At 71.9% G+C, this 57,158-nt stretch carries 48 protein-coding genes and 1 riboswitch (2 of these 49 running past the window's edge); of the genes, 23 read left to right on the plus strand and 25 right to left on the minus strand.

The features are described from left to right. Positions 1-132 carry the 5' end (the start) of a YcaO-like family protein gene (locus HCC30_RS20350; RefSeq protein WP_169444046.1) on the minus strand. 1,434 nt of this gene lie to the left of the window's left edge, so only the first 132 of its 1,566 coding nucleotides appear in the window; it begins with the start codon at positions 130-132; its stop codon lies off the left edge, out of view. Positions 133-305: 173 nt separating this feature from the next. Continuing rightward, entirely contained in the window at positions 306-467 is a 162-nt protein-coding gene (locus HCC30_RS20355; RefSeq protein WP_169444047.1) for a hypothetical protein, read from the minus strand. A 321-nt stretch (positions 468-788) separates the two neighbouring features. Here HCC30_RS20355 and HCC30_RS20360 point away from each other — a divergent pair, with 321 nt between their 5' ends. Next, complete coding sequence (locus HCC30_RS20360) at positions 789-2,630, plus strand: NHL domain-containing thioredoxin family protein (protein WP_169444048.1); 1,842 nt, start codon at positions 789-791, stop codon at positions 2,628-2,630. A gap of 99 nt (positions 2,631-2,729) precedes the next feature. Then, positions 2,730-3,299 carry a DUF2690 domain-containing protein gene (locus HCC30_RS20365; RefSeq protein WP_169444049.1) on the plus strand — a complete coding sequence of 190 codons (570 nt, stop codon included), beginning with the start codon at positions 2,730-2,732 and terminating at the stop codon, positions 3,297-3,299. Positions 3,300-3,324: 25 nt separating this feature from the next. On the opposite strand, the gene HCC30_RS28780 is transcribed toward HCC30_RS20365, so the two are convergent. The 3 genes from HCC30_RS28780 to HCC30_RS20380 all read right to left on the minus strand — a co-directional run bounded on the left by HCC30_RS28780 (position 3,325) and on the right by HCC30_RS20380 (position 6,583). After that, complete coding sequence (locus HCC30_RS28780) at positions 3,325-4,521, minus strand: glycoside hydrolase family 25 protein (protein ID WP_346776722.1); 1,197 nt, start codon at positions 4,519-4,521, stop codon at positions 3,325-3,327. Between the two features lie 224 nt (positions 4,522-4,745). Further along, positions 4,746-6,035, minus strand: coding sequence for a M18 family aminopeptidase (locus tag HCC30_RS20375; RefSeq protein WP_169444050.1), 1,290 nt, complete (start codon positions 6,033-6,035; stop codon positions 4,746-4,748). 95 nt (positions 6,036-6,130) lie between these two features. Continuing rightward, entirely contained in the window at positions 6,131-6,583 is a 453-nt protein-coding gene (locus HCC30_RS20380; protein WP_169444051.1) for a hypothetical protein, read from the minus strand. A 1,146-nt stretch (positions 6,584-7,729) separates the two neighbouring features. Between HCC30_RS20380 and HCC30_RS20385 the strand changes: the two genes are divergently transcribed. Genes HCC30_RS20385 through HCC30_RS20395 form a run of 3 tightly spaced genes read left to right on the plus strand, consistent with a single transcriptional unit; the run spans position 7,730 to position 11,011 of the window. Then, the gene (locus tag HCC30_RS20385; protein WP_169444052.1) at positions 7,730-8,053 is read left to right on the plus strand and encodes a hypothetical protein; all 324 of its coding nucleotides are present in this window, start codon (positions 7,730-7,732) and stop codon (positions 8,051-8,053) included. Between the two features lie 10 nt (positions 8,054-8,063). Continuing rightward, entirely contained in the window at positions 8,064-10,277 is a 2,214-nt protein-coding gene (locus tag HCC30_RS20390; protein WP_169444053.1) for a hypothetical protein, read from the plus strand. Positions 10,278-10,297: 20 nt separating this feature from the next. Continuing rightward, on the plus strand, positions 10,298-11,011 hold the full coding sequence (locus HCC30_RS20395; RefSeq protein WP_169444054.1) for a hypothetical protein: 714 nt from the start codon (positions 10,298-10,300) through the stop codon (positions 11,009-11,011). A gap of 79 nt (positions 11,012-11,090) precedes the next feature. Here the strand turns inward: HCC30_RS20395 and HCC30_RS20400 are convergent, their stop codons facing one another. After that, complete coding sequence (locus HCC30_RS20400) at positions 11,091-12,917, minus strand: acyl-CoA dehydrogenase (RefSeq protein WP_169444055.1); 1,827 nt, start codon at positions 12,915-12,917, stop codon at positions 11,091-11,093. 113 nt (positions 12,918-13,030) lie between these two features. Between HCC30_RS20400 and HCC30_RS28785 the strand changes: the two genes are divergently transcribed. Continuing rightward, a complete protein-coding gene (locus tag HCC30_RS28785; protein ID WP_240979754.1) occupies positions 13,031-13,630 on the plus strand; it encodes an SseB family protein in 600 nt (199 codons plus the stop codon). Positions 13,631-13,762: 132 nt separating this feature from the next. Here HCC30_RS28785 and HCC30_RS20410 read toward each other — a convergent pair whose 3' ends face one another. Beyond that, complete coding sequence (locus HCC30_RS20410; RefSeq protein ID WP_169444056.1) at positions 13,763-14,182, minus strand: PPOX class F420-dependent oxidoreductase; 420 nt, start codon at positions 14,180-14,182, stop codon at positions 13,763-13,765. A gap of 119 nt (positions 14,183-14,301) precedes the next feature. Between HCC30_RS20410 and HCC30_RS20415 the strand changes: the two genes are divergently transcribed. Next, positions 14,302-15,258, plus strand: a complete 957-nt coding sequence (locus HCC30_RS20415) for a pirin family protein (protein ID WP_169444057.1) — start codon at positions 14,302-14,304, stop codon at positions 15,256-15,258. A gap of 83 nt (positions 15,259-15,341) precedes the next feature. On the opposite strand, the gene thiC is transcribed toward HCC30_RS20415, so the two are convergent. After that, positions 15,342-17,174, minus strand: a complete 1,833-nt coding sequence (gene thiC, locus HCC30_RS20420; RefSeq protein ID WP_206324077.1) for a phosphomethylpyrimidine synthase ThiC — start codon at positions 17,172-17,174, stop codon at positions 15,342-15,344. Next, positions 17,167-17,312, minus strand: a riboswitch (TPP riboswitch). (Overlaps the previous gene by 8 nt.) A gap of 74 nt (positions 17,313-17,386) precedes the next feature. Between thiC and HCC30_RS20425 the strand changes: the two genes are divergently transcribed. Further along, positions 17,387-18,928, plus strand: a complete 1,542-nt coding sequence (locus HCC30_RS20425) for a YibE/F family protein (protein ID WP_346776723.1) — start codon at positions 17,387-17,389, stop codon at positions 18,926-18,928. On the opposite strand, the gene HCC30_RS20430 is transcribed toward HCC30_RS20425, so the two are convergent. Together HCC30_RS20430 and HCC30_RS20435 are read right to left on the minus strand one after the other, a co-directional pair. Next, positions 18,891-19,112 carry a DUF5326 family protein gene (locus HCC30_RS20430; RefSeq protein ID WP_169444059.1) on the minus strand — a complete coding sequence of 74 codons (222 nt, stop codon included), beginning with the start codon at positions 19,110-19,112 and terminating at the stop codon, positions 18,891-18,893. The genes HCC30_RS20425 and HCC30_RS20430 overlap by 38 nt on opposite strands. Before the next feature lie 150 nt (positions 19,113-19,262). Then, positions 19,263-19,580, minus strand: coding sequence for a cupin domain-containing protein (locus HCC30_RS20435; protein ID WP_169444127.1), 318 nt, complete (start codon positions 19,578-19,580; stop codon positions 19,263-19,265). A gap of 49 nt (positions 19,581-19,629) precedes the next feature. On the opposite strand from HCC30_RS20435, the gene HCC30_RS20440 reads away from it, so the two are divergent. The 4 genes from HCC30_RS20440 to HCC30_RS20455 all read left to right on the plus strand — a co-directional run bounded on the left by HCC30_RS20440 (position 19,630) and on the right by HCC30_RS20455 (position 22,778). Further along, positions 19,630-20,007 carry a phage holin family protein gene (locus tag HCC30_RS20440; RefSeq protein WP_169444060.1) on the plus strand — a complete coding sequence of 126 codons (378 nt, stop codon included), beginning with the start codon at positions 19,630-19,632 and terminating at the stop codon, positions 20,005-20,007. Between the two features lie 19 nt (positions 20,008-20,026). Next, positions 20,027-20,572, plus strand: a complete 546-nt coding sequence (locus tag HCC30_RS20445) for a low molecular weight protein-tyrosine-phosphatase (RefSeq protein ID WP_169444128.1) — start codon at positions 20,027-20,029, stop codon at positions 20,570-20,572. A 128-nt stretch (positions 20,573-20,700) separates the two neighbouring features. Further along, positions 20,701-21,558, plus strand: a complete 858-nt coding sequence (locus HCC30_RS20450; RefSeq protein ID WP_346776730.1) for a fructosamine kinase family protein — start codon at positions 20,701-20,703, stop codon at positions 21,556-21,558. Positions 21,559-21,614: 56 nt separating this feature from the next. Beyond that, positions 21,615-22,778 (plus strand): cystathionine gamma-lyase, encoded by a 1,164-nt coding sequence (locus tag HCC30_RS20455; RefSeq protein ID WP_169444061.1) that lies wholly within the window; start codon positions 21,615-21,617, stop codon positions 22,776-22,778. A 312-nt stretch (positions 22,779-23,090) separates the two neighbouring features. Here HCC30_RS20455 and HCC30_RS20460 read toward each other — a convergent pair whose 3' ends face one another. From HCC30_RS20460 to HCC30_RS20470, 3 genes are all read right to left on the minus strand, one after another. Then, positions 23,091-24,095: a hypothetical protein gene (locus tag HCC30_RS20460; RefSeq protein WP_346776724.1), complete on the minus strand. Its 1,005-nt coding sequence runs from the start codon at positions 24,093-24,095 to the stop codon at positions 23,091-23,093. Between the two features lie 298 nt (positions 24,096-24,393). Next, positions 24,394-25,704: a metallophosphoesterase gene (locus tag HCC30_RS20465; protein ID WP_240979755.1), complete on the minus strand. Its 1,311-nt coding sequence runs from the start codon at positions 25,702-25,704 to the stop codon at positions 24,394-24,396. A 319-nt stretch (positions 25,705-26,023) separates the two neighbouring features. Next, positions 26,024-27,280, minus strand: coding sequence for a LacI family DNA-binding transcriptional regulator (locus tag HCC30_RS20470; protein ID WP_240979756.1), 1,257 nt, complete (start codon positions 27,278-27,280; stop codon positions 26,024-26,026). A gap of 414 nt (positions 27,281-27,694) precedes the next feature. Between HCC30_RS20470 and hisC the strand changes: the two genes are divergently transcribed. From hisC to HCC30_RS20495, 5 genes are all read left to right on the plus strand, one after another. Further along, positions 27,695-28,837 carry a histidinol-phosphate transaminase gene (gene hisC, locus HCC30_RS20475; RefSeq protein ID WP_346776725.1) on the plus strand — a complete coding sequence of 381 codons (1,143 nt, stop codon included), beginning with the start codon at positions 27,695-27,697 and terminating at the stop codon, positions 28,835-28,837. 495 nt (positions 28,838-29,332) lie between these two features. Next, positions 29,333-30,853 carry a cytochrome ubiquinol oxidase subunit I gene (locus HCC30_RS20480; protein ID WP_169444064.1) on the plus strand — a complete coding sequence of 507 codons (1,521 nt, stop codon included), beginning with the start codon at positions 29,333-29,335 and terminating at the stop codon, positions 30,851-30,853. A gap of 20 nt (positions 30,854-30,873) precedes the next feature. Next, a complete protein-coding gene (gene cydB / locus HCC30_RS20485) occupies positions 30,874-31,878 on the plus strand; it encodes a cytochrome d ubiquinol oxidase subunit II (protein WP_169444065.1) in 1,005 nt (334 codons plus the stop codon). A gap of 102 nt (positions 31,879-31,980) precedes the next feature. Then, on the plus strand, positions 31,981-35,640 hold the full coding sequence (gene cydD, locus HCC30_RS20490; protein WP_169444066.1) for a thiol reductant ABC exporter subunit CydD: 3,660 nt from the start codon (positions 31,981-31,983) through the stop codon (positions 35,638-35,640). Between the two features lie 62 nt (positions 35,641-35,702). Beyond that, positions 35,703-37,538: a GAF domain-containing sensor histidine kinase gene (locus tag HCC30_RS20495; RefSeq protein ID WP_169444067.1), complete on the plus strand. Its 1,836-nt coding sequence runs from the start codon at positions 35,703-35,705 to the stop codon at positions 37,536-37,538. Positions 37,539-37,667: 129 nt separating this feature from the next. On the opposite strand, the gene HCC30_RS20500 is transcribed toward HCC30_RS20495, so the two are convergent. The 7 genes from HCC30_RS20500 to HCC30_RS20530 form a co-directional block, all read right to left on the minus strand. Continuing rightward, the gene (locus HCC30_RS20500; protein ID WP_169444068.1) at positions 37,668-38,543 is read right to left on the minus strand and encodes an HAD hydrolase family protein; all 876 of its coding nucleotides are present in this window, start codon (positions 38,541-38,543) and stop codon (positions 37,668-37,670) included. Between the two features lie 118 nt (positions 38,544-38,661). Continuing rightward, entirely contained in the window at positions 38,662-39,681 is a 1,020-nt protein-coding gene (locus HCC30_RS20505; RefSeq protein WP_240979757.1) for a S8 family serine peptidase, read from the minus strand. 113 nt (positions 39,682-39,794) lie between these two features. Continuing rightward, on the minus strand, positions 39,795-40,598 hold the full coding sequence (locus HCC30_RS20510) for a hypothetical protein (protein WP_169444070.1): 804 nt from the start codon (positions 40,596-40,598) through the stop codon (positions 39,795-39,797). A 302-nt stretch (positions 40,599-40,900) separates the two neighbouring features. Next, entirely contained in the window at positions 40,901-42,190 is a 1,290-nt protein-coding gene (gene mycP / locus HCC30_RS20515; protein ID WP_169444071.1) for a type VII secretion-associated serine protease mycosin, read from the minus strand. A gap of 89 nt (positions 42,191-42,279) precedes the next feature. Beyond that, positions 42,280-43,713 carry a hypothetical protein gene (locus HCC30_RS20520; protein WP_169444072.1) on the minus strand — a complete coding sequence of 478 codons (1,434 nt, stop codon included), beginning with the start codon at positions 43,711-43,713 and terminating at the stop codon, positions 42,280-42,282. Positions 43,714-43,734: 21 nt separating this feature from the next. Beyond that, complete coding sequence (locus HCC30_RS20525; protein ID WP_169444073.1) at positions 43,735-44,064, minus strand: hypothetical protein; 330 nt, start codon at positions 44,062-44,064, stop codon at positions 43,735-43,737. A 259-nt stretch (positions 44,065-44,323) separates the two neighbouring features. Then, the gene (locus tag HCC30_RS20530) at positions 44,324-45,235 is read right to left on the minus strand and encodes an LLM class flavin-dependent oxidoreductase (protein WP_169444074.1); all 912 of its coding nucleotides are present in this window, start codon (positions 45,233-45,235) and stop codon (positions 44,324-44,326) included. A 125-nt stretch (positions 45,236-45,360) separates the two neighbouring features. Between HCC30_RS20530 and htpX the strand changes: the two genes are divergently transcribed. Further along, the gene (gene htpX, locus HCC30_RS20535) at positions 45,361-46,269 is read left to right on the plus strand and encodes a zinc metalloprotease HtpX (protein ID WP_169444075.1); all 909 of its coding nucleotides are present in this window, start codon (positions 45,361-45,363) and stop codon (positions 46,267-46,269) included. Positions 46,270-46,334: 65 nt separating this feature from the next. Further along, positions 46,335-46,922, plus strand: a complete 588-nt coding sequence (locus tag HCC30_RS20540) for a hypothetical protein (protein ID WP_169444076.1) — start codon at positions 46,335-46,337, stop codon at positions 46,920-46,922. A 7-nt stretch (positions 46,923-46,929) separates the two neighbouring features. On the opposite strand, the gene HCC30_RS28790 is transcribed toward HCC30_RS20540, so the two are convergent. From HCC30_RS28790 to HCC30_RS20560, 3 genes are all read right to left on the minus strand, one after another. After that, positions 46,930-48,102, minus strand: coding sequence for a MerR family transcriptional regulator (locus tag HCC30_RS28790; protein WP_346776731.1), 1,173 nt, complete (start codon positions 48,100-48,102; stop codon positions 46,930-46,932). Positions 48,103-48,221: 119 nt separating this feature from the next. Then, positions 48,222-50,030 carry an SDR family oxidoreductase gene (locus tag HCC30_RS20555; RefSeq protein ID WP_169444077.1) on the minus strand — a complete coding sequence of 603 codons (1,809 nt, stop codon included), beginning with the start codon at positions 50,028-50,030 and terminating at the stop codon, positions 48,222-48,224. Then, entirely contained in the window at positions 50,027-50,881 is an 855-nt protein-coding gene (locus HCC30_RS20560) for a M24 family metallopeptidase (protein WP_169444078.1), read from the minus strand. Before HCC30_RS20560 ends, HCC30_RS20555 begins: the two co-directional genes overlap by 4 nt. Before the next feature lie 318 nt (positions 50,882-51,199). Here HCC30_RS20560 and HCC30_RS20565 point away from each other — a divergent pair, with 318 nt between their 5' ends. The 4 genes from HCC30_RS20565 (at position 51,200) to HCC30_RS20580 (ending at position 55,075) form a co-directional block, all read left to right on the plus strand. Next, positions 51,200-52,297, plus strand: a complete 1,098-nt coding sequence (locus HCC30_RS20565) for an ABC transporter ATP-binding protein (RefSeq protein WP_346776726.1) — start codon at positions 51,200-51,202, stop codon at positions 52,295-52,297. Beyond that, on the plus strand, positions 52,287-53,237 hold the full coding sequence (locus HCC30_RS20570; RefSeq protein ID WP_206324078.1) for an ABC transporter permease subunit: 951 nt from the start codon (positions 52,287-52,289) through the stop codon (positions 53,235-53,237). The genes HCC30_RS20565 and HCC30_RS20570 overlap by 11 nt, the downstream gene beginning before the upstream one ends. A gap of 118 nt (positions 53,238-53,355) precedes the next feature. After that, on the plus strand, positions 53,356-54,273 hold the full coding sequence (locus tag HCC30_RS20575) for an ABC transporter ATP-binding protein (protein WP_169444079.1): 918 nt from the start codon (positions 53,356-53,358) through the stop codon (positions 54,271-54,273). 37 nt (positions 54,274-54,310) lie between these two features. Next, complete coding sequence (locus tag HCC30_RS20580; protein ID WP_169444133.1) at positions 54,311-55,075, plus strand: ABC transporter permease subunit; 765 nt, start codon at positions 54,311-54,313, stop codon at positions 55,073-55,075. Between the two features lie 78 nt (positions 55,076-55,153). Here HCC30_RS20580 and HCC30_RS20585 read toward each other — a convergent pair whose 3' ends face one another. Together HCC30_RS20585 and HCC30_RS20590 are read right to left on the minus strand one after the other, a co-directional pair. Continuing rightward, positions 55,154-56,464 carry an MFS transporter gene (locus HCC30_RS20585; protein WP_169444080.1) on the minus strand — a complete coding sequence of 437 codons (1,311 nt, stop codon included), beginning with the start codon at positions 56,462-56,464 and terminating at the stop codon, positions 55,154-55,156. 287 nt (positions 56,465-56,751) lie between these two features. After that, positions 56,752-57,158, minus strand: the 3' portion of a protein-coding gene (locus HCC30_RS20590) for a FadR/GntR family transcriptional regulator (protein WP_169444081.1). Its footprint extends 292 nt past the window's final position; only the last 407 of its 699 coding nucleotides appear in the window; its start codon lies off the right edge, out of view — the gene reads right to left on this strand; its stop codon occupies positions 56,752-56,754.

Here is a 57,158-nt window from a genome sequence, read left to right on the forward strand (position 1 = left end):
TTCGACGGCCGCGGCGCCGTGCTCCCTGGCGTCGTCGATCCCCACGCCGCGCTCGCCGGACTGGAGCCCGGCCAGCGGCCCGGGCGGCGGTGCGCTCGTACGGAGTCCGGACGGGGACGGGGTGTGCGGCATGCGGCAGCCTTCCGGGATGTGCGGGTGCGGTGGCGAGTGGTGGTCGGGCCCCGGTGCGGGGGCGGGTGCGGTGCGGTGGCCGGGCCCGGCCGGGGCGAGGGCCGGGCCCGGTGGGGGCGCGCCGGGCCGGGCGCGGGCGCGTCAGGGCGGTGGCCCGCGCCCGGCCCCTCGGCTCAGCCGGCGGTCACCGGTTCCTCCGGCGCCGCCTCGCGCGCGGGCGCCGCCGCGCACGCGGGCTCGTGCAGTTCCTCCAGCAGACTCTTCTCGGCGCCGGTCAGCTCGACCTGCGACGGCGTGTAGCCGCCCCAGATGTCGCCAGGGAACCTCCAGGACATGGGCAACTCCTCCCCTCACGCCCGGCGCGCGCGGAGGGGAGCCCGTGGACCCACCTGCCACGCTCTCCCCCTCGTCGCCGCCGGGCTGGACTCGTCCCGGACCCCTGTGGCTCCGGGCTACGAGAGGCTTGACCCCCGCCCCTCCTGCCAACCGCCAACAGGGTGTGTGTCACCCGGACTTGCGAGCGCACAACGGCGCCGGGCGTGAGCCCGTCCGTCCACCACCGTGACGGGAAACCGCATTGCGCGATCCGCGCCCCCTGTGATCGCCCCGCCCCCCCGGAGGAATGCCGGAGCGGGGGATTCCTGTTGGATGGGGGTATGGCTGCACACGCGCGCGTCCGGGCCCCCGAGCTGATCGGCAAGGGCGGCTGGCTGAACACAGGCGGAACCGACCTCACCCTCGCCGACCTGCGGGGACGCATCGTCGTCCTGGATTTCTGGACGTTCTGCTGCATCAACTGCCTGCACGTCCTGGACGAGCTGCGCGAGCTGGAGGAGAAACACCGGGACACGGTGGTGATCGTCGGCGTGCACTCCCCGAAGTTCGTGCACGAGGCGGAGCACCAGTCGGTGATCGACGCCGTCGAGCGCTACCAGGTCGAGCACCCGGTGCTGGACGACCCGGAGCTCGCCACGTGGAAGCAGTACGCCGTCCGCGCCTGGCCGACCCTCGTCGTCGTCGACCCCGAGGGGTACGTCGTCGCGCAGCACGCGGGCGAGGGGCACGCGCACGCGATCGCCGCGCTCGTCGAGCAGCTGGAGCGCGAGCACGAGGCCAAGGGCACCCTGCGCCGCGGCGACGCCCCGTACGTCCCGCCGGAGCCGGAGGCCGGTGACCTGCGCTTCCCCGGGAAGGCGCTGCGGCTGCCGGAATCCGGCCACTTCCTCGTCTCCGACACCACCCGGCACCAGCTGGTGGAGCTGGAGGCGGACGGCGAGACCGTCGTGCGCCGGATCGGCACGGGGGAGCGCGGGCTGACCGACGGCGCCCCCGGGCAGGCCCGGTTCAGCGAGCCGCAGGGGCTGGCGCTGCTGCCGGGAGGCACGGTCGCCGTCGCCGACACCGTCAACCACGCGCTGCGCGCCGTCGACCCGGCCACCGGCGAGGTCACCACCCTCGCCGGGACGGGCGAGCAGTGGTGGCAGGGCGCCCCGGACTCCGGCCCGGCCCGCGAGGTCGCGCTCTCCTCGCCGTGGGACCTGGCCTGGTTCGACGGCCGGCTGTGGATCGCCATGGCGGGCGTCCACCAGCTGTGGACGTACGACCCGGAAACGGCGACGGTCGCGGCGGCTGCCGGGACGACGAACGAGGGCCTGGCCGACGGGCCCGCGGCCGAGGCGTGGTTCGCGCAGCCCTCCGGGCTGAGCACCTCGCACGACGGCGCGCACCTGTGGATCGCGGACTCCGAGACCAGCGCCCTGCGCACCCTCGACCGCGAGGGCCGGGTCCGCACGGCCGTCGGCACCGGGCTGTTCGACTTCGGACACCGGGACGGGAGCGCCGAAGAGGCCCTGCTCCAGCACCCGTTGGGCGTGACGGCGCTGCCGGACGGCTCCGTCGCCGTCGCCGACACCTACAACCACGCGCTGCGCCGCTACGATCCGGCCACCGGCGAGGTCACCACCCTCGCCACCGACCTGCGCGAACCCTCCGGCGCGGTGCTCGCGGGCGACGGCGACGGCGACCCGCACCTGCTGGTCGTCGAGTCGGCGCGGCACCGGCTGACCCGGCTGCGGCTGCCGGAGGAGGCGGTACGCGTCGAGTCCGTCGCGCACCGCACCCAGCGCGCCGCGACCGAAGTCGCCCCCGGCACCCTTCAGTTGGACGTCGTCTTCCAGGCCCCGGCGGGCCAGAAGCTGGACGAGCGGTACGGGCCCTCGACGCGGCTGCTGGTCAGCGCCACCCCGCCGGAGCTGCTCGCCGAGGGCGAGGGCCAGGGCAGCGACCTGCGCCGCGGACTCCGCCTCGCGGACGGGGTCACCGAGGGCGTCCTGCACGTCTCGGCGATGGCCGCCTCCTGCGACGACGACGGCGAGAACGAGTACCCCGCCTGCCATGTGCACCAGCAGGACTGGGGCGTCCCCGTCCGGGTGACGCCGGGCGGCGCCACCCGGCTGCCGCTGATCCTCGCGGGGCTGGACGAGGAAGCCGCCGGGTAGCCGGGCCGTAATTGGCTCAAGTCGGCCGTGTTCCCGCCCGGCCGGGCGGGAACTGCACGAGCGGACGTGCCGATCGCGCAGCGCCCACGGAGGTGGACCGTGGCCGAGGACAGGGACGGTGCCGCGGAGCGGCCGCGCAGGCGGCTCCGGGACCGGTTACGCGGACACGGGCCGCAGAGCATGGCGGGCGGCCTCGTCCTGGCCGTGCTGGGCGCCGGCGTCGGCGGCCTCGCCTCCGGCTACTTCGAGAACCTCTTCAGCTCCGACGACCCGCCCCCGGCGGCGAGTTCGGGCCAGAGCGGCGGCGCGAAACCCGAGTGCCGGGGCGCCGGCTGCGAGGGGCGGGACGCCCAGGAGTACCTCTGCGACGACGACCGGATCCTCGCCGAGAAGTCCCGCCCGATCCGCCTCCAGCTCAAGTACAGCCCGAAGTGCCGGGCCGGCTGGGGCAAGATCCTGGAGGGCGGGAAGGGCGACACCGTCACCGTCACCACCTCCGGAGGCCGCACCGAAGAGGCCACCATCTCCTTCGGCCACGACCACCACACCCCCATGGTCCGCGCGGGCGACACCTTCCGCCTGACGGCCTGCGCCGTCCCCGCCGCCACGGACGGCGCACCGCCCTGGCAGAAGTTCTGCGTCCGGGCCGACGAGCGGGACGTGCAGTGAACGTCCCGCCCGCCCGCGTCCGGGATCAGTCCGTCAGGTTCACCGGCCGGTACGGGGTGAACTCGCTGCCCTCGTCCAGGCCGTAGTCCAGGGTGCGGTGGTCGGTGCCGTGGCCGCCGCGCTGTTCGAAGGCGGTGTACGCGGTGCGGGAGTCGTCCGTCCAGCCCTCGAAGATCACCACGTGCCGGGTGTTGCTGTCGCCGTCCGCGTCGATCAGCAGGTCGCCGGGCTTCAGTTCGTCGATGCCGATGGGGGTGGTCAGGCCGCGGTCCTGGGCGAGCATCACGGTGTTGGCGCCAGGGGAGCCGAGGCCGAGGGTCATCGAGACGTAGCCGGAGCAGTCCTGGCGGTAGCCGTCGCTCCAGGTCTCGGTCTGGCTGTACGGCACCTGCGCGCCGTCGTCGGCCGTCAGCCAGGTCGCGGCGCGCTCCAGCATCTGCGCGCGGGTCACGGCGTCCTTCGGCGCCGCGTCCTGGGCGAGGTTGGCCAGCTTCCGCAGCTCCTCCTCGCTGCCGCGGAAGACGTTGCGGTCCACCGCGTCCGAGGGCACCCCGTCGACCTGCCCGGTCTCGGTGTACTGCCAGAACGACCAGGGCGCGCCCGCGCCGGGAACCTCCACCGGCTCCTTCTCGCCGCTCTCGTACCGCGGCTGCCAGAGCGTGTGCCCGGCGAAGACGCTGCCGTCACCGCCGAGGCACTGGTCGACGAAGTGGGCCGAGGTGTAGACGACCGGCTTCCGCTCGAAGCTCTTCTCGACGGTGCTGAGCGCGGCACCCACCTGCTCGGCGTCGAGCCCCGCCGGGCAGGCGCCGTTCACCGGCTCGAAGTCGAGGGCGGGCGGGAGTTCGCCCTCGTTCGCGCCGGTGTAGCCGGCCTTCTTCGCGACGTCCGCGAAGTGCGCCGCCTGCTCGGCGCCCCCGCCCTCGTCGAAGAAGTGGTACGGCGCGCGGGGCAGGCCCGCGTCGGCGGCGCCCTTGAGGTCCCGCTCGAACCACGGGTCGGTGTAGCCGGTGCCCTGGGTGGCCTTCATGAAGACGAACTTCTGGCCGGAAGCGGCCGCGGCGGCGAAGTCGATCGGCTCGGTCTCGCCGTCGCCGTGCTTGTGGTGCGAGGTGTCGAAGCCCTGGACGCCGTACGCGTCCGGGGGCGCCGCGGCGGCCTGCCCGGGCAGGCCGGTCAGGGCACCGGCGGCGGCGAGCGCCCCGGCGGCGGCGAGACCCACGGACAGGCGCGTACGTCTTCCCAGCGAGCGGTTTCGGGACACAACGGATCCTTCGGTGTGGGGGATGGTCCGGCCGCCGCGCCGCGAGGGGCCGGAACCGGCCGTGCCCGCACCCGCGGCGACACCCCCACCACCCTGGCCGCCGCGGCCGCTCCCGTACAGCCCTGAGTGCCCCAACTCCCCCTGGAACTAAAGAGGTTGACAGCGGCGCGGGCGTGCCCGGCTCACCCGTCCAGGAAGGCCACCAGCGCGTTGGCGAGCAGGTACGGGTCCTCCGCTCCGCACAGCTCGCGCGCCGAGTGCATGGAGAGGATCGCCACGCCGATGTCGACCGTCGCGATGCCGTGCCGCGCCGCCGTGATCGGGCCGATGGTGGTGCCGCAGGGCACCGCGTTGTTGGAGACGAAGTTCTGCCACGGCACCCCGGCCCGCTCGCACGCCTCCGCGAAGACCGCGCGCCCCGAACCGTCCGTCGCGTACCGCTGGTTGACGTTCACCTTCAGGATCGGGCCGCCGTTGGCCATCGGGTGGTGGCCCGGCTCGTGCCGCTCCGGGTAGTTGGGGTGCACGGCGTGGCCGGTGTCCGAGGACAGGCAGACGCTCCCCGCGTACGCCCGCGCCCGGTCCTCGTACGTGCCGCCCCGCGCGAAGACGGACCGCTCCAGCACGCTGCCGAGCAGCGGACCCTCGGCGCCGGTGTCCGACTGGCTGCCGTTCTCCTCGTGGTCGAACGCGGCAAGTACCGGGATGTGCGCGCTCGTTCCCTCCTCGGCGACGGCGGCCAGCGCCACCGCGCCCGCGTGCACCGACAGCAGGTTGTCCATCCGCGGGCCCGCCAGCAGCTCCCGGTCCCGGCCCAGGTAGGCGGGCGGCTCCACGCTGTGCACCATCAGGTCCCAGCCCGTCACCTCGTCGGCGGCCAGGCCCGCCTCCTCGGCGAGGAAGGCGATCAGATCGCCCTCGGCCGGGGTGCCGATGCCCCAGATCGGGGTCATGTGCCGCTGCCGGTCCAGCTTCAGGCCGTCGTTGGCCTGCCGGTCCAGGTGGATCGCGAGCTGCGGGACCCGCAGCAGCGCCCGGTCGACGTTGACCAGCCGGGACTCGCCGCCGCGCAGCGTGAGCCGCCCGGCCAGGCCCAGGTCACGGTCCAGCCAGGTGTTCAGCAGCGTCCCGCCGTAGATCTCCACGGCCACCTGCCGCCAGCCGTTCGCCCCGGTGTCCGGGACGGGCTTCACCCGCAGGTTCGGCGAATCGGTGTGGGCGCCGACGATCCGGAACGGCGTCGCGGGCGTCGCGCCCTCCGGCACGTACCAGGCGATGATCGCGCCGCCGCGCAGCACGTACCGGCCCCCGGGTTCCCCGTCCCAGGCGTCGGTCTCCAGGACCTCCCGGAACCCCGCCCGCTGAAGAATCCCGGCGGCGTTCCGCACCGCGTGGTACGGCGTCGGGGTCGCGGCCAGGAACCGGGCCAGCTCATCGGTGTGCGAACGGTCAAAACGGCGCAGCTCATCCATACGGCCCAGGATACGGAGCCGCACCCCGAACGAACGCCCGAAATCCCCGCGGTGCCCCGCACGAGGACACCCCGCCGTCCGCGCGGGGAGGCCGGTCAGTCGCCGGGGTCGGCCTTGTACGCGCTGTAGACCGCGGCGCCCCCGATCGCGAACAGCCCGCCGATCGCCAGCGCTCCGCGCCAGTCCCCCTCGGCCGTCGACAGGATCAACGGCACGTGCAGCGCCACCGCGACGCCCATCACGAGGGCCGAGGCGGGCCGCAGCGCCAGCGGGTACGCGGCGCCGAGGTGCACGGCCCTGCCGGCGTCGCCGCCGTCCCCCGCCTGCCGGACGCCGGCCGCCTCCGCGAGCGGCGCGAGCCTGCCGTCCGGCACCGAGCCGAGCAGCCGGCGGCCGTCCGGGGCGACGAAGTCGGCGGGCGCCGTACGGTCCGACTGCCGCGCGGGGTCCCACTCCAGGCGGCCCTCCTGCCCGGCCAGGACCCGCGCGGCCTCCTTCGCCCGGCAGCCCCGCGGGACGAACCAGAGCTCGCGGCCGCCGCACTCCACCCGCAGCGTGTGCAGCGTCTCCGGCTTGCCCTTCTTCCGCGCGGACGCCTGCCGGTACGGCGAGTACCCGGGTGACCCGCGCGGGCGCCGAGCACAGCGAGGTGGCCCCGGCGAAGCGGCGGTGCGGCGCCGGTCCGGTCTGCCGCAGGAGGTGGACCAGCAGGGCGAGGGTGCCGGCGCCCCAGGCGGCCAGCGTCCAGCGCCGCTCGCCCGCGGACATGGCCACGCCCGCCAGCTTCCGCTCGACCTCGTCCCGGTCCTCGTCCCCGACCGCGCCGAGCCCGGGCTCGGCGGGCGCGTACGCCACGACCAGCCCGTCGCCCTCGCGCAGGTACTCGGGGCTGCGCACGTGCACCCGGAACTCCCTTGCCGCGCCCGGCAGTTCGACGGTGTAGTCGGCCTTCACCCCGTCACCGCGCCCGGGCCCGGCCTTCCGGCCGTCGGCCACGCCGGTCACCCGCGCGGTCACGACCTCGGCGCCCGCGGCGCTGATCCGCTGCCCGTTGTCCGTCACCCGGGGGTCCATCGCGGTGAGCGCGACGACCACCGCGACGAACGCCGGAACCGCCACCGCGAAGCACACCGCACGCCACCGCGTCCGGCCCGCGCCCCCGAACCCGGCCTCCCACGCCACCCGGTGGGCCCGCGCCGGGTCCTTCACCGGCGAGGTGGCCCGTACCAGCACCCAGGCGAGCAGCCCCACGCCCAGCGCCGCCGTACCGGACCACGCCAGCCCGCGCTGCAACGGCCCCGCGCCCAGCAGCAGCCAGCCCGCCGCCTCCGCGACCAGCCCCGCCGCGACCAGCGCCGGAACGGCACTCCCCACGAACGAGGCCCGCCGCACCCCCGCGACCTCACCCGCCGTCACGCCCACGTCCGCCGCCACACCAACCGCCACAACCGCCCCCACCACTCATCGACCACCAGCGACCCTCCCACGCCCCTCCCCCCACCCCGCCCACCGTCACAAGATCCCCGCCACCCCCTACCGCCTGACCCCCAACTCCCGCCCACCCACCGCCCCTTCCTGCCAAACCCGCCACCTCATCCGCCCAACCCCACCCACTCCTCGCCGCCGCTCACTACGATGCGGAACGTCCCGCCGTGGGGCGGGGGAGGCGATCTATTCACGGGGGAGAGGCCCCAATGGGGGACCGCACCAAAGTCGAGACGAAGGAGCTGAGCGCGGCCGCCGACGCCTTGGTGGGCATCCGCAGCCAGCTCAGACGCAAGGACAACGACGCCGACGACGCGACCCGTTCGTCCGCCGCACGCCTCAACAAGGCGGGCGGCTGGCGGACACCGCACGGCCTCACCGCCTTCGCCGACCGCTGGAACGACCAGGTGAAGCATCTGCACGACCGGCTGGACGGGATCAGCGACAAGCTGCACGAGTCCAAGGTCGCGTACACGCAGCGGGAACAGCGGGAATCCGACAACCAGGACAAGATCCGCCAGGACTTCGGCTGAGGGGGACGTCATGAACTACGAGCAGTTGGACCAGGCCGACTTAACGGGGCTGGAGACGGCGGCCACGAGCTGGCGGCAGGTCAAGTCCGCGTACGAAGGACTCGGTGACCAGTACGAGCAGCAGGTCAAGAGCCGTCTGGAGAAGAACTGGGAGGGCGAGGCCGCTGCGGCGGCGCAGTCCGAGATCGCGCAGGTGCGCAAGCAGATGGACGCCGCGGCCGGGGAGGCCGGGCGGATGGCCAAGCTGTTGGACGACATCCACCACGACCTCCGCGGGCACCAGAAGAACCTCCGTGACCTGGAAAAGGAGCTGGAGGCGGACCACTTGGCCGTCGACGGCAGCGGGAAGATCACGGACAAGCACCCCAGGGCGACGGACCGGACCGCGCAGGCCGACTCCGAGCACCGGGGCTGGGCCGACGCCAGGACGAAGCTCATCAAGGACTACGAGGGCAAGATCGAGGACGTCCTCAAGAAGGCCACCGAGGCCGACGAGGCGGCGGAAGCGGCCCTCAAGTCGGACCGTAACGGTGAGGACGAACGGGCCTTCAGCCAGGGCGGCCACCAAACCCTCGACGAGGCCCTTCAGGCGGAACGCGACGCGGACCGCGCCGCCGAGCTGATGGACGGCCGCCCGACCGCCACCGAACTCAACGAGCTGAACGACTTGTTGAGCAAGAACGGCCAGGACCCCGTCTTCGCGGAGAAGCTCGCGAAGACCCAGGGCGCGGACGGAACACTGAAGTCCTACATGGCGATGATGAATCCCCCGCCGGGAACGAGCCATGACCGCAAGGACGTCCTCCGCCAGATCCAGAAGAACCTCGGCACCACTCTCGGCACGGCCTCCCAGGTGGACAGCCGCGCCATGGACAAGTTCGAGAAGGACCTGCTGGCGGCCGGCGGAAACGAGTACAAGTCCCCGGCGGGAGCCAGGGGCGATTACAGCTACAACGGCTACCAGCTCACCAGCAGCCTTCTCGCGAATGGCGAATGGGACAAGGAATTCCTGGGCGACTACGGCAGCAAGCTGATCCAGGAGGAGCAGTCCCGTTACCAGTACTGGGGAACGGACCGGGAGTCCAGCTGGTACGGCGACGGGGCCATGGGACTCATCACCGACGACCCCATGGTCGGCTTCTCGGACGGCCTCGGCCACAACCCCGAGGCATCCACGGAATTCCTCTCCGGCAGCACCGAGACCGACGACGGGAAAATCAACAACCTCGACTACCTCCTCAAGGACCGCGAATGGCACGGCGGCGAGGCCGACAAGTCCCACCTCGGCCACGCCCTCGAATCCGCCACCACGGGACACGGGTACGACGAGAAGCCCCAACAGCCCCTGCCGCCCCACACCCAGGCCCAGGCGGACATCATGGGCAAGGTCATCACGACCGTGGCCGAGAACCCCGACGCGGCAGGCGGCGGCCTCAAGGACAGCCTCGGGCGAATGGGCGCGGAGTACACGGCGGACCTGAACCGGGCGCTCTCCACGGACGATCACCTGAAGGACAAGATCATGCCGGTGGCCGGGGCGCAGGTCGATCTCGGGGACTCAGGGGACGCGGCGGCGGCGAGGTTCATCTACAACGTGAGCACGGACCCGGAAGGCAACGCGGCCCTCACCTTCGGGCAGCGGCAGTACACAGCGAATCTCATCGCATACCACGCGGAGAATCCCGGTGCCACGGATCTCGGATTCCGGGAAACGATGGGGGAGATCGCCAATACATCGGGAGCGGCCGAGGGGGTGATCGCGCATGCGAGAAGTGACGAGATCTTCCGTCAAGGGATCGAGTCGGACAAGGAATACAACGATGCCGTGGCAAAGGCCGGAAAGTGGGCCGAGGGGCTCGTCTCCGTGGGCGCCGGTGCCGCCGGGGCCGTGCCGACGGGAGGCGTAGGCGGACCGGCGGCGGCAGCAGCAGGAGGAGAGCTGGGGAAGCTGGTCATCGGGGACATCATGGACGCTGCGAAACAGGACAACTCCCCGCAGCAGTCCTGGGACGCGGCCAAGCAACTCAGCGAAGAGAAGGGAGAGGCGTACAGCACCATCTGGTCAGGTCTGGACGGTGCCGGTGTCCGTCCTCCGGAGGGAGTTTCCGAGGACGAATTCCACAAGGCAGTTCAGGACGGCTTCAACGAAGGCTGGGGACGAGGCAATGACAACATCGAGGAGTACGTGACCAACAGGCCTGAAGACGCGCCTAGCGTCGGCTAGTTCCGCTGTCGGGAAGTTCGATGAGCCAGTCCGGATGGGATTGGCCAGTGGAGGGTTTCGTGGTGAGAAAAAAGAGAGCACAGCATGTGGGTGTGCCACTCCTTCGGTCATCGCTCCTGTTGGGGGTTGCCTTGATTGTGGCCTCCTCTCTCACCGGCTGCACCTCCGAGGAGGATCTGCTCAGGAACGCCACCTGCGAGGGCAAGGCGCTGACAAGCCGCGAGGACGGGCGGAAGGTTGTGGGGCTCGTGCCGGACGGGGTCTATGAGCTCACGTCGAGGTACAGCGAGTACGACAGCAGGAGCAGCCGGGCCTTCTGCCTCATCCGTGAGCGAGAGGGCGAGGAGAGGAAAGTGATCGTGCTGAAGGCCTGGTTCGGCACGAGCGGGACGGAGCCGTCACAGCTCTCCCTCCGAGAGCTGGACCAATCCGGCGCTGTGGACGGCCGCAAGGCGCGCATCACCTCGAAGTCGCCGCGCGTCGGCGGGGTTTCGGGCGAGGCGGACGCGGCGCTCAGCGCCCCCTGCACGCTCCCGGAGTCGGAGTCGGACTCGCCCCTCGACATGCGTAGAGGCACGCTGCACGTGACGGCGTCCTCGGACAACGCCCCCGACCCCGACAGTCCCGAGCAGCGGCAGAACGCCGCCGACCTGACGCTGTCCTTCCTGCGGCACGCGGTGCAACGGTGCGACGATCCGCCGGAGTTGCCCGCGAAGGTGCACATCGAGAAGTGAGGGACCGTACGACGAACGGGCCCGGAGCACACACCGTGCTCCGGGCCCGTTCGTGCGGGAGGTGGGGGCTCCCTGGGGGTCAGAAGGCCGCTTCGTCCAGGTCCATGAGGGACTGGTCGATGTTCTCGGCCAGCTGACGCTGGACGGTGAGGCCGGGCAGGACGTTGGCGGCGAAGAACTTCGCGGCCGCGATCTTGCCCTCGTAGAACGGCTTGTCCTTGGCGGAGGCGCCGTCCAACTTCGCCGCGGCGACGGCGGCACCGCGCAGCAGCAGGTAGCCGATGACGACGTCGCCGGAGGCCAGCAGGAAGCGGGTGGTGTTGAGGCCGACCTTGTAGATGGACTTGACGTCCTTCTCGGTGGCGGCCAGGTCGGTCAGCATGGTGCCGACGATGGCCTCCAGGTCCGCGGCGGCCGTGGTGAGCTGCTCGCGGGCCGCGGCGAGGTCCTCGCCGCCCTGCGCGTCGGCGAGGAACTTCTTGATCTCCTCGGACAGGGCGGTGAGCGCCTGGCCCTGGTCGCGGACGACCTTGCGGAAGAAGAAGTCCTGGCCCTGGATCGCGGTGGTGCCCTCGTACAGGGTGTCGATCTTCGCGTCGCGGATGTACTGCTCGATCGGGTACTCCTGCAGGTAGCCGGAGCCGCCGAGGGTCTGCAGCGACTGGGCCAGCTGCTCGTAGGACTTCTCGGAGCCGTAGCCCTTGACGATCGGCAGGAGCAGGTCGTTGAGGCGGTGCGCGGCGGAGGCGTCCTCGCCCGCGTGCTCCTTGACCAGGATCTCGTCCTGGACGGAGGCGGTGTAGAGGACGAGGGCGCGCATGCCCTCCGCGTACGCCTTCTGCGTCATCAGCGAGCGGCGCACGTCGGGGTGGTGGGTGATGGTGACGCGCGGCGCGGTCTTGTCGGTGAACTGCGCGAGGTCGGCGCCCTGGACGCGCTCCTTGGCGTACTCCAGCGCGTTGAGGTAGCCCGTCGACAGGGTGGCGATGGCCTTCGTGCCGACCATCATCCGCGCGAACTCGATGATCTTGAACATCTGGCGGATGCCGTCGTGCTTCTCGCCGAGCAGCCAGCCCTTGGCGGGCGCGTTGGCGCCGAAGGTCATCTCGCAGGTGTTGGAGGCCTTCAGGCCCATCTTGTGCTCGACGTTCGTCGCGTAGACGCCGTTCCGCTCGCCGATCTCGCCGGTCTCCCAGTCGAAGTCGTACTTGGGGACGATGAACAGCGAGAGGCCCTTGGTGCCGGGGCCGTGGCCCTCGGGGCGGGCGAGCACGAAGTGCACGATGTTCTCGGACATGTCGTGCTCACCGGAGGTGATGAAGCGCTTGACGCCCTCGATGTGCCAGGTGCCGTCGTCCTGCTGCGTGGCCTTCGCGCGGCCGGCGCCGACGTCCGAGCCGGCGTCCGGCTCGGTGAGCACCATGGTGGAGCCCCACTGCTTCTCGGCCATCAGCTTGGCGATCTTGTGCTGCTCGTCGGTGCCCTCGTCGTAGAGGACGCCGGCGAAGGCCGGTCCTGAGGCGTACATCCACACGGCCGGGTTCGAGCCGAGGATGGTCTCGGCGAAGCCCCACAGGAGGGAGCGCGGCGCGGTGGTGCCGCCGATCTCCTCCGGGATGCCCAGACGCCACCACTCGGCGTCCATGTACGCCTGGTAGCTCTTCTTGAAGGAGGCGGGGACGGGTGCGGTGTTGGTCTCCGGGTCGAAGACCGGCGGGTTCCGGTCACTGTCCTCGTAGGAGGCGGCGAGCTCGTTCTCCGAGAGACGCGCGATCTCCGACAGCACGCTCTTCGAGGTCTCGACGTCCATCTCCGCGAACGGTCCGGTGCCGTACACCGTGTCGCGCCCGAGCACCTCGAAGAGGTTGAACTCGATGTCGCGGAGATTCGACTTGTAGTGCCCCATGGCGACGGCTCCGTTTTTGTACTCGTTCCGACAAGTAGATATCGATGATGCTACCCGTCGGTAATAAGAAGCAACCCCTCACCGGCCATCTGTGACTCGTTACTCTTTGCCTCATGTACGGCTACGACCAGACCGCGTCCGCCGGGTACGGCTACCAGCAGCAGGGGCCCGGCCCGGGCCAGGGTCAGCAGGGCCAGCAGGGCTACCCCGGGTATCAGCAGGGCTACCAGCAGGGATACGCCGACCAGCACGCGGGCGGTCAGGGCTACGGGCAGCAGCAGACCGGGCACCAGGGCCAGCAGCACTACGCGCAGCAGCAGCCCGGCGCCGACCAGCCGCTCTACCCCGAGCCGACGCCCCCGTCCCTGCAGGACGCCGTACGCGGGTTCACCACGGGGACGATGACGTCCGAGGACTTCCAGGCGATCTTCTCCACGTCGAAGGTCTACTGCCCGCGCGGCGAGAACCCGGGCTTCCTCGCGCTGCACAACACCCAGCAGCCGGTCATCCCGATGTTCACGACGCTGAAGGAGCTGCGGGCCTACGCGGGCAAGGAGTCCAAGTACTTCGTGATCACCGGGGCCGAGGTGCTGGACCTGCTGCCCTCGGGGTACGGGTTCGTGCTCGACATGGAGGGTGAGCACCGGATCGTCTTCGACGCGAAGGCGGTCGAGGAGATGGTCGACTTCGCGATGCGGCGGATGTACGGCTAGCTCCTTCGCGGGGTGACCCCGGCGCGGGGTGCTCATCGCCGTCGCCGGGCCACCCCGTACGCCGTGGCCGTTCGCGCCGTTCCCCGCGCCCCCAAGAGGGCGCCGTTCCCCGCGCCCCCAGGGGCGCCCCGTTCAGCCCGCCTGGGTGTTGTCCTTGAGGGTGCCCCAGCCGTGCCAGCGGTCGATGTCGAGCCAGGCGCTGACGCGGTCGCGGTCCCGCTGGGGGTAGGGGTTGCCGAGGTAGTGGTGGGCCAGGCGGTCGATGTCCGACAGGCCGGTGTCGGGCCGGAGTTCGGTGATCCGGCCGATCAGGCTGACGTGGGTGTACCAGCTGTCCTGGTCGAGGACCGTCAGCGTGACGCGGGGGTCGTTGCGTACGTGCGCGAGGCGCTTGCGGCCCTCGTCCATGTTGAGCAGGACCCGGCCGTCCTCCCAGAGGTACCAGGTGGCCGTGGACACCGGCTGGCCGTCGGGGCGGAGCGTGGTGATCACGGCCGGGTTCGGCCTGCTCAGCAGGCGGACGGCGGCCTCGGGCAGCGGGGGTTTCGACACGTGGGTGCTCCTCGGGTGCGGAGGCGGTGGGAACCAGCCTCGCACCGGTGGGAATGCCGCGCGATTGGCGGATGTTCACTGTTCAACTAGATTGGACTCCGAGCCCCAGGAGGACTGCCATGCCCGCGATCACCGTGGAGAACCCGCTCGCCCTGCCCCGCGTGTCCGCGCCGGGGCCCGAGACCGTCGCCCGCCCCGTACTCACCGTGACCACCGCGCCCACGGGCTTCGAGGGCGAGGGATTCCCCGTGCACAGGGCGTTCGCGGGCATCAACTACCGGCACCTCGACCCGTTCATCATGATGGACCAGATGGGCGAGGTGGAGTACGCGCCGGGCGAGCCCAAGGGCACGCCCTGGCACCCGCACCGCGGCTTCGAGACCGTCACGTACCTCCTCGACGGGAGCTTCGTGCACCAGGACTCCGAGGGCGGCGGAGGCGTCATCAACGACGGTGACACGCAGTGGATGACGGCCGGCTCCGGGCTGCTGCACATCGAGGCGCCGCCCGAGCAACTCGTCGTCTCCGGCGGCCTGTTCCACGGCCTCCAGCTGTGGGTGAACCTGCCCGCGGCGGACAAGATGTCCACCCCGCGCTACCAGGACATCGGCGGTGGCGAGGTCAAGCTGCTGACCACCCCGGACGGCGGCGCCCTCCTCCGCCTCATCGCCGGTGACCTCGACGGCCACGAGGGCCCGGGCATCACCCACACCCCGATCACGATGCTGCACGCGACCGTCTCCCCCGGCGCCCAGGTCACCCTGCCCTGGCGGGAGGACTTCAACGGCCTCGCGTACGTGCTCGCCGGGCGCGGGTCGGTGGGCACCGGGGAGCGTCCCGTCGAGGCGGGCCAGGCGGCCGTGTTCGGCAAGGGCGGCTCGATGACCGTACGGGCCGACGCCACGCAGGACGCGCGCACCGACGGCATGGAGATCGTGCTGCTCGGCGGGCGTCCGATACGCGAGCCGATGGCGCACTACGGCCCGTTCGTGATGAACAGCCACGCCGAACTGGTGCAGGCCTTCGAGGACTTCAAGGCCGGCCGCCTCGGCCGCGTCCCGGCCGAGCCGCGCTGAACGGTCCCGGCCCGTTGAACGGTGGCGGGGCGGGGACCGTACGAGGTCCCCGCCCCGCCCGCCGTTTCCGGGGGCGTGCCGCGTCAGTCCGCCAGGGGCAGGTAGACGCGGTTGCCGGCGGCGGCGAACTCCTTCGACTTCGCCAGCATGCCCGCCTCGATCTCCTCGGCGGACGCTCCGTCCTCACCGCCGAACTGCTCGGTGATGCTCCGGCTGATCTTCATGGAGCAGAACTTCGGCCCGCACATGGAGCAGAAGTGCGCGGTCTTCGCCGCGTCGGCCGGGAGCGTCTCGTCGTGGTACTCGCGGGCCGTGTCCGGGTCGAGGGCCAGGTTGAACTGGTCCTCCCAGCGGAACTCGAAGCGGGCGTCCGAGAGCGCGTCGTCCCAGTCCTGCGCGCCCGGGTGGCCCTTGGCGACGTCGGCCGCGTGGGCCGCGATCTTGTACGTGATGACGCCGGTCTTCACGTCGTCCCGGTCCGGCAGGCCCAGGTGCTCCTTGGGCGTGACGTAACAGAGCATCGCGGTGCCCCACCAGCCGATCATCGCGGCGCCGATGCCACTGGTGATGTGGTCGTACGCGGGCGCGATGTCGGTGGTCAGCGGGCCGAGCGTGTAGAACGGCGCCTCCTCGCAGACCTCCTGCTGCCGGTCCACGTTCTCCTTGATCTTGTGCATCGGGACGTGTCCCGGGCCCTCGATCATGGTCTGGACGTCGTGCGCCTTGGCGATGCGGTTCAGTTCGCCGAGGGTGTCCAGCTCGGCCATCTGGGCCGCGTCGTTGGCGTCCGCGATGGAGCCGGGGCGCAGGCCGTCACCGAGCGAGAAGGTGACGTCGTAGGTGCGCAGGATGTCGCAGAGCTCCGCGAAGTGCGTGTAGAGGAAGCTCTCCTGATGGTGCGCCAGACACCAGGCGGCCATGATCGAGCCGCCGCGCGAGACGATGCCCGTCTTGCGGTTGGCCGTCAGCGGGACGTAGCGGAGCAGGACGCCCGCGTGGACGGTCATGTAGTCCACGCCCTGCTCGCACTGCTCGATGACGGTGTCCTTGTAGACCTCCCAGGTCAGCTCCTCCGCCTTGCCGTCGACCTTCTCCAGCGCCTGGTAGAGCGGCACCGTGCCGATCGGGACGGGGGAGTTGCGCAGCACCCACTCGCGGGTGGTGTGGATGTTGCGGCCGGTGGAGAGGTCCATGACCGTGTCGGTGCCCCAGCGGGTCGCCCAGGTCATCTTCTCCACCTCCTCCTCGATCGAGGAGGTGACGGCCGAGTTGCCGATGTTGGCGTTGACCTTCACCAGGAAGTTCTTGCCGATGATCATCGGCTCGATCTCCGGGTGGTTGACGTTCGCCGGGAGGACGGCCCGGCCCGCCGCGATCTCGTCGCGGACGAACTCCGGCGTGCGGTTCTCCCGCACGGCGACGTACTCCATCTCCGGGGTGATCAACCCGCGCTTGGCGTACGCGAGTTGGGAGACGGACAGCCGCTTGCCGTCCTCGCCCGCGCGGCCGCGGCGCGGCTGGCGGGGGCGTCCGGGGAAGACGGCGTCGAGGTTGCGCAGCCCGCCGCGCGGCGAGGTGTGCTTCAAGCCGTCGTCCTCGGGCCGCAGTTCACGGCCCGCGTACTCCTCGGTGTCGCCGCGTTCGACGATCCAGTTCTGCCGCAGCGGGGCCAGCCCGCGGCGGACGTCGGTTTCGATCTCGGGGTCGGTGTACGGGCCGGACGTGTCGTACAGCGTCACGTCGCGGCCGTTGGTGAGGTGCACCTTGCGGACCGGGACCCGGATGTCCGGGCGCGATCCGCTCACGTAGCCCTTGTGCGAGCCGATGGCGGGCGACGCCTGCGCGTCGTCCGCACCGCCCGACGGGGCCGGTGTCCGCTGGTGGGAAGCAGCGTTGTGTGCATCCTGCATGGTCATGTGACCCACTCCCTACGCCGGCATTACCCGGTAACAGGTTCAGCGGTCGACGCAGCGTCTTCCGGCCGTCCCCTCGGGGACGTGCGCGGAGGTCAGCGCCCTCTCAGCCCCGTGCTCGGAGCTCCCGCGATGTGTGCAAAGGCGGCACTACGCTAACCGCCGACCGGCGCCGCTGAACAGATACCCCACAAGTTCTTGCGATGATCGGGCCCGTGACACCGACACCTCAGCCGCATCAGCAGGGCGGCGACGACCCCGAGCACGGGCCCGCGCACGGCCACGCCCAGGCGCCGGGCCACGGGCAGGCGCACGGCGGCGCACCGGGGCACGGCCACGCGCACGGCCACGGCCACGCGCACTCCCACGGCCCCGCCTCGCCCGTCTCCCGGCATCTGCGCAAGGTCATCGCCGCGGTCCTGATCCCGTTCGCCGTCCTGGTCGTCGCCGGGCTCCTCGTGCTGTGGCCCGGCGGAGCGCCCGGCGGCCAGGGGAACGCGCCGAGCGGCGTCGGCTTCGACCGGCCGACCTTCGACGCGAAGGTGACCAAGCTTGCCGAGGTCTCCTGCGAGGACGTCAACGCGCAGCCGCCGGGCGGCGGTCAGCCGGGAGCCGGTGGGCAGCCGCCGGGCGGCGGCGGCACGGGCGGCACCCCGGGCGCCGGCGGGCAGAACGCGCCCTGCCAGAAGGCGACCATCGAGGTCACCAGCGGCAAGGACAAGGGCCACACCTTCACCGAGGTCGTCACGCCCGACGCCACCAGGAAGCTGGAGACCGGCCAGGGCGTGGTCGTCGCGTACGCCGCGAACGCGCCCAAGGAACTCCAGTACAGCGTCGTCGACGTCAGCCGCGGCCTGCCCATGGTGCTGCTCGCCGCCGTCTTCGCGCTGGCGGTGGTCGTCGTCGGGCGGATGCGCGGGCTGCTGGCGCTGGTCGGCCTCGCGGTCAGCTTCGCGGTGCTGACGCTGTTCATCCTGCCCGCGATACTCCAGGGCTCGAATCCCCTGGTGGTCGCGGTCGTCGGGGGCAGCGCGATCATGCTGGCGACGCTGTACCTGTGCCACGGGCTCTCCGCCCGCACCTCCGTCGCCGTGCTCGGGACGCTCACCTCGCTGCTGCTGATCGGGGTGCTCGGCTCCGTCTTCATCGGCTGGGCCCGGCTGACGGGCAACACCGACGACCAGACCGGACTCGTGCACGGCCTCTACCCGGACATCGAGATCCAGGGCCTGCTGCTCGCCGGGGTGCTGATCGGCTCACTGGGCGTGCTCGACGACGTGACCGTCACCCAGACCTCCGCCGTCTGGGAGCTGAAGGACGCCGACCCGAGCGCGAGTTGGCGTCAGCTGTACCGGCAGGCGATGCGGATCGGACGCGACCACATCGCGTCCGTGGTCAACACCCTGGTGCTGGCGTACGCGGGTGCCGCGCTGCCGCTGCTGCTGCTCTTCTCGATCGCCCGCAGCAGCGTCACCAACGTCGCCACCAGCGAGGTCGTCGCCGAGGAGGTCGTCCGCACCCTGGTCGGCTCGATCGGCCTGGTGGCCTCGGTGCCGGTGACGACGCTGCTCGCCGCACTGGTGGTCTCCGCCGACCGGCACCGCGGCGGGGACGGCGAGCCGGGCCCCGTCCGCCCGGACGCGCAGCCCGCGGCGGGCGCCCCGGCTCAGCGGGCTCCCGGCCGGGACGGCGCGGGCGTGGCCGCCGCGGGGCGCCGGGTCACCAGCGGTCGCGGGAGGAGGAGGAAGCCGAAGTGAACCGGCGCACCACGTAGATCAGTCCGCCGACCAGCGCGACGAACAGCAGGACCTTGAAGAGCAGGCCCACGAGGAAACCCACCACGTTGGCGATCAGTCCGCCGAAGACGACGAGCGCGATGACGGGGATGGCGATCCACTTCACCCACCACGGAAGGCTCGCGGCGGTCGACTTGATGTCCATCTCATGACTCCGGGTTCGGTCGGTTCGTGCGGTTCTGCCGCTCCCGATGCTATGGGGGAGCGGGGCGGGGCGGGAGGGCCACCGCCCCCCGTCCGTCCCTGAACCGTCCCCCACCGAACCCTGAGGGCGGCCTCGTCCTCCGGGACCGGGTCAGCCCTCGGGCGGGGAGAAGACCACCATCACGCGCAGGTCCTCCGAGATGTGGTGGAACCGGTGCGGCACCCCGGCCGGTACGTAGACCACGCTGCCGCGCGCGACCATCGTCGTCTCCTCGCCCACGGTGATCGCGCCGCGGCCGCTGACGACGAGGTACACCTCGTCCTGCCGGTGCGGCTTCTGCGGGTCGGTGCTGCCGGCGTCGAGCGCGTACAGGCCCACCGACATGTTCCGTTCGCGGAGGAATTGCAGGTACGCCCCCTCGTGGGCGGCACGCTCCGCCTCCAGCTCCTCCAACCGGAACGCCTTCACCCTGTCCACCCCTTGTGCCGTGTGTGCCTCGTCCTGCGACGATCACAGTATGACGAACTTCCTCATCAAGACCCTGGCCAATGCCGCGGCTCTCGCCGTCGCCACCTGGCTCGTCGGCGACATCGCGCTGACCGGCGCGGACACCGGCGAGAAGACCCTCACGCTGATCGTCGTCGCGCTGATCTTCGGCGTCGTGAACGTCATCGTGAAGCCGATCGTGAAGCTCTTCTCGCTGCCGCTGCTGATCCTCACGCTCGGCCTCTTCACGCTCGTGATCAACGCGCTGATGCTGCTGCTCACCTCGTGGCTCTCGGACAAGCTCGACCTGAGCTTCCACGTGGAGGGCTTCTGGACGGCGGTGCTCGGCGGCCTGATCATCTCGATCGTCTCCTGGGCGCTCAACATGGTCCTCCCGGACCGTGACTGAGACGGAAGGGGAGCCCGGCATGTACCGCGTGTGCTTCGTCTGCACCGGCAACATCTGCCGCTCCCCGATGGCCGAGGCCGTGCTCCGCGCCCGCGTCGCCGAGGCCGGGCTGGACGGCCTGGTCGAGGTGAGCAGCGCGGGCACCGGCGGCTGGCACACCGGTGAGGGCGCCGACCCGCGCACCGCGTCCGTGCTCGACGCCTCGGGGTACGAACTGACGCACTCCGCGCGGCAGTTCGCGCCCGACTGGTTCACCCGGCACGACCTCGTCGTCGCCCTCGACGAGGGCCACCAGCGCGAACTGCGCGCCATGGCCCCCCTCGCCGAGGACGCGGACCGCATCCGCCTGCTGCGCTCCTACGACCCGGCCGCCACCCCCGACGGCGGCTTCGGCCTCGACGTGCCCGACCCGTACTACGGCGGCCGGCGCGGCTTCGAGGAGTGCCTCGAACTCGTCGAGGCCGCCGTCCCCGGCCTCCTCGCGGAGATCACGGCGGCCGTCGGGCCGGGCACCGCCTCCGGTTCCGCTTCCGCTTCGGGAGGCGGCGCGGGCGGCGGCCGGTGACGGGCGCCGGTACCGGCCGCCCCTCGCCCCGGACGCTCGGCGAGCGGGTGGCCGCGCTGCTGGGCGGCGGGCGGCGGCCGGACGGCGCGGACGCCGGGCAGGCGGGGGACGGGCGGGAGCCGGGCTCGGTGCGGGCGACCGGCGTCCGCGCCGTCCCCGGCGGCGACATCTGCGCGGCGTACCGCGTCGAGCTCACGCCCGAACACGGGCCCGCAGACACGGTGTTCGCCAAGACCAGGACCGGCGCACCGGCCGACTTCTTCCCGGCCGAGGCCGCCGGACTCGCCCGCCTCGCGGCCACCGGCGCCGTCCGCGTCCCCGCCGTCCTGGGCGTGGCCCCCGACGTGCTCGTCCTGGAGTGGGCCGAGGCGGGCCCGCTCACCGAGGCGGGCGCCGAGCGGCTCGGCCGCGAACTCGCCGCGCTGCACGCGAGCCCGGCCGACGGCTGGGGCACCCCGGGCGGCCCCTGCTACCTCGGCCCGCTGCCGCTCGACTCCCCGGAACCCGCGGAAGCCGGCGCGGACTGGCCCGCGTTCCACGCCCGCCACCGGCTGCTGCCGCTCCTCCGCGCCGCCGTCGACCAAGGCGGCATCGGGCCCGGCGACGCACGGGACGTCGAACGGCTCTGCGCCCGGCTGCGCGGCGGGCCCGCGGACGTCGCGGGCCCGGCCCAGGAACCGGCCGTGATCCACGGCGACCTGTGGTCCGGCAACCTCCTCCCGTCCGCCGGGACGGTGCTGCTCATCGACCCCGCCGCCCAGGGCGGGCACCCGGAGACGGACCTGGCGATGCTGGAGCTCTTCGGCTGCCCGCGGCTCTCCCGTATCCTCGCCGCGTACGAGGAGGTCCGGCCCCTTCCGGGACGGGCCGAGCGCGTACCTCTGCACCAGTTGCAGCACCTTCTGGTACATGCCGTCCTCTTCGGCTCCGGCTACGGCGCACAGTGCGGTGCGGCGGCGCGGGCGGCACTGGCAGCGACGGGCTGAGCACCGCGGTCCCCACGGTCCGGCCCGCCCCGAGAGCAGAAAGCAAGCACCGCACCATGAACTCTTCTTCGTCCCACACCGGCGCCCTCACCCCCGAGGACGGCAACGCCACCCGCGCCGTACGCGCCGGACTGCCCGAGGAACAGCCCTACGCGCCGCCGCTGCCGGGCCCCGTCTTCGCCGCGCACTACCACCTCCCCGGCGACCCCACCGGCGCCCCGTACGCCTACGGCCGGGACCAGAACCCGACCTGGACGGCCCTCGAAGCCGCCATCGGCGAACTGGAGGCCCCCGGCGACCCGGACGTCACCACCCTCGCCTTCGCCTCCGGCATGGGCGCGATCTCCGCGGTGCTGCTCTCGCAGGCGCGGCCCGGCGCCGTCGTCGTCCTCCCCGACGACGGGTACAACCTGCTCATCCCCACCCGCGAGCGGCTGGAGAGCCTCGGCGTCGAGGTCCGTACGGCGCCCACCGCCGGTGACGCGCAGCTCGAACAGCTCGATGGCGCCTCGCTGTTGTGGATCGAGTCGCCGTCCAACCCCGGGCTCGACGTGTGCGACATCCGGCGGCTGGCCGACGCGGCGCACGAGCGCGGCGCGCTGGTCGCCGTGGACAACACCCTCGCCACCCCGTTCGGCCAGCGGCCGCTCGCGCTCGGCGCGGACTTCTCCGTCGCCAGCGGCACCAAGGCGCTCAGCGGCCACGGCGACGTGCTGCTCGGCTACGTCGCCTGCCGCGACCCCCGGCTCGCCGACGGGGTGCGGCTGTGGCGCAAGACCGTCGGCGCCGTCCCCGGGCCGATGGAGGCGTGGCTCGCGCACCGCTCCCTCGCCACGCTCGAACTGCGCACCCGCCAGCAGGCCGCGGGCGCCCTGGCCGTCGCCGAGGCCCTGCGCGGACGCGAGGACGTGACCGACGTCCGCCACCCCGGACTGCCCGGCGACCCCTCGCACGAACTGGCGGCCCGGCAGATGGAACGCTTCGGCTGCGTCGTCTCCTTCACCCTCCCCGGCCGGGAGCGCGCCGAGCGCTTCCTGGAGGCGCTGCGCCTCGTCGGCGACGCGACCAGCTTCGGCGGCGTCCGCAGCACGGCCGAACGCCGGGGCCGCTGGGGCGGCGACCCCGTCCCCGAGGGCTTCATCCGCCTCTCGGTGGGCGTCGAGGACCCGTCGGACCTCATCGCGGACCTCTGCCAGGCGCTGGATGTGGCCGGGGCCTGAAGGGGGCGGGGCGCCCCGTCTTGCGCGTCGCGGGGTGCGGGTGCGCCGTGGCTCGCGTTTTCGCGCAGTTCCCCGCGCCCCTTTCGGGGCCACCCCGCTTCTTCGGGTGCGGCGCCGTCGTGGCTCGGGGTTTGCGCAGTTCCCCGCGCCCCTTCGCGGGCGCACCCCGCTTGGGAGGTCTGCGCCGAGGCGCAGGGCTGGCAAGCGCAGCCGCGGGCCCGCCACGGTGCGGGGTGCGCAACTGCCGTCGCCGGGCCACCTCGTACGTCGTGGCCGTTCGCGCAGTTCCCCGCGCCCCTGACGGGGCGCCCCTCACTCCCCCGTGTCGTACTGCGGGCTGGAGTAGTCGGGGCTGGAGTAGCGGGGGGTGGCCGGCTCCGCCGGCGAGGGTTCGTCGGTCGAGGTGCGGCTGGAGAACTCCGGGCCGGAGTAGCCGAGTTCGGCGAAGCGCGGCGCGGGGACGTACCGCGAGGGCGACTCCTTCGCGCCCTTCGGATCGGCGAGCGCCTCGCTGAGGAACGGCAGGATGCCCCGCTCCAGCAGCGCCTCCCGCCACGCCTCCCGCGCCGCGGACAGCTCCGTGACCGGCCCGTACGCCCCGCGCGCACCCGCCCGCCCGTCGGGACCGCGCGCCGCGCGCGCGGCACGTGCCGCACGCCGGGAGCGTGAGCCGTTGCGGAGCGCGGTGATCCACAGGCCGACGAGTCCGACGAGGACGCCCGTGACGGCCAGCGCCGCGAAGACCCAGCCGGCCGTCCGCATGGGCGCGGCGAGGGCGGGTTCGGGCGTGACGACCTGCAGCAGGTAGCCGAGCAGCAGGAAGATGACGGCGGCCGTCCCGGCGAGCGCGGGCAGCAGCACCGAGGCCATGGCCAGCAGCCCGGCCCCGGCGGTACCGGCCGCCTCGGTCAGCCCCTCGCCGAGGCTGCCCGCGAGCTCCCCGCCACCCTCGGCGGCCCGCACCCCGTCGACGGCCCCGGACCGCTCGTCCGCCTCCGAAGTCCCGGACGACGAACCGGAGTCGGATCCCGAACCGTCACCGGAAGCGGAAGCCGAGTCCGAACCGGAAGCGGACTCCACCGCCGAACCCTCCGCCCCGCGCTCCTCCGCGCGCAGCGTCACGTAGCGGTGGTACTCGGCGGCGGCGCAGGCGGCTATCGCCGTCACGGCGCTGAGCGCCATGGACCTGAGCTGCTCGGGGCCGAGCTGCTGCGCCGCGTGGGGTGCGGGCCGACGGCCCGTCGTGCGCAGCGCCTCGTCCAGGACCCGTTCGAACTCGGGCCGGTCCTCGGGCAGCAGGTACGGAGCGGTGTTCATGTGCATCCCCCGATGCTCCCTGTGGCCATGCCGGCCGGTCGACGGGCGGGGCGGCCACGGCCGGTGAGGTGAACTCGCCGTAGCAGGACCGATGTTAGGGGGCTTCCGGTCCCCCGGGACAGTGGCTTTCCGGAATTGGCCCTTCGCTTCGGTGGCCCGAGGGCTCCGGCGGACGGCCGCCCGGGCGCTGCCGAATTCCTCGCCGGCGCGCGTGGGACGCACCGGGCCTGCGGGACGTGCCGGCGTACGTCCCGTCCCTCATCCTTCCCGCGATCAGCTCATTCAGTGGTCGAGCGGCTCATTCGGTGATCGGGAGCCGGGTGACAAGCAGCTTTCCGGCCATCGTCACGCCGCCGTCCATGGCGAGCGCGAGACCGTCGGCGTACAGGTGCGGACCGGTGACGTCCGGCGGCTTCTCCTCGCCGTCCTCGTCCTCGCTGCCGACCTCGCCGAGCAGGTACGGGATGGGGCTGTGCCCGTGGACGACGCGGGTGCCGCCGAAGGTGCCGAGCAGTTCGCGCACGGCGGTGGTGCCGGTGTTCTCGTCCCGGAAGGCGAAGCGCTTGGTGAACTTCCGGAACATCTCCCAGGTCTCGTCCGCGTCGTTGCGCTGGAGGGCCTCGGTGACGGCGTCGTTGACGCCCTCGATGGTGCTGCCGTAGTCGAGGTAGCAGGTGGCGTCGGAGTGGACGAGGAGGTGCTCGTCGGCGAGGGCCATCGCGTCCAGCCGGGCCATCCACTGCACGTGGTGGTCCTCCAGGCGCTCCATGTCGCTGCGCTGACCGCCGTTGAGCAGCCAGGCCGCCTGGAAAGAGGCCGTGCCCGCACCGGAGTTGACGGGGGTGTCGCCGAAGCGCTTGGCGCCGAGGAAGAGCAGCTCGTGGTTGCCCATCAGCGCCTTGCAGTACCCGCCGGCCGCGGCGGCCTCGGCGGAGAGCTGCATCACGAGGTCGATGACGCCGACGCCGTCGGGCCCGCGGTCGGTGAAGTCGCCCAGGAACCAGATCCGGGAGTTGCCCGCGATCCAGTGGTCCTCCTCGTCGATGATGCCCTCGGCGCGCAGCGCGGCGCGGAGTTCGTCGAGGAAGCCGTGCACGTCACCGACGACGTACAGCGGCCCGTCCCCCTCCTCGCCGGAGGCCGCGACGGCGGTGACAGCTGTGACGTCGACGAGTGTCGGCTCTCCGGCCGGGTCCTCGACGACGGGGATGTCGCGCTGGGTGGGCGTGTACTCCTCCGACAGCCCCTGCCGGGACGGCGGTTGGGCCTGCGGCGCCGGCGGCGGGCTCTGCTGCGCGACGGGGTGCGGCGCGGCGGGCGGGACGGGCCACTCGACGGGCGCGGGCGCGGATCCGGAGGCGGGCCCTGTGGTGGGTCCTGCGGGTCCGGCGGGGGCCGCGGCGGCGACGGGGTGCGTGGGGGCGTGCACCGGCGCGGAACTGCGCGCGGGCGCGGGGGAGTTCGCGGGTACGCCGGACGTCACGGGGGAGTGCGCGGCGGGGCCGGAGGCCGTCGCCACCGCCGGATGGGCGGGCCGCGGCAGGCCGCCGTCCCGCGTCATGAATCCGCCGTCCCGGACATCGGGTCCCTGACCGGCCCCCTGAGTCATCGACCCCTCCACCATCGCGTGCCGCCGTGCACCGCCGAACCGTCTCCCCGCCTCCCGGCAGGGTGACCCCACACCCTGCCATTCGCGGGGAGACCCCACAGGTCGGAGCAGGGCCCGGTGTCGTGCGCCCATCATAGGAATGCCGCTCGGCGGTTGTGACGCACCTGGGGGGTGGCAATTCGGACGCGGGACCGCAGGCCGGTCGCTTCCTCCGGTAATTTCCGCTTCATCCCACCGTGATGTCCCCGTTATCCCCCAAGTCCCTTCGCCCGCGACCCGCAAAAGGACGCGGAAACGGCACGTGCGCCGGCCCCGCGCCCTATTCGGCGGCGGACTCCGCGGCGGCGGAACGGGGTTCGGGTGAGCCGTTCCCGGCCGGCTCACCGGACGAAGGATCGGAACCGGAACCGGCCTCGGAACCGGAACCGGAACCGGACCCCGAGTCGGAACCGGACCCCGAGGAAGGCGACCGCGGAGCCGTGACGACCGGACGGGAGGGGCGCCGCTGGGAGGAGGCGCGGACGAGCAGGTCGGTCGGCATCACCTGCTGCACGGGCCGGCCCGAGTCGATGCCCTCGATGGCGTCGATGAGCAGCTGCACCACGGTGTTCCCGATCCGGCCCGGCTTGAGGGACAGCGTGGTGATGGGCGGCTCGGTGGTGGCGTACACGGTGGACTCGCTGCAGCACACCAGCAGCAGGTCCTCGGGCACCCGCAGCCCGTACCGGCGCGCGGCGGCGAGCAGGTCGGTGCCGTTCGGGTCGAAGAGCCCGTAGACGGCGTCCGGGCGGTCGGGCCTGGCGAGGAGCCGGTCCGCGGCGATCGCCCCCGAGCAGGGGTCGTGCGCCGGGTAGGTCTCGTACACCGGGTCCTGGCCGACGTCCTCGCACCAGTTCAGGTACGCCGTGGTCGACAGCCGGGTGTAGGTGTCGGTGCTGGTGCCGGTGAGCAGGCCGATGCGGCGCGCGCCGGACTCGGCGAGGTGGTCGAGGAGGTTGCGGACGGCCTCCTCGTGATCGTTGTCGACCCAGGCGGTGACGGGCAGCGAGCCGCTGGGCCGCCCGTCGGAGACCACGGGCAGCCCCGAGCGGACCAGATCGGTGACGACGGGGTCCTGGTCGGAGGGGTCGATCACCACGGTGCCGTCGAGCGCGACGTTCGACCACACGTCGTGCCGCGAGGTCGCCGGGAGGATGACGAGGGCGTATCCGCGGGCCAGCGCCGCCGAGGTCGCCGCCCGCGCCATCTCGGCGAAGTACGCGAACTCGGTGAAGGTGAACGGTTCTTCGCCGTACGTGGTCACCGTGAGGCCGATCAGCCCGGACTTGCCGGTGCGCAGCGTGCGCGCGGCGGCGGACGGGCGGTAGCCGAGCCGGTCGGCGACCTCGCGCACGTGGCGGCGGGTCGCGTCGGGGAGCCGGCCCTTGCCGTTGAGGGCGTCGGAGACAGTCGTGATGGAGACACCGGCCGCGGCCGCTACGTCGCGGATACCGGCGCGCCCGTTCCGCCGGGAGCCGCGGAGCGGTCCGCGGGAAGCCGGCGTACGGCTCACGTGATGCTTCTCTGCTGCTGTCATGGCGACCCGATCGTAGGCCCGCGACGGGGGCGGCCCCGCGGGTTCGCGCCCCGCTCGCCACCCGCCGTGGAGGCACGATTCTGCACCGGCGAAGATCGTGAACATGCCGTCGGGGCAAGGGAATTGCCCGGTCAGCATGGTGCGGGCCCTCCGGCGCCCGGGTGGGCGGCCGGCCCGTTCGGGCGGGCTCGGGCGGGACGGCAAGTCACCTTGACGGGTGACGCGCGCCACCGCGCCCGCCACCGGCGCGCGGAGCGTACGGGGTGGCGTTCTTTTGTCTCCCCACGCCCCCTGACGGAATCCTCATAAGGTGTGCAGTATTGGCCAGAGCATGCCCGTGCGGAGGACGACGAGCCGACGTGCGGAGGACGACGAGCCTTAAGAGGCCCGCAGGGCCCCGAGGGAGTGACCAGCGTGAGCGAGAACAGCCAGAGCCCCGGTAACGGCCCGAGCCCCGACGGCCCGGGCGGCCCGAGGCTGCGCGGCGCGCTCGACGGCATGCCCGTGTACAAGCCCGGCAAGCGCGCGCCCGCCGGCGAGGAGGGCGCGGCCCAGGCGCCCGTGGCCTACAAGCTGTCCTCGAACGAGAACCCCTACCCGCCGCTCCCCGGCGTCCTGGAGACGGTGACGAGCGCCGCCGGCGCCTTCAACCGGTACCCGGACATGGCCTGTTCGGGCCTGCTGGCCGAGCTGTCCGCGCGGTTCGGGGTGCCCGAGGAGCACCTGGCGACGGGCACCGGCTCGGTCGGCGTCGCGCAGCAGCTGCTCCAGGCGACGGCGGAGCCGGGCGACGAGGTGATCTACGCCTGGCGCTCCTTCGAGGCGTACCCGATCATCACCCAGATCTCCGGCGCCACCTCCGTACGCGTCCCGCTCACCGAGGGCGAGGAGCACGACCTGGACGCGATGGCCGAGGCGATCACCGAGCGCACCCGCCTGATCTTCGTCTGCAACCCCAACAACCCGACGGGCGTGGCCATCCCGCGCGCCGACCTGGAGCGCTTCCTGGACCGGGTGCCGTGCGACGTCCTGGTCGTGCTGGACGAGGCGTACCGCGAGTTCGTCCGGGACGAGAACGTCGCCGACGGCATCGACCTGTACCGGGACCGCCCCAACGTCTGCGTGCTGCGCACCTTCTCCAAGGCGTACGGGCTGGCGGGGCTGCGCGTCGGCTTCGCGGTCGCGCACGAGCCGGTGGCGGCCGCGCTGCGGAAGACGGCGGTGCCCTTCGGCGTGAGCCAGCTCGCGCAGGAGGCGGCGATCGCCTCGATGCGGAGCGAGGGCGAACTGCTGGAGCGCGTCGAGGCGTTGGTCGGCGAGCGCACCCGGGTCTCCCGTGAGCTCGCCGAGCAGGGCTGGACGGTGCCCCGGTCGGAGGCGAACTTCGTCTGGCTCCGGCTGGGCGAGCGCACCGACGAGTTCGCGGCGGCCTGCGAGGCGGCCGGCACCGTGGTGCGGCCGTTCCCGGGCGAGGGCGTCCGCGTCACCGTCGGCGAGTCCGAGGCCAACGACATCTTCCTGCAGACCGCGGCGGCCTTCCGCAAGACGCTGGACTAGTCCAGGACCCCGCCGTCACGGCCCGCGTCCCGTCCCCGGGACGCGGGCCGTCGTGCGTGGGTCCCCCGCCGCCGACAGAATCCGGCGTGCGGCGGATTCCGTCGGCGGCGGTGGCCAAGGGGCGTCCCGCGGGGGTGCCGTGGCCCCGCGACACGGCTGCGGAATCCGTTTAGCGAATGGTCTGCCGTTACGCAAGAGGTGTGCGGGAAGAAGGCGCCGCCGCGGCGCCGTCCCGGAGCGCGGGCGGGCCCGTCGGGCGAACTGGTTGGAGGGGCCAAATACCGTTCTGACCTGGGGTTTTACCGAGGCCGCCGAGGGGGGTCACGGCTTAGTGGGGGGTCGATTCTCTGTCCGAAAAGACGTCGGTCATACTCGCCTTGTGAATGTGAATGCATTCACGAGCGCGCATGCTTTCCGGTGCGCTCCCCCATCAACCTGCCCAAAAACGGCAAGCTGGCCATCCGTGACGACGGTGCGACCTAAGGAGAGTGCTCAGTGGAACTCGCGCTGGCGCCGGAGACTCTGGCGCGGTGGCAGTTCGGCATCACGACCGTCTACCACTTTCTCTTCGTCCCGCTGACGATCTCGCTCTCCGCGCTCGTCGCCGGACTTCAGACCGCCTGGGTGCGCACGAGCGACGAGAAGTACCTCAGGGCCACCAAGTTCTGGGGCAAGCTCTTCCTCATCAACATCGCGATGGGGGTGGTCACCGGCATCCTCCAGGAGTTCCAGTTCGGCATGAACTGGTCCGACTACTCCCGCTTCGTCGGTGACGTCTTCGGCGCCCCGCTCGCCTTCGAGGCGCTGATCGCCTTCTTCTTCGAGTCGACCTTCATCGGCCTGTGGATCTTCGGCTGGGACAAGCTGCCCCAGAAGATCCACCTGGCCTGCATCTGGATGGTCTCCATCGGCACCATCCTCTCCGCGTACTTCATCCTCGCGGCGAACTCCTGGATGCAGCACCCCGTCGGCTACCGCATCAACAAGGAGAACGGACGGGCCGAACTCACCGACTTCTGGCACGTCCTGACCCAGAACACCGCGCTCGCGCAGTTCTTCCACACCATCACCGCCGCGTTCCTCACCGGCGCCGCGTTCATGGTCGGCATCGCCGCGTACCACCTGATGCGGCGCAAGCACGTGCGCGTCATGCGGACCTCGCTGCGGCTCGGGCTCGTCACGATGGTCATCGGCGGACTGCTCACCGTCGTCAGCGGCGACCGGCTCGCCAAGATCATGTACGAGCAGCAGCCGATGAAGATGGCCTCCGCCGAGGCCCTCTGGGACACCGAGGCGCCCGCGCCGTTCTCGATCTTCGCCGTCGGCGACGTCGACAAGGGCCACAACAAGGTCGCCCTGGAGGTTCCCGGCGTCCTCTCCTTCCTCGCGCACGACAACTTCTACGAGGCCGTGCCCGGCATCAACGACACCAACGCGGCGCTCAAGGAGAAGTACAAGGACACCGTCGGGCTGGACGACTACCGGCCCAACATCCCCGTCGCGTACTGGGCGTTCCGCTGGATGATGGGCTTCGGCATGGCCTCGTTCGGCATCGGCGTCATCGGCCTCTACCTCACCCGCAACAAACGGTGGATCGCCGAACGGCTGCGCACCGCGCCCGACGAGGTGCCACGCCTGGCCCTCACCAAGGACCGCGAGCTGAGCCCGTTCCTCACCACCTGGTACTGGCGGATCGCCTTCCTCACCATGGGCTTCCCGCTGATCGCCAACTCCTGGGGCTGGATCTTCACCGAGATGGGCCGCCAGCCCTGGGTGGTCTACGGCGTCATGCCGACCTCGGCGGCCGTCTCGCCCGGCGTCTCCCAGGGCGAGGTCATCACGTCGATGGCGGTCTTCACCACGCTGTACGCGATCCTCGCCGTCGTCGAGGTCAAGCTGCTCGCCAAGTACATCAAGGCCGGGCCGCCCGAACTGACGGACTCCGACCGCAATCCGCCGACGAAGATCGGCGGCCACGACCGTGACCCCGACCGGCCCATGGCCTTCTCGTACTGAGAGCTGAGGAGCGAGAGCAAATGGAACTCCCCCAGGTCTGGTTCGTCCTCATCGCCATCCTGTGGACCGGGTACTTCTTCCTGGAGGGCTTCGACTTCGGCATCGGCGTCCTCACCCGGCTGCTGGCCCGCGACCGTCCCGAACGACGGGTGCTGATCAACACGATCGGGCCCGTCTGGGACGGCAACGAGGTGTGGCTGCTCAGCGCGGCCGGCGCGACCTTCGCGGCCTTCCCCGACTGGTACGCCACCCTCTTCTCCGGCTTCTACCTGCCGATGCTGCTGATCCTGGTCTGCCTCATCGTGCGCGGCGTCGCCTTCGAGTACCGCGTCAAGCGGGACGAGGACAGCTGGCAGACGCGCTGGGAGTGGGCCATCTTCACCACCTCCACGCTGCTCGCGTTCCTCTGGGGCGTCGTGTTCGGCAACATCGTGCACGGCGTGCAGATCGACGCGGACAAGGAGTACGCGGGGACGGTCCTCGACCTGCTCAACCCGTACGCGCTGCTCGGCGGCCTGGTCACGCTGACCCTGTTCACCTTCCACGGCGCGGTGTTCGCCGCGCTGAAGACCGTCGGCGACATCCGCGACCGCGCCCGGAGGTTCGCCACCCGGCTCGGACTGCTCACCGCCGTCCTCGCCCTGGCCTTCCTGCTGTGGACGCAGGCCGGCAGCGGGGACGCCAAGAGCCTCGTCGCCCTGGTCGTCGCCGTCGTCTCGCTGGCCGTGGCGCTCGGCTTCAACCTCAAGGGGCGCGAGGGCTGGTCGTTCGCCTTCTCCGGGGTGACCATCGCGGCGTCCGTCGCGATGCTCTTCCTCGCGCTGTTCCCCGACGTCATGCCCTCCAGCCTGAACCCGGAGTGGAGCCTGACGATCGACAACGCGGCGTCCAGCCCGTACACGCTGAAGATCATGACGTGGTGCGCGCTCATCGCCACCCCGCTCGTCCTGCTCTACCAGGGCTGGACGTACTGGGTCTTCCGCAAGCGGATCGGCACCCAGCACCTGGCCGACTCCGCGCACTGAACCTGTCCGTCCGCGGAACAGGCAGGCGGCGGGCGTCCGCCCTCACGGACGCCCGCCGCCCCCGAACTCCCCCTCCCCGCCGCGCACTTCAGCGAGGTAGCCATGAAGCCCGTCGACCCGCGACTGCTCCGTCACGCGCGCAGCACACGCCTCTTCCTCGTCGCGTCCGTGCTGCTCGGGCTCGCCGGTGCCGGCCTGGTCATCGGGCAGGCCATGCTCATCGCCGAGGTCGTCGTCGGCGCCTTCCAGCAGGGCGACGGCACCGCCGACCTGCGCACCCCGCTGCTGCTGCTCGTCGCCGTCTCCCTCGGCCGGGCCCTGGTCGGCTGGCTCACCGAGCTGGCGGCCCACCGGTGCAGCGCCTCGGTCAAGTCCCAGCTGCGCGGCAAGCTCATGGCTCACGCCGTACGCCTCGGCCCCGCCGGAGCCACCGCCACCGGCCCGGACGGCGCCCCGCTTCCGGCCCGCAACACCGGCGAACTGGCCACCCTCGTCACCCGCGGCGTCGACGCGCTCGACGACTACTTCTCCCGCTACCTGCCCCAGCTCGGCCTGGCCGTCGTCGTCCCCGTCGCCGTGCTCGCCCGGATCGTCGGCTCCGACTGGATCTCCGCCGCCGTCATCGCGGGCACCCTGCCGCTGATCCCCGTCTTCATGACCCTGATCGGCTGGGCGACGCAGGAGAAGATGAACCGCCAGTGGCGGCTGCTCTCCCGGCTCTCCGGCCACTTCCTCGACGTCGTCGCCGGGCTGCCCACGCTGAAGGTCTTCGGCCGCGCCAAGGCCCAGGCCGAGAACATCCGCGCCATCACCGACGACTACCGGCGCGCGACCCTCCGCACCCTCCGGATCGCGTTCCTCTCCTCCTTCGCGCTGGAACTCCTCGCCACCATCTCCGTCGCACTCGTCGCCGTCGGCATCGGCATGCGCCTGGTGCACGGCGAACTCGACCTCTACACCGGCCTGGTCATCCTCGTCCTCGCCCCCGAGGCGTACTTCCCGCTCCGCCAGGTCGGCGCCCAGTACCACGCGGCCGCCGAGGGCCTGGCCGCCGCCGACGAGGTCTTCACCGTCCTGGAGACCACCCCGCCGCGGCACGGCACCACCCCCGCGCCCGACCTGCGCGGCACCACGCTCCACCTCGACTCCCTCGTCGTACGCCACCCCGGACGCACCACCGACTCGCTGCCCGCGACCAGCCTCGACGTCGCGCCCGGCGAGACCGTCGCGCTCGTCGGGCCCTCCGGCGCGGGCAAGTCCACGCTGCTCGCGGCGCTGCTCGGCTTCGCGCGGCCCGCCTCGGGCGCCGTCCGCGCGGGCGAGCTGGACCTGGCCGACCTCGACCCCGAGAGCTGGCACCGGCAGATCGCCTGGGTGCCGCAGCACCCGCACCTCTTCGCGGGCACCGTCGCCGACAACGTCCGCCTCGCCGCCCCCGACGCCGACGAGGCGGCGGTACGCGCGGCCCTGCGCGAGGCCAGCGCCGAGGACCTCGACCCGGCGCTCGTCCTCGGCGACGAGGGCCACGGCCTCTCCGCCGGGCAGCGCCAACGCGTCGCGCTGGCCCGCGCGTTCCTCGCCGACCGGCCGCTGCTGCTGCTCGACGAGCCGACCGCCGCGCTCGACGGGGCCACCGAGGAGTCCGTCGTCGACGCCGTACGCCGCCTCGCCCGCGGCCGCACCGTCCTGCTCGTCGTCCACCGCCCGGCCCTCCTCGCCGTCGCCGACCGGGTGGTGCGGGTGGGCGCCGAAGCTGACCCGGACCGGCCCTCCGGTTCCGCTTCGGGTTCCGCTTCCGTCCCGGCGCTGCCCGGGGCGCGGGACCCGCGGGCCTCCGCCGTCGCGGACGCCCCGCTCGCCGTGCCCGAGGTACCGGCCGACGCGGCCGAGGAGTTCGTCAGCTACCTCTCGGACGGGGGCGCGGGCGGCGCCCCGAAGGCGGCGGAGAACAGCACACCCGTACCCGACGCCCCCGCGCCCCCCGGCCGCCGGGCCAGAGCGCTCGCCCGCGTCCGCCGCACCGCCCGCCCCGTACGCGGCCGCCTCGCGCTCGCGCTGCTGCTCGGCGCGCTCGCGCTCGGCAGCGCCGTCGGCCTGATGGCCACCTCCGGCTGGCTGATCTCGCGCGCCTCCCAACAGCCGCCCGTGCTCTACCTGATGGTCGCCGTCACCGCGACCCGCGCCTTCGGCATCGGCCGCGCCGTCTTCCGCTACGCGGAGCGGCTGGTCTCGCACGACGCCGTGCTGCGCCTCCTCGCCGGGCTCCGCGTGCACGTCTTCCGGCGGCTCGAACGCCTCGCGCCCGCCGGGCTGCGCCGCACCCGCCGCGGCGACCTGCTCTCCCGGCTCGTCGCCGACGTCGACGCGCTCCAGGACCACTTCCTGCGCTGGCTGCTGCCCGCCGCCGTCGCCCTCCTCGTCTCGCTCGGCGCCGTCGGCTTCACCACCGCGCTGCTGCCCGCCGCCGGAGCCGCGCTCGCCGTCGGCCTCGCCTTCGCCGGCATCGCCGTGCCCGCGCTCACCGGGCTCGTCTCGCGCCGCACCGAGCGCCGCCTCGCGCCCGCGCGCGGTGAGCTCAGCACCCGCACCGTCGACCTGCTCACCGGCACCGGCGAGCTCACCGTCGCCGGGGCGCTGCCGGCGCGGACCCGCGCGTTCCGCGCCGCGGACACCGCGCTGACCCGGATCGCGCACCGCTCCGCCGCCGCCACCGCGCTCGGCGCCGGGCTGACCGCGCTGGCCACCGGCCTGACCGTCGCCTTCGCCGCATGGGCCGGAGTCGCCGCCGTGCACGACGGCAGGCTCGGCGGACTGTCGCTCGCCGTCGTCGTCCTCACACCGCTCGCCGCGTTCGAGGCCGTCGCCGGACTGCCGCTCGCCGTCCAGCAGCGGCAGCGCTCCCGCCGCTCGGCCGAGCGGCTGTACGACGTGCTCGACGCGCCCGCGCCGGTCGCCGAGCCCGCGCAGCCCGCGGCCTCGCCCGCCTCCCCGTTCCCGCTCACCGTCAGCGGCCTCACCGTGCGTCACCCGGGGCAGGAGCGGCCCGCGCTGGACGGTGTCGGCCTGGAGCTCACCGCGGGCCGCCGCGTCGCCGTCGTCGGAGTCTCCGGCTCCGGCAAGACGACCCTCGCGCAGACCCTGCTCCGCTTCCTCGACCCCGAGCTGGGCGACTACACCCTCGGCGGCACCCCGGCCGCCGCGCTGACCTCGGACGAGGTGCGCCGCCACGTCGGCCTGTGCGCCCAGGACGCCCACCTGTTCGACAGCACCCTGCGCGAGAACCTGCGCCTGGCCCGCACCGACGCCACCGACGAGGACCTGTGGTCCGCGCTCGCCGCCGCCCGCCTGGAGCACTGGGTACGCGGCCTCCCGGACGGGCTGGACACCCACATCGGCGAGACCGGCGGCCGGCTCTCCGGCGGCCAGCGGCAACGCCTCGCGCTGGCCCGCGCGTTGCTCGCCGACTTCCCCGTCCTGGTCCTCGACGAGCCCGCCGAGCACCTCGACCTCGCCACCGCCGACGCCCTCACCGCCGACCTCCTCACCGTCACCGAGGGCCGCACCACGCTGCTCATCACCCACCGGCTGCACGGGCTGGAGGCCGTCGACGAGGTGCTGGTGCTGGCCGGGGGCCGCGTCGTCGAGCGCGGCACGTACGCCCAACTCGCGGCCGCCGACGGCGAGTTCGCGGCCATGCTCGCCCGCGAGCACGCCACCGACGAGCTGCTCGGCGCCGACCGGGAGCCCGCCCTCCGGGGGTAGCCGCGGCCCGCATCCGGCGGTGCCCGTTTTGACCGATAAATCCGGGGGCATACGCTCACAGCATGCCCCTCAGCAGTAGCAGCAGCCGCACCGCCGCCACCCCCTCCGCCCCGTCCCCGGCGGAGGGCCAGGAGCGCACGGCCGAGGCCGCGAACCAGGCCGCGCTGCTGGCCACCACCGGCCTGGAGGTGCTGCCCCAGGAGTCCGTCGAGCGGCTTCCGGCCCTGCTGGAGGCCATGGTCACCATCGGCACCGGGCCGGAGATCCACAGCACCCTGGACCGGATCGTCGAGACCGCGGCCCGCGTCGCCGACTGCCGCTACGCCGCCCTCGGCGTCCTCGCCGAGGGCCGCACCGGCCTCCGCGACTTCGTCACCTGCGGCATGTCCGACGAGGTCATCGCCCGCATCGACCACCTGCCCGACGGCAAGCACGGCCTCCTCGCCGTCGTCCTCGAACAGGACGAACCGCTCCGGCTGCGCGACCTGGCCGACGACCCGCGCTCCTGCGGCTTCCCGCCGCACCACCCGCCGATGCACAGCTTCCTCGGCCTCCCGATCAAGGTCGGCGACGAGGTCTTCGGCAACCTGTACCTGACCGAGAAGCGCGGCGGCGGCGACTTCACCGACAACGACGTGCTGCTCATCAAGATCCTCGCCACCCAGGCCGGCATCGCCATCGGCAACGCCCGCCAGCACGAGGCCGCCCGCCAGCACGCCCGCTGGATCGACGGCAGCGCCGCCGTCACCACCTCCCTGCTCGCCGGCGACGTCGACAACGCGCTCGCCGTCGTCGCCGAGGAGGCCCGCAGGCTCGCCGACGCCGCCGCCGCGATGGTGCTCATGCCGCGCGAGGAGGGCGGACTCGTCGTCGTCGCCGTCTCCGCCGAGGACGCCCGCGGCTTCATCGGCACCGTCGTCCCGCCCGACAGCCCCCTGCTGCCCCCACTGCTCGCGGGCGAACCCGTCTACGTCGACGACGCCGCCACCGACCCGCGCACCTCCACCGGCCTCGCCCGCCTCTTCGGCCCCAGCATGATGCTGCCGATGGAGAGCGACGGCCGGGTCGTCGGCACCCTCGCCATCCCGCGCGCGCCGGGCGCCGAGGCCTTCACCGAGGCGGAGAAGTCACTCGCCGCCCGCTTCGCCGCCCAGGCCGCCCTCGCCCTCGTCCTCGCCGAGGCCCAGCGCGACCGCGAACAGCTCGCCGTCTACGAGGACCGCGACCGCATCGCCCGCGACCTGCACGACCTCGTCATCCAACGGCTCTTCGCCACCGGCATGATGCTCCAGGGCACCCAGCGCGGCGCCGAGGTCCCCCGCGTACGCGAGGGCATCGCCAGCGCCGTCGACGAACTCGACGCCACCATCGCCGAGATCCGCACCACCATCTTCGCGCTCCAGCAGAACGAGGGCGAGGCCACGCCCCGCTCCGGCGTACGCACCCGCGTCCTCCGCGAAGTCGGCATCGCCGCCGTCCCGTTGGGCTTCCGTCCGTCGGTGACCTTCGCGGGCGCGGTCGACGCGAAGGTCACCGACGAGGTCGCGCAGGGTCTCATCGCCGCACTGCGCGAAGCGCTCTCCAACACCCTGAGGCACGCCCGCGCCTCCCGCGTCGACGTCACCGTCGACGCCTCCGTCCAGCTCCCCGACGGACGCGACGCGGTCCGCCTGACCGTCGCCGACAACGGCATCGGGATTCCCACCGACGGCCGCCGCCGCAGCGGCCTCGACAACCTCGTCCGCCGCGCCGAACAACTCGGCGGCCGCGCCGACTGGGAATCCGGCCACGAAGCCGTCACCCACGTCCCCGCCCACTGCCCCGGCCCCTACCCCAGCCCCAAGGGCACCCAAATCACCTGGGAGGCACCTCTGGACGCGGGGGAGGGGGCGGATTAGGGGCGCGGGGAACTGCGCGAACGGCCACGACGGCGGGGCGGATCAGGGGCGCGGGGAACTGCGCGAACGGCCACCGGCGTACCGGCAGACGGCCACGACGGGGCGGGCCCGAAAGACCCGCACCCCGCCTCAGCGGCCGGCGCCCCGCACCAGCGCCTCGATGACCGCCGCCACCCCGTCCTCCTCGTTGGACCCCGTCCGATGCGTCGTCGCCGCCAGCACGTCCGGATGCGCATTGGCCATCGCGTACGACGTCCCCGCCCAGCTCAGCATCTCCAGATCGTTCGGCATGTCCCCGAACGCCACCACGTCCTCCGGAGCGACCCCCCGCGCCTCACAGCACTGCGCCAGCGTGTCCGCCTTGCTGACCCCGCTCCCGCTGATCTCCAGCAGCGCACTCGGACTGGACCGGGTGAACTGCGCGTACCCGCCCGCCACTTCACGCCCCAGCTTCAGGAAACCGTCCGGATCGAGCGACGGATGGTGCGCCAGCAGCTTCAGCACCGGCTGATCGACGAACCCCGCCGCGGCACCCGTCGCCCGCGTCTCCCCGCCACCCTCCCCGAGCAGCTTCTCGACGGGCGCGATCACCGCCCCCGGATCCAGGAAGAACGGCGGATAGTCCGGCTCGTAGTGGATGCCCCCGCTCCGCTCCACCGCGAAGGACACTCCCGGCGCCGCCTCCCGCAGCGCCCGGACGACGCGCAACGCGTCCTCCACCCGCAATGGCCGGAACCGTACGATCTCCCGCCCCCGATGAAGATCGACGACGGCGGCCCCGTTCGCACAGATGGCGAGCCCGTGCCCGTGCACGTGCTCACTCACGACCCCCATCCACCGGGCCGGCCGCCCGGTCACGAAGAAGACCTCGATCCCGGCCACTTCCGCAGCCGCCAACGCGGCAACCGTACGCTCCGACACCGTTTTGTCGTCGCGCAGCAGAGTCCCGTCGAGATCGGTGGCAATGAGCCGGGGCAGCCCCCGGCCACGCTGACCGGAGGACATCCAAGACGTACACGGCGGCTGAGTCACCCCCCTATCATCCCGCATATGCCCGCACACCAGTGCACCTCGGGTCCCACTTGAGCACTTGAGGGGGGATGATTTCGGCCACGGAACGCCCTTAGCCCGCCCGCCGCGATCGACGGAACACGAAGATGCCGGTGAGCAGCATGCCCAGGCCTATGACGATGGCGGCGGCTGTGGCGACGATGTCTTCCGTGTGGAGCGGAACGGTGATCCTCTTGGGAGTGCCGTCAGGCGCCACCAGGTGCTTGTCTCCCTCGTAGTCCACCGGGCCCGCTCCGGCGTCCGGTACCGAGTCGACGGCCCTGACCGCGTCGGCGGCGTTGATCAGCCCACGTCCCACCAGGTCGTTCCGTCCACCGGCCGGCTTGTGGGCGGTACGCGTCAGGATCGTGCGGACCTGGGCCGGAGTGAGGTCGTTGTCGGCGGAGAGCATCAGGGCCACGACCCCGGACACCAGCGCCGCGGCGGGGGAGGTGCCGCTCACCGGGGAGTAGCCCCCCGTGTTCCGCGCACTGGTGATCTGAACCCCGGGGGCGGCGAAGGCCACGTAGCTGGCGACCGTGGAGAAGGGGGCGCGCTTGCCGTCCTTGCCGGTGGCGGCGATGGCCATGACGCTCGGGTAGGCGGCGGGGAACTGGCTGTCGTTGTGCTTGTCGCCGTCGTTGCCTGCCGAGGCGACCACGGGCACGCCGCGTTGGGCGGCGCGGCCGAGGGCGTTCGCCTCGCTGGTGTCATAAGGACCGATCAGGCTCCCGCTGTCACCGAGCGACAGGGAAATGACGTCCGCGCCGTTCGCCAGCGCGTAGTTGATGGCTTTCGCGAGCGACGACCGCTCGTTCTCGTCTTCCCAGACGTCGGCATCGTCGTCATCGGTCGTCACGCGGACGGGAAGGATCTTCGCTTCGGGGGCGACCTTCAGAACGTCGGAGGCCATGGCGGTGCCGTGCTTCCCCCACAGCGGATCGCCCGGCTCGTGGCCGTCCTCCACGTAGTTCGGGCCGTTCTCCAGGACCCTGCCCTTCACGGCCGGGTGATCGGCTACGACGCCGGTGTCCAGCACGGCGACCGTGATGCCGGCCCCCTTGCTGACGCGATGAGCCGCGGCGAGATCCATGGCCTTCGACTCCCACCCTGTGGGGGTGGCCGCATGTGCCGGTGCGATTGCCGTCACGGCAAGGACGGAACACAGCACTGAGGTCAGGGCTGTTGTCCTGATGAGCCGGTGCCTCATGCTTCTCCCTCTGCGACTTGCTGGAGGTGATGTTCCACGGCCAAGGACAGACTGGCGGCCGACGCCTTCCACGGCTGACGGTCGTAGTGCGCATTCCTGGAATTGCCCCAGGGCGGCGGGAGTTGCCCTGCCTTGCGCCCGTCTGCGGCTCCGGTGACAGCGGCGATGGAGTACTTCTTGGTGCCGACGATGCTCGACGTACCTGCCGCACCGTTCGCGTGCGGGTCGCTCCACTTCGCGGCAACGGTCTTCGGGACGGGGAAAGCCCGCACCCCGGGAGAGAAGGCGCTGGTGCTGTTCTCCTGCTGGGAGAAGAACGCCCCCAGTTCGTCGGCACCGTCGTCAGGTACGACGATGACACTGACGGACGCCAGGATGTTGCCGGTCGGGTCCGTATAGGTGGCCCTCAGCGCGGCCTTGCAACCCGCACGTTGTGCCGCCTTCGCGGTAGTTCCCTTGAGTGCGTCCTCGCAGCCGGTTTCCGGCGAGATCCCGAGACGCTGCCACTGGCCACGCTCCGGGTCGTTTGCCAAGCCGTACTCGCCTCTTGCGACAGGAGCCTTGCCGGCGTCAACGACCCCAAGGAACTTGGGGAAAATCCTGTCCACAGGCTCATTTCGCCAGAGGACGGGATCGTAGGCTTCGGCGTTGCTCTTCTCTTCCCGGTTACCGAAGACGTAGTAGCCGAAGACCAGGCCCGCTATCAAGCAGAGCGACCCAAATATGCACAGCGCGATACCCAGACAGCCGACAAGAGGCTTGCTTTTCGTGCCGGCCTCAGGTGCCGGTCCGGGAGGCATGGTCGGCGCAAATGCCGGGTCCTGGTGAGGGTAAGGAGGCGGAGGAGGCGTACTGCCGGATGAATTCCATGACGGTGGTGGGTAGGACATGTCTCCCTTCCTGGTCGGGTCCGCCGTGCGCCTGGGCATCTCCCCGTGTAGACAGGGCGCGTCCTGCACGCGAACTTCCCCGTCCAGTAGGTGAGTTGCTGCCCGCGGCCGGGCGGATTGACGAGCTGCGTACAAGGAGCGGACACGTAACGAGCCCCGGCCTCCGCTGCTGAGCGGAGGCCGGGGCTCGTCGCGAGCGGGTGTGACCGCCGTCAGTTGCGCGGCGGCTGCTGAGGCGGCGCGGTGTGCTGCGGCGGCCCCTGCTGATGCGGCGGCATCCCGTAACCAGGCGCCTGCCCCGGCTGGTTGGGGTAGCCGTACGGAGCCTGCGCGTCAGCCTTCTTCCGCTTACGGCGCCGCACGAGCACGATCGTCAGCACGATGGCACCGATGAACAGCAGCCCGAGGACACCGGTGATGATCCAGAGAATGACGGCCTGGCGGTCGGACTCGGCCTGCATTTCCTGACGTTCTTTTAGCTCTTCTTGGGATGCTTTTTCACCCTTGATGGGTTCGGGTACGGACAGCGGTCCCCACTTGGTCCCCTTGGGGATGTCCTCCTGAAGAGCAGCGAGCGGACGGATCATTCCGTATCCATATTGCTCGTCCGGGAGCTTGGCTCCTTGCAGGGCGGTGGGCACCTCGGCGGTCTTGGTGAGGCGGTTGACGATCTGCCCAGCGCTAAGGTCAGGGAACTTGGTCCGTAGTAGTGCTGCTGCTGCTGAAGCGTATGCAGTGGAGTCGGAGGTCCCTTCGGCGATCCTGTAGCCATTTAGATCGCTTGGGCCGCCAGCGGTAACAATGTCGACTCCGGGCCCACTTAGGAGCGCTTCTTTCCCTGTGTTCGACTTCTCCCAGAACTTGCCGTTTTTGTCAGTCCCAGTAACGGCGACAACGCCTGGGTACGCTGCCGGATAGCCGACTGGTCCTCCGTCATTTCCGGAGCCGGCGAAGATTACAACGTCGCGCTTCAGGGCGTATGCGATGGCCTCTTGTTCGGCCTCTTCGTTCAACGGTGCAGGCTGCTTCTGGGAAATATTGATCACTGAAGCGCCCTGGTCCACTGCATAGCGGATCGAAGCTGCGTAGCCGTCCTGGCGCTCGCCTTGGTCCCTGATGGGGAGAATCTTTGCCTCAGGGGCGAGCCCAATGACTCCGTCCTGATTTCCTGGGCCGTGGCCATGACCAGCAATGATTGCTGCCATCCCGGTCCCATGTTCTTGGCCTTGCTCAGGGGCTGCTGAGCCACCATCGATAAAGTCTTTGCCCTTGAGGACGTTACCTTCAAGGTCTCGATGGCTGGCGTTGACTCCGTCATCGATTACCGCGACGGTTTGCCCCCGGCCTTTGGTGGTCTTCCAGATGGACTCGGCTTCGAGCGTCTTGAGAGCCCACTGGTCATCTCTGGTCTGGTCCGCTGTGGCGTGGGGCGCTGAGGTGAAGACCAGCGCTCCGGTCAGCGCCGCGCCGCTGATGACGCGCAGGGTTCGCGTGATGCCCATCTGTCGAGTCCTTTATCCGGCGGAAGGGGTGCGGCCGGGTCGGCCGCACCCCTTGAGCGTGCGGTAGGTCGTAGTCTGCCGGGGCTGGGTCAGCCGATCGTGGGCGGGGCCACGTCGCGCCGCTTCGGCATCCAGGTTTCCTCGTCCTCGACCAGGTAGTCGGGACGCTCGCCCTGACGGTTCTCCTCTTCGCTGCCCTGGACGTTCCGGCCGGCCATGCCGCCGCGCATCATGCCCTGGCGGCCACGGTCGCCCGCCTGCGAGCCGCCGCGGCTGGAGTGCAGACCCTGGCCGCCCTGCTTCGCGGCGCCCTGGGACGCACCCGGCGTGTCCAGCATTCCGCCGCGCGCGCGGGCCAGCGGACCACGGCCGCCGGCACCCGTGATGCCCTTGCCCGCCGCGCCACCGGCACCGCCGGCGCCACCCATGCGGCCGCCGCCGAGACCGGCCGGAGCGCGGCCACCGGCGCCTGCACCGGTCTTCGCTCCTGCTCCGGGGGCGCCGCGGTTGCCGGAGGCCTGGCCGACGAGGCCGGGGCCACCGGCCGGGCCGCTGACGGGGCCTCCGCTGGGGTTGCCGGTAAGCCCACCGCCGGGGCCGCCGCCCTGCGGACCTCCGGACTTCGGGACGGTGGTCGCCGTTCCGCCCTGGATGCCGTTGACCTTCGTCGCGGTGCCGCCTTGTGCCACACCGGGGCTGGTTGCCTTCGGGGAGCCGGAGCCACCGGGGACGGTTCCGCCAGCCCGGCCGCCGGGGACTGCCGCGCCGGGGCCGCCGCCGTCAGGGGTGACGGGCACGGGTACGGGGGCTACGCCGCCGGGGTCGCCGGGGTACTCGGCGCCATTGTCAACACCCGGCCCCCCTGGCGGCGGCGGCTTCCGCCACGTCCCCATCGTCTTAGTCTGGGACGTATAGGCAACGGCAAGCGTTTCCATCTGGGCGGCTGCCTTGAGCTGCGCTTCCTTGCCTGCTGAGAGGTCGCCGCTGTTGTTGTCGAGGGCTGACTGGGCGCCCTTGTTGCCGTTGATGTCCTTGCGCCACTCGTTGTCGTCACGAGTGAAGCCGTCGCCGATCTTGTCCAGCCCCCGGTCCACCGTGTCGGGCTCTTCGATGGCGTCGACCTGCGGCTTGATCTCGCGCAGCTTCGTGCCCGCGTTGCGCATCGCGGTCGAGGTGTAGTCCGCGTACTTGGCGCAGTCGGAAATCTGCTTGCTGATCCGCTTCGCCCGCTTGGAGAACTCGTCCGCGGACTCGCCCTCCCAGTGCTGCAGCACGTGTTCGACGGCCTTGTCGAAGTCGCCCTTCACGCTGCCGCCGCCACCGACGAGGTGGTCGTGTACGGCCTTCCAGGCATCCGCGACGTCAAGTACCAGATCAGGCTTGGCCCCGGCAACCATGGCCTTCAGCTGCTGGAGGCTCTTCCCTGTTGCGAACGGAGTCTCGACGTCGCCCATGTAGCACATGTTGCCGGTGTCGGTGTACTCGTTATTGAAGCTGTCCTGGGTCGCGTTTGTGTCGCCCATGCTCTTCTCGCCCCCTGTCTGTTAGTTGCCCGACCCGGACTGGCCGCCGTCCATGCCGTGCTTGGCGTCATGCTCGGCGTTCTGGTAATTGCCGTGGACCTTCTTCGCGTTCTCGCCGAAGTCGTTGACGACGCCGTTGATGACACGGGTGATTTCCTGGATGAGGTCTTTCATTTCCTCATGCGCGCGATGGAGGTCATCGGCCTCCTTGAATTCCTTGCCGAGCGCTTGGGCGGGCAAGAACGTGTTGTACTTGCTCTTGGTGACCGAATCGCCCATGGCGGACGACACGCGCTTCAGCTTGCGTACCGTTTCCTCGAGTTCGCTGAGGTCGACTCGCATCTGGCCCACGGCTACGCCCCTCCCCGTTCGTCATCATCGTCGTGCGTTCCCTGTGTTCGCCGACCGTCCGCGTCCGGTCAGGCGTTCCACGGCGCGACGAGCAGTCGGCACTCATGGTGCCGCAAGTGTGTCGACTACACCCTAGTAAGGGCGACTGACAACCTGCTACCGGCTTGAGTGGCAGACCTCTCCCAAGGGTACGTGGATTTGGTCACGTTCCGGGGGTGAGGGGAACTTTCCGGATGTGGAGTTCGGGTGAAGTCCGAGGTCACCCCCCGCTGTTGAGCTGTGCCGGCCCCTCCGTGGCGATGCGTTCGAAGACGGTGGGGTCGGTGGCGAAGGGGCTGTCGGGGATGGGGGCGTGGAGGGCGAGTTCGGTGAAGCCGAGTTCGGCGTGGTGGCCCGCGAAGTCGACGAAGGCGTCCAGGGATTGGAGCGGGCGGTCGGGGGTGAACCCCGTGAGGAGGGTCCTGCCGAGCGAGGTCGCGTCGCGGCCCTCGGCCGCGCAGGTCTCGGTGAGGCGGGCGATCTGGGCGCGGAGGCCCGCCCGGGATTCCTCGGGTGTGCCCGAGAAGGTCTTCGGGTCGCCGGTGGTCACCCACGACTGGCCGTGCCGGGCCGCGAGGCGCATCCCGCGCGGGCCCGTCGCCGCGACGGCGAAGGGGAGCCGGGGGCGCTGGACGCAGCCGGGGACGTTGCGGGCCTCGTGCGCCGCGTAGTACCTGCCCTCGGCGGTGACGCCCTGCGGACCGTCCTCCGTGAGCAGTTGGTCGAGGAGGGGGACGAACTCGGCGAAGCGGTCGGCCCGTTCGCGCGGGGTCCACGCCTCCTGGCCGAGCGCCGTTGCGTCGAAGCCGCTGCCGCCCGCGCCGATGCCGAGCGTGACGCGGCCGCCGGAGATGTCGTCGAGGGAGATGAGTTCCTTGGCCAGCGTCACCGGGTGCCGGAAGTTCGGCGAGGTGACGAGGGTGCCGAGCCGCATCCGGGACGTCGCGGCCGCGGCCGCCGTCAGTGTCGGGAGGGCGCCGAACCAGGGGCCGTCCCGGAAGCTGCGCCAGGAGAGGTGGTCGTAGGTGTAGGCCGTGTGGAAGCCGAGCTCCTCCGCCCGGGTCCACTGCTCGCGCCCGCCCTCGTGCCAGCGGCGTACGGGCAGGATCACGGTGCTCAGGCGCAGACTCATGGGCCCGACCCTAACGGCGCGGGCGCGGGGGTCCGGTCTGGGCGCGTTCGTGGGGGTAGAGGGCACAATCGACAGTACGGGGAGGGGCAAGAGCCGGACGTCCGCGTGGAAAGGGAGCGCCCGCCATGGCAGCAGCACGTACCCGCTACGTCGCCGACCGCGGACTGACCAGCCGGATGGTCGTCACGATGTTCCTCATCGGACTGCTGTACGTCGTCTTCGTCGGCGTGCTGATCGCGCTGCTCGGCAAGGCGTGGCCGCTGATCGTGCTGCTGGCGGGCGGGATGTTCGTGGCGCAGTTCTGGTTCAGCGACAAGATCGCCGCGTTCAGCATGGGAGCCCGCGAGGTCACCCCCGAACAGGCGCCCGAGCTGCACGGAGCCGTCGACCGGCTGTGCGCGCTGGCGGACATGCCCAAACCCAAGGTGGCGATCGCGGAGAGTGACGTGCCGAACGCCTTCGCCACCGGCCGTAACCAGAAGAACTCCATGGTCTGCGCCACCACCGGCCTCATGCGCCGCCTGGAGCCGCAGGAACTGGAGGGCGTCCTCTCGCACGAGCTCTCGCACGTCGCCCACCGCGACGTCGCCGTGATGACGATCGCCTCCTTCCTCGGCGTCATGGCGGGCATGCTCACCCGGATCGCCCTGTGGGGCGGCCTCGGGCGGAACGTCGGACGGGACAACAACGGCGCGGGCATCCTGCTGCTGGTGATTCCGCTGGTCAGCGCCCTCGTGTACGCGCTCAGCTTCCTGCTGACGCGGCTGCTCTCCCGGTACCGCGAGCTGTCGGCCGACCGCGCGGGCGCCCTCCTCACGGGCCGGCCCTCCGCCCTCGCCTCCGCGCTGACGAAGATCAGCGGGGACATGGCCCGCATCCCGACGCGCGACCTGCGCAAGGCCGAACCGTTCAACGCCTTCTACTTCGTCCCCGCCTTCTCCGGCGAGAGCATGGCCGCCCTCCTCTCCTCCCACCCGCCGCTCCAGCGCCGCCTCGACCAGCTCGGCCGCATCTCGCAGCAGCTGGGGCAGTGACGACAACCGCACAGGCCCCAGCAGGGGACCGACGGCCGTGACCGGCCATGAGGGAGTGAGCAGCCATGGGGTTCCTCGACGCCATCCTCGGACGGAGCAAGCCCGTACGTCCCGACCTCGACAACCTCTTCGCCGTCCCCTCCGCCGCCGTGACGCTCCAGGCCGGAGCGGGGTTCGTCCCGACGGGCGTGGGCTCCGTCTGCTTCGCGAGCGTCGAGGGCGGAGCCTTCGCGCAGCTGCGCCAGGACGTCACCCAGCTGCTCGACGCGGACACCGAACGCGGCGGCATCCCCGTCGAGTTCAGCCAGGACGAGTACGGGTACACCTGGCTGCTCGCGCAGCACGGGCCCGACGCCGTCGCCGACCTGGTCAACGACCTGCACGCCGTCAACACCCTCCTCGCCGACGGCGGGTTCGGGCCGCAGCTGCTCTGCTCCCTCGTCGACTTCCGGGAAGAGCACGGCACCCGCTCCCTCGCCCTCGTCTACCTCTACAAACGCGGCACCTTCTACCCCTTCGCCCCCGTCCCCGGCGCCAAGGAGAAGCGGGACAACGCGCTCGAACTCCAGACCCGCGGCCTGCTCGCGGACGACCTCACCATCGAGACCGACCTCGGCCGCTGGTTCCCCGTCTGGGGTGCGCCGGGGCTGTGAGCCGGGGCTACTGCTGCGCGGGGTCCGCGAGGCGGTCCATGGTGCGGGCCTGCACCTCGCGTTCGGCGGCGGCGGTGATGAACGCCGCGACGTTCTCCTCGCCGACCAGGGACCGTACGGCGGCGAGGGTGCGGGCGGGGAGGTGCACGGGAGGCTCGGCTTCCTCGGGCTCGGGGGCGGGTTCCGCCGGCCGCGGGTCGGGCTCCGTCCAGAAGGACGGGTGGGCGGTGGCGGTGCGGAGGTGGTCGCGGAGGTTACGGGACGCCAAGGTCTGCATGGCGCGGGCCAGTTCGGCATCGACGGTCTGCTGGGCGAGGGGGCGGAGGCGGCGCACCAGTTCGGCTGCCTCGGTCACGTCCGCGTCGGTGGGGGGTACGCCCACGTAGCGGATGAAGACGTGCTCGTTGGTGAAGTCGACGAAGCGGGACGCGATGTGCTCGACCTGGCCGCGCAGCTCCCGCAGATGGCCGGTGATCGCGCCGAGCGGGACGCCGGCCGCGTGCAGCTCGGCGGCGACGGCCAGTTCCTGCGGGCTCGGGACGAGGAACTCGTCGGGTCGGCCCGCGAGCGGGACCAGCACGCCGAGCGCGACGGCCTCCTCGATGGCTTGGAGGGGGGTGGTGGGGGTGTTCGGCTGGAGCCCCTCTCGGGGCCCCTCCCCCTCCCCCGCCGCCACCTCTCCGGTTTTGGCCTGTGTGCCGTACGCGGGCACCTCGCGTTCGTCGGACGTGCTGAACTCGTGGCTCGTGCCGGGCTCTTGGCCCGCGCCGTGCTCCCCGGCCGCACCCGGGCGTGCGCAGGCAGCTTCGGACCGCGGGCTGAACATGGCGGTCAGTTCGGCCCGGGTCAGCCGGCCCGGTTCCTCGTCCGTCCACGGTCCTTCGACCTCGGTGACCAGGCCGAGTACGCCGCCCAGGCCGCGGCCCTCGTCCCACGCCTCCAGGAGCTCCTTGATGGAGGCGAGGGTGTAGCCGCGGTCCAGCAGGTCGGCGATCTGCCGGAGGCGGGCGAGGTGGGTGTCGTCGTAGACGTTGGCCCTGCCGCGCCGGGTGGGCTTGGGCAGCAGGCCGCGGTCCTGGTACGCGCGGATGGTCCTGACCGTGGCGCCGCTGCGACGTGACAGGTCCTCGATCCGGTACTCGGCGCGGTGGACGTCGCCCCGTCCCGGGCTCTCCGGTATGTCTGCCTGGTCGGTTCCCAACGCGTTTCATCTCTCTTCTTGCGCTTCAGCCTCCCGGACTGGCCCGTCGTGTGTCGTATGCCCCGTGCCGGTGGACGCCAACTCTGCCCGGGGGCGGTTCAGTTCGGCGGGCGCAGGCGGGCCATGGCGCGGAGGAGGGTGGGGGAGAGGCGGGATATGAGGCGGGAGCCGCGGGCTTCGGGGGTGACGGGGACGACGGCCTGGTTGCGGACGACGGCGCGGAGGATCGCGTCGGCGACCTTCTCCGGCGGGTAGTTCCGCATGCCGTACAGCCGTGACGTCCTGGCCTGGAGCTTTTCGCGTTCTTCCGGGCCGGCTCCGGCGAAGTGGGCGGTGCGGGTGATGTTGGTGTTGACGAGGCCGGGGCAGATGGCGGAGACGCCGATGCCCGATTCGGCGAGTTCGGCGCGGAGGCATTCGCTGAGCATGAGCACGGCGGCCTTCGAGGTGCTGTAGGCGGGCAGTGCGCGGGAGGGCAGGTAGGCGGCGGCGGAGGCGGTGTTGACGATGTGGCCGCCCTGGCCGCGGGCGGCCATCTGGGCGCCGAAGAGGCGGCACCCGTGGATGACGCCCCACAGGTTGACGTCGAGGGTCTTCTTCCAGTCCTCGGGGGTGGTGTCGAGGAAGGGGCCGGAGACGCCGATGCCCGCGTTGTTCACGAGGACGTCGACGGTGCCGTACTCGGCGGCGACCTTCTCGGCGAGTTTCTCCATGGCCTGCTGGTCGCTGACGTCGACGGTCTCGGCCCAGGCCTGGGGCGCTCCGACGAGCTGGGCCATGTCGGCGGTGCGGGCGGCGCTCTCGCCGTCCCGGTCGACGGCGATGACGCGGGCGCCGGCCTCGGCGAAGGAGAAGGCGGTGGCGCGGCCGATGCCGCTGCCGGCGCCGGTGACCAGGACGAGGTTGCCGGCGAACCGGTCGGCGTGGGCGCCCTTGGGGGCGGTCTCGCGTACGGAGCCGGAGCCGTCGGTCTCGTGGGCGGTGACGAACTCGGTGATCCAGTCGGACAGCTGGTCGGGGCGGGTGCGGGGGATCCAGTGCTTGGCCGGGATGGTCCGGCGGGTCAACCGGGGGGCCCAGAGCTCCAGTTCGTCGTAGAGGCGCTGGCTGAGGAACAGATCACCCGTGGGGGTGATGAGTTGTACGGGGGCGTGGGCGTAGCAGTCCTCGCGGGGCCTGCGGAGGCGGGAGCGGACGTTGTCGCGGTAGAGCCAGGCTCCGTGGGAGGCGTCGCGGGGGAGGGACGGGGTGGGGTAGCCGTCGCCGGGGACGTTCTCCGCCTTTTCGAGGATCTTGGGCCAGCGTTTGCCGAGCGGGCCCTTCCAGGCGAGTTCGGGCAGTACGGGGGTGTGCAGCATGTAGACGTACCAGGAGCGGGCGCCCTGTCCGGCGGCCTGGGCGAGGCGGCGGGGGGTGGGGCGGGAGAGGCGCCGTTTGATCCAGTGTCCGAAGTGGTCGAGGGAGGGGCCGGACATGGAGGTGAAGGAGGCGATGCGGCCTTCGGTGCGTTTGACGGTGGCGAATTCCCAGCCCTGTACGGAGCCCCAGTCGTGGCCGACGAGGTGGACGGGCGCGTCCGGGGAGACGGCGTCGAGCACGGTGAGGAAGTCGTCGGTGAGTTTCTCCAGGGTGAAGCCGCCGCGCAGGGGTTTGGGCGCGGTGGAGGCGCCGCATCCGCGTACGTCGTAGAGGACGACGTGGAAGCGGTCGGCGAGCCGGCGGGCGACCTGGGACCACACCTCTTTGCTGTCGGGGTAGCCGTGGACGAGGACGACGGTGGGCTGGGTGGTGTCGCCGAGTTCGGCGACGGCGAGTTCGACGCCCTCGCGGGTGCGGACGGTGCGGTTCCGGGCTCCGGGCAGGTGTGCGCCGTCGCTGTGCGGGGCCGGGTGGGGTGTGCTGCTCATGCGGCTTTCGCCTCCTCTTGCCAGCGCCGCACGTGCGGCAGGTCGTCGTCGAGCCAGTAGGCGCTCTCCTCGGGGTCGCGGGAGTCCGTGACGACGAGGATCTCCTCGAACTTCGCGCCGGTGCCGCGGAATCCGAGGTGGGGTTCGACCGCCCACAGCCCGGGCTGCGGCGGGTGGTCGGAGAAGCGGTACGGGGACCACAGGGGGGACCAGCCGTCCCGGTGGCCGTGCAGGGCGTCGCTCGCGAGGCCCTTGAGGGCGTTGGTGCCGAAGCCGAAGAGGGTGGGTGACCAGCGGCGTCGGGGTACGCGGTCGACCTTGTGCGCGACGACGCCGAAGGGGTAGGCGCGGTGCCGGTTCGCGTATCCCTGGCGGACCATGAGGTCTTCGACGTGTCCGTAGATTTCGCGGAGGGTGCGGCGTTCGCGTACCTCGCGCAGGATGAGTTCGCGGTGTGCGCGGAGGTCGGTGAGGAGCCGGTCGTGGACGGGGTTGAGGCCGAGGCAGCCGGAGTAGCCGATGTCGGCGGTGCAGCCGTTGTGGATGGGGGCCATGTCGAGGATGAAGGGCATGCCGGGCTCGAGTTTCTTGCCGGTGGGGAAGAACTGGAGCGGGATGCGGAAGTCCGTGAAGGCGGTGCGGTCGCCGAACCAGGCGAAGGGGAGGTGGAACCAGTCCCGGACGCCGCGTTCGTGCAGCCAGTCCCGCTGCATCCGGGCCGCTTCCCGTTCGGTGATGCCGGGCTTGAGCTGGGCGGCGACCGCCTCGGCGCAGGCGTAGCTGAGCCGCTGCACTTCGCGGAACTCGTCGAGCCCGGCGGGCAGTTGCCGCCTTTTCACTGCGGAGAGCATGGTCGACCGTCCCGTCCTCGTCGAAGGGGGGTCCGCTACGTGGCCGTAACGTGACACTGATGAATGTGACAACGCCGCGTGGCGACGTCAAGGGGTCGGAGCAGCCTGTGGATACCGCTGGTAACAACGGGCGTGGTGGCGGGTGTTGGCGGTAGCCCCGCTTCCGCTTCCCTGTCTCCCCCTCCGTCCGCCTCAGGACCCTGACGCCGGTCCGCCGGAAGTACCGCTGCCCCTAGGGGCCCGTCAGCCTGGAGTACCACGGGGATTCGGCCCCCTGGGCGGACGTGCCGGGGCGCCCCGGAGCACTAGCTTCGAGGGGTGACTGTGATCGCGACCGAAAGCCTGACCAAGCGGTACCCGCGGGTGACCGCGCTGGACCGGCTGTCCGTGGGCATCACCCCGGGTGTGACCGGCCTGGTGGGCGCCAACGGGGCCGGCAAATCGACCCTGATCAAGATCCTGCTCGGCCTGGCCCCGGCGACCGAGGGCACCGCTTCGGTCCTCGGCATGGACGTCTCCCGGGAAGGCCAGGCCATCCGGGAACGCGTCGGCTACATGCCGGAGCACGACTGCCTGCCGCCCGACGTGTCGGCCACGGAGTTCGTCGTCCACATGGCGCGCATGTCCGGCCTCCCGGCGACGGCCGCACGGGAGCGCACCGCGGACACCCTGCGCCACGTCGGTCTGTACGAATCGCGTTACCGCGCCATGGGCGGCTACTCGACGGGCATGAAGCAGCGGGTGAAGCTCGCGCAGGCGCTCGTGCACGACCCCCAGCTGGTGCTGCTCGACGAGCCGACCAACGGCCTCGACCCCGTCGGCCGGGACGAGATGCTCGCCCTGATCCGACGGGTCCACACGGACTTCGGGATCTCCGTCGTCGTCACCTCCCACCTCCTCGGAGAGCTGGAGCGGACGTGCGACCACGTGGTCGTCATCGACGGCGGGAAGCTGCTGCGGTCCTCCGCCACGGCCGAGTTCACGCAGGCGACGCCGGTGCTCGCGGTGGAGGTGACCGACACCGACACCCACCCCGACGGCACCGCGGCTCTGCGCGAGGTGCTCACCGGCGCCGGACTCTCCCTCCCGGGCGCCGGGGACGGCTCCGGCGCGCAGCCCGAACGGGCCCCCGGCGCGGGGCACTTGGTGCTGGTGGACGCGCGGGACGAGAGCGCGTACGACACGGTCCGCGACACGGTGGCGGAGCTCGGCCTCGGGCTGGTGCGCATGGAGCAGCGCCGGCACCGCATCGCCGAGGTGTTCCAGTCACCGCCGTCCGAACGGACGGATCCGGACGCCGGACGGGAAGCGTCCCGCCCGGCACAGACCGAGCCGCGGTCCGCGGGGGCGCCGGTGCCGGAACCGGAGCTCCAGTCGGCGCAGGCGCAGAAGGGAGGCAGCGGCGATGCCTCCTGAGACCCGGCAGAACCCGCAGCAGAGCGGCACGGTGCCGCCGTCCGGGGACGTCGCGCCCGGGCAGCGGGCCGACGACGTCATCCACAACATCGGCTACCGCGGCTACGACGGCCCGCGCCTCGGCCGGGCCTACGCCCGCCGTTCCCTCTTCGCGCAGTCGCTGCGCGGCGCGTACGGACTGGGCAGGGCGGCGAAGTCGAAGCTGCTGCCGATGATCCTGTTCGCGGTGATGTGCGTGCCGGCCGCGATCGTCGTCGCCGTCACGGTCGTGACGAAGCTCCGCGACCTGCCCATGGGGTACACGGACTACGTCATCCAACTCCAGCCCGTCATCGGCATCTTCATCGCCGCGACGGCGCCCCAGGCCGTCTCGCTCGACCTGCGCTTCAAGGTCACCCCGCTGTACTTCTCGCGGCCCGTCTCCCGCGCCGACTACGTCGGGGCGAAGTACGCGGCCCTGTCCGCGGCGCTGTTCGTCTTCCTGGCCGTCCCCGTCGTCATCCTCTACATCGGGGCGCTGCTGGCGGAGCTGGACTTCGGCGACCAGACGAAGGGCTTCGCCCAGGGGCTGCTGTTCTGCGCCCTGTTCGCCGTCCTGCACGCGGGCATCGGCATCGCCGTCGCCGCGCACACCCCGCGCCGCGGGTTCGGCGTCGCCGCGATCATCGCGGTGCTGACGATCCCGTACTTCCTCGTCTCCGCGCTCCAGGCGATCGCCGGGGTGCAGGACAACCCGGAGATGATCGGCTGGCTCGGGCTGGGTTCGCCCGGCTCGCTGATGGACGGCATACAGGCCCGGTTCCTCGGCGGCGAGCCCGCCGTTCCCGGGATGCCGGACCTCAGCGGCCCGCAGACCGCCGCCTACCTGGCGCTCTGCGCGGTGCTGATCGCCGGCACCTTCGCGCTGCTGCTGCGCCGCTACCGCAAGGCCGGGCTGTGACCGCCCCCGCCCGGGTGCCGGCGCCCGGACGGCGGCCCGTTCCGGCCGCGTCCGCTCAGCTCGCCTCCGCCCGGCGGAACCGTCCCACCGTCACCCCTCGAAGGAATGGGCCGCGCCCATGAGTGTTCTCTCCATCGACCACGCGTCCCGCTGGTTCGGGAACGTCGTCGCCGTCAACGACGTCAGCATGGACATCGCCCCCGGCGTCACCGGGCTGCTGGGGCCCAACGGCGCGGGCAAGTCCACGCTCATCAACATGATGGCGGGCTTCCTCGCCCCCTCCACCGGCAGCGTCACCCTCGACGGGCGGCCGATCTGGCGGAACGAGGAGTCCTACCGCGAGATCGGGCTCGTCCCCGAGCGCGAGGGGATGTACGACTTCCTCACGGGCTGGGACTTCGTCCTCGCCAACGCGCAGCTGCACCGGCTGCCCGACCCCCGCGCCGCGGCGCGGGAGGCGCTGGCGACGGTCGAGATGGAGCACGCGCAGGAGCGGAAGATCTCCACGTACAGCAAGGGCATGCGGCAGCGGGTGAAGATGGCCAGCGCGCTCGTCCACCACCCCTCCGTGCTGCTGCTGGACGAGCCGTTCAACGGGATGGACCCGCGCCAACGCATGCACCTGATGGACCTGCTGCGCAGGATGGGCGAGCAGGGCCGCACGGTGCTGTTCTCCTCGCACATCCTGGAGGAGGTGGAGCAACTCGCCTCGCACATCGAGGTGATCGTCGCCGGACGGCACGCGGCGAGCGGTGACTTCCGCAAGATCCGCCGTCTCATGACGGACCGTCCGCACCGCTATGTCGTCCGCTCCAGCGACGACCGCCGGCTCGCCTCCGCGCTGATCGCGGACGCGTCCACGGCCGGCATCCAGCTGGACTGGAGCGAACAGGCGCTGCGGATCGAGGCGATCGACTTCACCGGGTTCACCACGCTGCTCCCGCGCGTCGCCCGCGAGCACAACATCCGGCTCTACACGGTCTCGCCCTCGGACGAGTCCCTGGAGAGCGTCTTCTCGTATCTCGTCGCGGCCTGAAGGGAGTTCGCCCGTGTCCTCACCCACCACACCCGCGGTGCCCCCGGCCTCCGCGGCGCCCGCCCCCTCGCGGTTCTCCCCGTACGACCCGACGGTCGCGCGGCTGACCTGGCGCGCCCTGCTGGGGCGGCGTCGCGCGCTGCTGCTGTGCGTGCTGCCGCTGCTGCTGGTCGGCGTCGCGTTCGCCGTACGGTCCATGACCGGCATGGACGACCGGGTGGCGGCGGAGCTGCTGGGCGGCTTCGCGCTGGCCACGATGGTGCCGCTGATCGGCGTGATCGCCGGAACGGGGGCGATCGGCCCGGAGATCGACGACGGATCGATCGTCTATCTGCTGTCCAAGCCGCTGAAGCGGTCCACCATCATCTGCACCAAGCTGGTCGTCGCGATCGGTGTGACGGTCGCGTTCTCGGCGGTGCCGACGCTGATCGCCGGGTTCGTGCTGAACGGCAACAGTCAGCAGATCGCCGTCGCCTTCGCGGTCGCGGCGGCCGTGGCGTCCGTCGGCTACAGCGCGGTCTTCCTGCTGCTGGGCACGGTCTCGCGGCACGCCGTCGTCTTCGGGCTGGTCTACGCGCTGATCTGGGAGGCCCTGTTCGGCAGCCTGATCTCGGGTGCGCGGACGCTGTCCGTGCAGCAGTGGGCGCTGGCCGTGGGCGAGCGGATAGCGGGCCCCGGCGCGGGGGTGGCCTCCGACGTGGGGCTGACCACGGCCGTCGTCCTGCTGGTGGCCGTCACCGTCGGCGGAACCTGGCTGGCGAGCCGCAAGCTGCGCACGCTCACGGTCGTGGGCGACGAGTAGCGGCGCGCGCCGCCGCGACGGGCCGAGGCCCGCTCCGTACGGGTAGGGAGCGGGCCTCGGGCTGCGGGGGAGCGGGGGTCAGTCCGCGGCGAGGAGCTTCTTGTCGCGGCCGGCGCCGATGCCGAGCAGGACGAGCCCGGCGCAGACGACGAGCATGAGCACGATCGGCACCGTCCAGCCGCCCGTGACGTCGTGCACGGCGCCGAGCGCCAACGGGCCCACGGCGGCGAGCAGATAGCCCCAGGTCTGTGCCATGCCGGAGAGCTTGGCGGCCGAGTGCGCGTCGTGCGTCCGCAGCACCATCATCGTCAGCGCCAGGCCCAGCGTCCCGCCCTGGCCGACGCCGAGGAGGGCGGCCCAGAGCCAGGCGCCGGCGACGGGCGCGATCAGCAGTCCGGCGATGCCGGAGGCCATCAGCGCGACGACGCCGACGGCCAGCAGCCGCTGGTCGCGCATGCGTCCGGCGAGGGTGGGGACGACGAACGAGCCGACCATCTGCACCAGCGTGCTGAACGCGAAGACCAGTCCGGCCGTCGCACGGTCCATGCCGTGGTCGGTGAAGATGGTCGGCATCCACGCGATGGTGACGTACGCGATCAGCGACTGGGCGCCCATGAACAGCGTGACCTGCCAGGCCAGTCCGGAACGCATCAGCCGGGTGCCCTCGGTGCCCGCGCCCGCCGCCGTGCCGTGCGCGGGGCGTGCGGCGGCCTGCCCGTGCGCGGTGCCCCGGCGGGCGAGGAGCGCCTGCGGCAGCCAGACCACGGCGGCGACGGCGGCCAGCAGCGCCCAGGAGACCAGCGAGCCCTGCCAGCCGCCGAGCGCCCGCTCCAGCGGGACGGCGGTGGCGGCGGAGACGGTCGCGCCGAGGATCATGGACGTCGAGTACAGCGCGGTCATGCCGGCGGCCCGCTCGGGGAAGTCCCGCTTGATGAGCCCGGGCATCAGGACGTTCAGCAGCGCGATGCCGGTGCCGACGACGGCGCAGCCGACGAACAGCGCGACGACGGGCGGCGCGATGCGCAGCACGATGCCGCCCGCGAGCAGCACCAGCGCGGAGAACAGCACGGTCTCCGTGCCCCAGCGGGCCGCCAGCCGCGGCGCCAGCGGGGAGGCGAGGCCCATGAAGATCAGCGGGATGGTGGTGACGAGGCTGCTGGTGGTGGCCGTCAGCGCGAAGTGGTCGCCGATGTCGCCCAGTACGGGGGAGACCCCGGCGAGCGCGGCCCGCATGTTGAGGGACGCGAGCACGATCCCGAGGAGGACCAGCGCGGGGTGCGCGGCGCGCATCCGCTTCCTGGCCTCGGCGACGGGGCGGCTGGGCGCCAGGTCCTCCTCGGCGTCGATGAGTTCGGCCTCTATGAGCCCTTCCGGGCCGGTTCTGGACATGCGGGCGGTTGCCTCTTTCCGTAGTGCTGCGAGGGGCGCGCTCGGACGCGGCGGGCGCCCCTCGCGGGGGTCACGGCGTGCTTCGCCGGTGCCGTGACGTGGTCGGTGCGGTCACGTCCGGGACGGCGGCGCGGTCTGCGCGGCCGCGGCCGGGACGTGACGTGGTGCGGTGACGTGATGCGGGACGGGTGACGCGACGCTGCGTCCAAGGGAGCCGCGGGCTCAACGGGCCGCGGCGGGCGCCCCGTTCGGCGGCCCCGTACGAGGCCGAGACCCTCGGGTCACGGTCACGTCGTGGGGTTCTCGTTCGTGAGGAGGGTTTCGACGGCGCGTTTCGGCACGTCCAGGAGTTCGCGTACGGAGCGCTCGGCGGCCTCGGGGTCGCCGGAGGCGATGGCCGCCACCACGGCCTCGTGCGAACAGCTGTCGATGAACGGCATCTGCTCGTCGCTCAGTCCGGCCAGCAGCGCCTCGTGCACGGAGGAGCTGAACCACTGGTAGGTGGCGCTGAGCGCGACGTTGTGCGCGGCGTCGACCACGGCGGTGTGGAACTCGACGTCGTACTCGGCGTACAGCTCGTGCTGGTCGACGAGCCCGGACTGGGCGGCCAGCGCGGCGCGCATGCGGGCGAGGTCGTCGGCGTCGTGCCGGGTGGCGGCGAGCCGGGCGCCCTCGGCCTCCAGGGCGATGCGCA

This window comes from Streptomyces sp. HNM0574 (genome assembly GCF_012726235.1).
Classification (GTDB): Bacteria; Actinomycetota; Actinomycetes; order Streptomycetales; family Streptomycetaceae; genus Streptomyces.

Excerpts from the sequence above, each read along its gene's own strand:
- HCC30_RS20355 (WP_169444047.1), bottom strand. The coding sequence starts at position 467 with ATGTCCTGGAGGTTCCCTGGCGACATCTGGGGCGGCTACACGCCGTCG.
- HCC30_RS20360 (WP_169444048.1), top strand. The coding sequence starts at position 789 with ATGGCTGCACACGCGCGCGTCCGGGCCCCCGAGCTGATCGGCAAGGGC.
- HCC30_RS20375 (WP_169444050.1), bottom strand. The coding sequence starts at position 6,035 with ATGGATGAGCTGCGCCGTTTTGACCGTTCGCACACCGATGAGCTGGCC.
- HCC30_RS20385 (WP_169444052.1), top strand. The coding sequence starts at position 7,730 with ATGGGGGACCGCACCAAAGTCGAGACGAAGGAGCTGAGCGCGGCCGCC.
- HCC30_RS20390 (WP_169444053.1), top strand. The coding sequence starts at position 8,064 with ATGAACTACGAGCAGTTGGACCAGGCCGACTTAACGGGGCTGGAGACG.
- HCC30_RS20395 (WP_169444054.1), top strand. The coding sequence starts at position 10,298 with ATGAGCCAGTCCGGATGGGATTGGCCAGTGGAGGGTTTCGTGGTGAGA.
- HCC30_RS20400 (WP_169444055.1), bottom strand. The coding sequence starts at position 12,917 with ATGGGGCACTACAAGTCGAATCTCCGCGACATCGAGTTCAACCTCTTC.
- HCC30_RS28785 (WP_240979754.1), top strand. The coding sequence starts at position 13,031 with ATGTACGGCTACGACCAGACCGCGTCCGCCGGGTACGGCTACCAGCAG.
- HCC30_RS20415 (WP_169444057.1), top strand. The coding sequence starts at position 14,302 with ATGCCCGCGATCACCGTGGAGAACCCGCTCGCCCTGCCCCGCGTGTCC.
- thiC (WP_206324077.1), bottom strand. The coding sequence starts at position 17,174 with ATGACCATGCAGGATGCACACAACGCTGCTTCCCACCAGCGGACACCG.
- HCC30_RS20430 (WP_169444059.1), bottom strand. The coding sequence starts at position 19,112 with ATGGACATCAAGTCGACCGCCGCGAGCCTTCCGTGGTGGGTGAAGTGG.
- HCC30_RS20440 (WP_169444060.1), top strand. The coding sequence starts at position 19,630 with ATGACGAACTTCCTCATCAAGACCCTGGCCAATGCCGCGGCTCTCGCC.
- HCC30_RS20445 (WP_169444128.1), top strand. The coding sequence starts at position 20,027 with ATGTACCGCGTGTGCTTCGTCTGCACCGGCAACATCTGCCGCTCCCCG.
- HCC30_RS20455 (WP_169444061.1), top strand. The coding sequence starts at position 21,615 with ATGAACTCTTCTTCGTCCCACACCGGCGCCCTCACCCCCGAGGACGGC.
- HCC30_RS20460 (WP_346776724.1), bottom strand. The coding sequence starts at position 24,095 with ATGAACACCGCTCCGTACCTGCTGCCCGAGGACCGGCCCGAGTTCGAA.
- HCC30_RS20465 (WP_240979755.1), bottom strand. The coding sequence starts at position 25,704 with ATGACTCAGGGGGCCGGTCAGGGACCCGATGTCCGGGACGGCGGATTC.
- HCC30_RS20470 (WP_240979756.1), bottom strand. The coding sequence starts at position 27,280 with ATGACAGCAGCAGAGAAGCATCACGTGAGCCGTACGCCGGCTTCCCGC.
- cydB (WP_169444065.1), top strand. The coding sequence starts at position 30,874 with ATGGAACTCCCCCAGGTCTGGTTCGTCCTCATCGCCATCCTGTGGACC.
- cydD (WP_169444066.1), top strand. The coding sequence starts at position 31,981 with ATGAAGCCCGTCGACCCGCGACTGCTCCGTCACGCGCGCAGCACACGC.
- HCC30_RS20495 (WP_169444067.1), top strand. The coding sequence starts at position 35,703 with ATGCCCCTCAGCAGTAGCAGCAGCCGCACCGCCGCCACCCCCTCCGCC.
- HCC30_RS20500 (WP_169444068.1), bottom strand. The coding sequence starts at position 38,543 with ATGTCCTCCGGTCAGCGTGGCCGGGGGCTGCCCCGGCTCATTGCCACC.
- HCC30_RS20505 (WP_240979757.1), bottom strand. The coding sequence starts at position 39,681 with ATGGATCTCGCCGCGGCTCATCGCGTCAGCAAGGGGGCCGGCATCACG.
- HCC30_RS20510 (WP_169444070.1), bottom strand. The coding sequence starts at position 40,598 with ATGCCTCCCGGACCGGCACCTGAGGCCGGCACGAAAAGCAAGCCTCTT.
- mycP (WP_169444071.1), bottom strand. The coding sequence starts at position 42,190 with ATGGGCATCACGCGAACCCTGCGCGTCATCAGCGGCGCGGCGCTGACC.
- HCC30_RS20520 (WP_169444072.1), bottom strand. The coding sequence starts at position 43,713 with ATGGGCGACACAAACGCGACCCAGGACAGCTTCAATAACGAGTACACC.
- HCC30_RS20530 (WP_169444074.1), bottom strand. The coding sequence starts at position 45,235 with ATGAGTCTGCGCCTGAGCACCGTGATCCTGCCCGTACGCCGCTGGCAC.
- htpX (WP_169444075.1), top strand. The coding sequence starts at position 45,361 with ATGGCAGCAGCACGTACCCGCTACGTCGCCGACCGCGGACTGACCAGC.
- HCC30_RS20540 (WP_169444076.1), top strand. The coding sequence starts at position 46,335 with ATGGGGTTCCTCGACGCCATCCTCGGACGGAGCAAGCCCGTACGTCCC.
- HCC30_RS20555 (WP_169444077.1), bottom strand. The coding sequence starts at position 50,030 with ATGAGCAGCACACCCCACCCGGCCCCGCACAGCGACGGCGCACACCTG.
- HCC30_RS20560 (WP_169444078.1), bottom strand. The coding sequence starts at position 50,881 with ATGCTCTCCGCAGTGAAAAGGCGGCAACTGCCCGCCGGGCTCGACGAG.
- HCC30_RS20570 (WP_206324078.1), top strand. The coding sequence starts at position 52,287 with ATGCCTCCTGAGACCCGGCAGAACCCGCAGCAGAGCGGCACGGTGCCG.
- HCC30_RS20575 (WP_169444079.1), top strand. The coding sequence starts at position 53,356 with ATGAGTGTTCTCTCCATCGACCACGCGTCCCGCTGGTTCGGGAACGTC.
- HCC30_RS20585 (WP_169444080.1), bottom strand. The coding sequence starts at position 56,464 with ATGTCCAGAACCGGCCCGGAAGGGCTCATAGAGGCCGAACTCATCGAC.